This is a genomic window from Mesorhizobium sp. M0910, assembly GCF_040319465.1.
In the GTDB taxonomy this organism is placed as follows: Bacteria; Pseudomonadota; Alphaproteobacteria; order Rhizobiales; family Rhizobiaceae; genus Mesorhizobium.
In genome coordinates, this window is sequence record NZ_JAMYNZ010000013.1 from 1 (window position 1) to 55,461 (window position 55,461).

General features: G+C 62.3%; 58 protein-coding genes and 1 pseudogene (1 of these 59 only partly in view). 17 read left to right on the forward strand and 42 right to left on the reverse strand.

Annotated elements, in window-relative coordinates; translation table 11 throughout:
* Window positions 1-87 (forward strand): hypothetical protein (locus tag NKH78_RS32710; protein WP_502899817.1); only part of this gene is annotated, 87 nt, incomplete at its 5' end.
* 203 nt (window positions 88-290) lie between these two features.
* Here the strand turns inward: NKH78_RS32710 and NKH78_RS26225 are convergent.
* Window positions 291-797, reverse strand: a complete 507-nt coding sequence (locus tag NKH78_RS26225; protein ID WP_352738106.1) for an OsmC family protein — start codon at window positions 795-797, stop codon at window positions 291-293.
* Window positions 798-1,124: 327 nt separating this feature from the next.
* Between NKH78_RS26225 and NKH78_RS26230 the strand changes: the two genes are divergently transcribed.
* Complete coding sequence (locus NKH78_RS26230) at window positions 1,125-2,033, forward strand: DMT family transporter (RefSeq protein WP_352738108.1); 909 nt, start codon at window positions 1,125-1,127, stop codon at window positions 2,031-2,033.
* Between the two features lie 195 nt (window positions 2,034-2,228).
* Here NKH78_RS26230 and NKH78_RS26235 read toward each other — a convergent pair whose 3' ends face one another.
* Window positions 2,229-3,083 (reverse strand): LysR substrate-binding domain-containing protein, encoded by an 855-nt coding sequence (locus tag NKH78_RS26235; RefSeq protein WP_352738110.1) that lies wholly within the window; start codon window positions 3,081-3,083, stop codon window positions 2,229-2,231.
* Window positions 3,084-3,196: 113 nt separating this feature from the next.
* Between NKH78_RS26235 and NKH78_RS26240 the strand changes: the two genes are divergently transcribed.
* Together NKH78_RS26240 and NKH78_RS26245 are read left to right on the forward strand one after the other, a co-directional pair.
* Window positions 3,197-3,604: a tautomerase family protein gene (locus tag NKH78_RS26240; RefSeq protein ID WP_352479219.1), complete on the forward strand. Its 408-nt coding sequence runs from the start codon at window positions 3,197-3,199 to the stop codon at window positions 3,602-3,604.
* Between the two features lie 139 nt (window positions 3,605-3,743).
* Window positions 3,744-5,966 carry an AMP-binding protein gene (locus tag NKH78_RS26245; protein WP_352778083.1) on the forward strand — a complete coding sequence of 741 codons (2,223 nt, stop codon included), beginning with the start codon at window positions 3,744-3,746 and terminating at the stop codon, window positions 5,964-5,966.
* 18 nt (window positions 5,967-5,984) lie between these two features.
* Here the strand turns inward: NKH78_RS26245 and NKH78_RS26250 are convergent, their stop codons facing one another.
* The 4 genes from NKH78_RS26250 to NKH78_RS26265 all read right to left on the reverse strand — a co-directional run bounded on the left by NKH78_RS26250 (window position 5,985) and on the right by NKH78_RS26265 (window position 9,533).
* On the reverse strand, window positions 5,985-6,248 hold the full coding sequence (locus NKH78_RS26250; protein WP_352738112.1) for a hypothetical protein: 264 nt from the start codon (window positions 6,246-6,248) through the stop codon (window positions 5,985-5,987).
* Between the two features lie 191 nt (window positions 6,249-6,439).
* Window positions 6,440-7,255 (reverse strand): CDP-alcohol phosphatidyltransferase family protein, encoded by an 816-nt coding sequence (locus NKH78_RS26255; protein ID WP_352738114.1) that lies wholly within the window; start codon window positions 7,253-7,255, stop codon window positions 6,440-6,442.
* Window positions 7,256-7,258: 3 nt separating this feature from the next.
* Complete coding sequence (locus NKH78_RS26260) at window positions 7,259-7,957, reverse strand: phosphatidylserine decarboxylase (protein ID WP_352647365.1); 699 nt, start codon at window positions 7,955-7,957, stop codon at window positions 7,259-7,261.
* Between the two features lie 133 nt (window positions 7,958-8,090).
* Entirely contained in the window at window positions 8,091-9,533 is a 1,443-nt protein-coding gene (locus NKH78_RS26265; RefSeq protein ID WP_352884718.1) for a DMP19 family protein, read from the reverse strand.
* A 105-nt stretch (window positions 9,534-9,638) separates the two neighbouring features.
* Between NKH78_RS26265 and NKH78_RS26270 the strand changes: the two are divergent.
* A pseudogene (locus NKH78_RS26270) lies at window positions 9,639-10,504 on the forward strand (SMP-30/gluconolactonase/LRE family protein).
* 5 nt (window positions 10,505-10,509) lie between these two features.
* Here NKH78_RS26270 and NKH78_RS26275 read toward each other — a convergent pair.
* The 4 genes from NKH78_RS26275 to NKH78_RS26290 all read right to left on the reverse strand — a co-directional run bounded on the left by NKH78_RS26275 (window position 10,510) and on the right by NKH78_RS26290 (window position 14,734).
* Window positions 10,510-10,857, reverse strand: coding sequence for an antibiotic biosynthesis monooxygenase (locus NKH78_RS26275; RefSeq protein WP_352738207.1), 348 nt, complete (start codon window positions 10,855-10,857; stop codon window positions 10,510-10,512).
* An 89-nt stretch (window positions 10,858-10,946) separates the two neighbouring features.
* Window positions 10,947-12,833 carry an ABCB family ABC transporter ATP-binding protein/permease gene (locus tag NKH78_RS26280; RefSeq protein WP_352738118.1) on the reverse strand — a complete coding sequence of 629 codons (1,887 nt, stop codon included), beginning with the start codon at window positions 12,831-12,833 and terminating at the stop codon, window positions 10,947-10,949.
* 20 nt (window positions 12,834-12,853) lie between these two features.
* Window positions 12,854-13,207, reverse strand: a complete 354-nt coding sequence (locus NKH78_RS26285; protein WP_352508542.1) for an ArsR/SmtB family transcription factor — start codon at window positions 13,205-13,207, stop codon at window positions 12,854-12,856.
* 81 nt (window positions 13,208-13,288) lie between these two features.
* Window positions 13,289-14,734: a LysM peptidoglycan-binding domain-containing protein gene (locus NKH78_RS26290; RefSeq protein ID WP_352738119.1), complete on the reverse strand. Its 1,446-nt coding sequence runs from the start codon at window positions 14,732-14,734 to the stop codon at window positions 13,289-13,291.
* A 113-nt stretch (window positions 14,735-14,847) separates the two neighbouring features.
* Between NKH78_RS26290 and NKH78_RS26295 the strand changes: the two genes are divergently transcribed.
* Window positions 14,848-15,459, forward strand: coding sequence for an LOG family protein (locus NKH78_RS26295; RefSeq protein ID WP_352738122.1), 612 nt, complete (start codon window positions 14,848-14,850; stop codon window positions 15,457-15,459).
* 132 nt (window positions 15,460-15,591) lie between these two features.
* Here the strand turns inward: NKH78_RS26295 and rarD are convergent, their stop codons facing one another.
* From rarD to cysS, 9 genes are all read right to left on the reverse strand, one after another.
* A complete protein-coding gene (rarD, locus tag NKH78_RS26300) occupies window positions 15,592-16,524 on the reverse strand; it encodes an EamA family transporter RarD (RefSeq protein WP_352738124.1) in 933 nt (310 codons plus the stop codon).
* Window positions 16,525-16,678: 154 nt separating this feature from the next.
* Complete coding sequence (locus NKH78_RS26305; RefSeq protein ID WP_352738126.1) at window positions 16,679-17,218, reverse strand: hypothetical protein; 540 nt, start codon at window positions 17,216-17,218, stop codon at window positions 16,679-16,681.
* A gap of 4 nt (window positions 17,219-17,222) precedes the next feature.
* The gene (gene cimA / locus NKH78_RS26310) at window positions 17,223-18,845 is read right to left on the reverse strand and encodes a citramalate synthase (protein WP_352738128.1); all 1,623 of its coding nucleotides are present in this window, start codon (window positions 18,843-18,845) and stop codon (window positions 17,223-17,225) included.
* Entirely contained in the window at window positions 18,842-19,798 is a 957-nt protein-coding gene (pip, locus tag NKH78_RS26315) for a prolyl aminopeptidase (protein ID WP_352738131.1), read from the reverse strand. Before pip ends, cimA begins: the two co-directional genes overlap by 4 nt.
* Window positions 19,795-20,271 carry a GFA family protein gene (locus NKH78_RS26320; protein ID WP_352448982.1) on the reverse strand — a complete coding sequence of 159 codons (477 nt, stop codon included), beginning with the start codon at window positions 20,269-20,271 and terminating at the stop codon, window positions 19,795-19,797. Before NKH78_RS26320 ends, pip begins: the two co-directional genes overlap by 4 nt.
* Window positions 20,268-20,759, reverse strand: coding sequence for a GFA family protein (locus NKH78_RS26325; RefSeq protein WP_352884720.1), 492 nt, complete (start codon window positions 20,757-20,759; stop codon window positions 20,268-20,270). Before NKH78_RS26325 ends, NKH78_RS26320 begins: the two co-directional genes overlap by 4 nt.
* Window positions 20,760-20,765: 6 nt before the next feature.
* Window positions 20,766-21,152: a VOC family protein gene (locus NKH78_RS26330; protein WP_352705388.1), complete on the reverse strand. Its 387-nt coding sequence runs from the start codon at window positions 21,150-21,152 to the stop codon at window positions 20,766-20,768.
* Window positions 21,149-21,556 (reverse strand): endonuclease domain-containing protein, encoded by a 408-nt coding sequence (locus NKH78_RS26335; protein WP_352705439.1) that lies wholly within the window; start codon window positions 21,554-21,556, stop codon window positions 21,149-21,151. The genes NKH78_RS26330 and NKH78_RS26335 overlap by 4 nt, the downstream gene beginning before the upstream one ends.
* 280 nt (window positions 21,557-21,836) lie before the next feature.
* Window positions 21,837-23,363: a cysteine--tRNA ligase gene (cysS, locus tag NKH78_RS26340; RefSeq protein ID WP_352738134.1), complete on the reverse strand. Its 1,527-nt coding sequence runs from the start codon at window positions 23,361-23,363 to the stop codon at window positions 21,837-21,839.
* A gap of 417 nt (window positions 23,364-23,780) precedes the next feature.
* On the opposite strand from cysS, the gene NKH78_RS26345 reads away from it, so the two are divergent.
* Window positions 23,781-23,930, forward strand: a complete 150-nt coding sequence (locus tag NKH78_RS26345) for a hypothetical protein (protein WP_254820210.1) — start codon at window positions 23,781-23,783, stop codon at window positions 23,928-23,930.
* A 57-nt stretch (window positions 23,931-23,987) separates the two neighbouring features.
* Here the strand turns inward: NKH78_RS26345 and NKH78_RS26350 are convergent, their stop codons facing one another.
* Window positions 23,988-24,749, reverse strand: a complete 762-nt coding sequence (locus NKH78_RS26350) for an SOS response-associated peptidase (RefSeq protein ID WP_352884780.1) — start codon at window positions 24,747-24,749, stop codon at window positions 23,988-23,990.
* A gap of 121 nt (window positions 24,750-24,870) precedes the next feature.
* On the opposite strand from NKH78_RS26350, the gene NKH78_RS26355 reads away from it, so the two are divergent.
* From NKH78_RS26355 to NKH78_RS26370, 4 genes are all read left to right on the forward strand, one after another.
* Entirely contained in the window at window positions 24,871-25,296 is a 426-nt protein-coding gene (locus tag NKH78_RS26355; RefSeq protein ID WP_352884722.1) for an NUDIX hydrolase, read from the forward strand.
* 48 nt (window positions 25,297-25,344) lie between these two features.
* Window positions 25,345-25,722: a TIGR02301 family protein gene (locus NKH78_RS26360; protein ID WP_023677748.1), complete on the forward strand. Its 378-nt coding sequence runs from the start codon at window positions 25,345-25,347 to the stop codon at window positions 25,720-25,722.
* Between the two features lie 373 nt (window positions 25,723-26,095).
* Complete coding sequence (locus NKH78_RS26365) at window positions 26,096-26,353, forward strand: hypothetical protein (RefSeq protein WP_008874920.1); 258 nt, start codon at window positions 26,096-26,098, stop codon at window positions 26,351-26,353.
* Window positions 26,354-26,433: 80 nt separating this feature from the next.
* Window positions 26,434-27,234 (forward strand): hypothetical protein, encoded by an 801-nt coding sequence (locus NKH78_RS26370; protein WP_352884724.1) that lies wholly within the window; start codon window positions 26,434-26,436, stop codon window positions 27,232-27,234.
* A 33-nt stretch (window positions 27,235-27,267) separates the two neighbouring features.
* Here the strand turns inward: NKH78_RS26370 and NKH78_RS26375 are convergent, their stop codons facing one another.
* Entirely contained in the window at window positions 27,268-28,599 is a 1,332-nt protein-coding gene (locus tag NKH78_RS26375; protein WP_352884726.1) for a dihydroorotase, read from the reverse strand.
* Between the two features lie 83 nt (window positions 28,600-28,682).
* Here NKH78_RS26375 and ygfZ point away from each other — a divergent pair, with 83 nt between their 5' ends.
* From ygfZ to NKH78_RS26390, 3 genes are all read left to right on the forward strand, one after another.
* Window positions 28,683-29,543: a CAF17-like 4Fe-4S cluster assembly/insertion protein YgfZ gene (gene ygfZ, locus NKH78_RS26380; protein WP_352884727.1), complete on the forward strand. Its 861-nt coding sequence runs from the start codon at window positions 28,683-28,685 to the stop codon at window positions 29,541-29,543.
* Window positions 29,543-30,175 carry an HD domain-containing protein gene (locus NKH78_RS26385; protein ID WP_023677753.1) on the forward strand — a complete coding sequence of 211 codons (633 nt, stop codon included), beginning with the start codon at window positions 29,543-29,545 and terminating at the stop codon, window positions 30,173-30,175. Before ygfZ ends, NKH78_RS26385 begins: the two co-directional genes overlap by 1 nt.
* A 64-nt stretch (window positions 30,176-30,239) precedes the next feature.
* Window positions 30,240-32,378, forward strand: a complete 2,139-nt coding sequence (locus tag NKH78_RS26390; protein ID WP_352689567.1) for a putative bifunctional diguanylate cyclase/phosphodiesterase — start codon at window positions 30,240-30,242, stop codon at window positions 32,376-32,378.
* A 129-nt stretch (window positions 32,379-32,507) separates the two neighbouring features.
* Here the strand turns inward: NKH78_RS26390 and NKH78_RS26395 are convergent, their stop codons facing one another.
* The 12 genes from NKH78_RS26395 to NKH78_RS26450 form a co-directional block, all read right to left on the reverse strand.
* Window positions 32,508-32,780 carry a DUF3303 domain-containing protein gene (locus NKH78_RS26395; protein WP_352508513.1) on the reverse strand — a complete coding sequence of 91 codons (273 nt, stop codon included), beginning with the start codon at window positions 32,778-32,780 and terminating at the stop codon, window positions 32,508-32,510.
* A 21-nt stretch (window positions 32,781-32,801) separates the two neighbouring features.
* Window positions 32,802-34,265, reverse strand: a complete 1,464-nt coding sequence (locus tag NKH78_RS26400; RefSeq protein ID WP_352508512.1) for a RimK family ATP-grasp domain-containing protein — start codon at window positions 34,263-34,265, stop codon at window positions 32,802-32,804.
* Window positions 34,262-35,368, reverse strand: coding sequence for a peptidase C39 family protein (locus NKH78_RS26405; protein ID WP_254820202.1), 1,107 nt, complete (start codon window positions 35,366-35,368; stop codon window positions 34,262-34,264). The genes NKH78_RS26400 and NKH78_RS26405 overlap by 4 nt, the downstream gene beginning before the upstream one ends.
* Window positions 35,369-35,576: 208 nt before the next feature.
* A complete protein-coding gene (locus tag NKH78_RS26410; RefSeq protein WP_352884730.1) occupies window positions 35,577-36,368 on the reverse strand; it encodes an anti-sigma factor family protein in 792 nt (263 codons plus the stop codon).
* Window positions 36,365-36,883, reverse strand: coding sequence for a sigma-70 family RNA polymerase sigma factor (locus NKH78_RS26415; RefSeq protein ID WP_254820200.1), 519 nt, complete (start codon window positions 36,881-36,883; stop codon window positions 36,365-36,367). The genes NKH78_RS26410 and NKH78_RS26415 overlap by 4 nt, the downstream gene beginning before the upstream one ends.
* 197 nt (window positions 36,884-37,080) lie before the next feature.
* Window positions 37,081-37,323 (reverse strand): type II toxin-antitoxin system VapB family antitoxin, encoded by a 243-nt coding sequence (locus NKH78_RS26420; RefSeq protein WP_352884731.1) that lies wholly within the window; start codon window positions 37,321-37,323, stop codon window positions 37,081-37,083.
* A 42-nt stretch (window positions 37,324-37,365) separates the two neighbouring features.
* The gene (locus NKH78_RS26425) at window positions 37,366-38,259 is read right to left on the reverse strand and encodes an ABC transporter substrate-binding protein (RefSeq protein ID WP_352884733.1); all 894 of its coding nucleotides are present in this window, start codon (window positions 38,257-38,259) and stop codon (window positions 37,366-37,368) included.
* Window positions 38,260-38,299: 40 nt separating this feature from the next.
* Window positions 38,300-40,999, reverse strand: coding sequence for a DUF2339 domain-containing protein (locus tag NKH78_RS26430; protein ID WP_352884735.1), 2,700 nt, complete (start codon window positions 40,997-40,999; stop codon window positions 38,300-38,302).
* Between the two features lie 84 nt (window positions 41,000-41,083).
* Window positions 41,084-41,254, reverse strand: coding sequence for a hypothetical protein (locus tag NKH78_RS26435; protein WP_352508507.1), 171 nt, complete (start codon window positions 41,252-41,254; stop codon window positions 41,084-41,086).
* Window positions 41,251-42,036, reverse strand: a complete 786-nt coding sequence (recO, locus tag NKH78_RS26440) for a DNA repair protein RecO (RefSeq protein WP_352508505.1) — start codon at window positions 42,034-42,036, stop codon at window positions 41,251-41,253. Before recO ends, NKH78_RS26435 begins: the two co-directional genes overlap by 4 nt.
* Before the next feature lie 112 nt (window positions 42,037-42,148).
* Entirely contained in the window at window positions 42,149-43,282 is a 1,134-nt protein-coding gene (locus NKH78_RS26445; RefSeq protein WP_352508503.1) for a porin, read from the reverse strand.
* A gap of 345 nt (window positions 43,283-43,627) precedes the next feature.
* Window positions 43,628-44,335: an antitoxin Xre/MbcA/ParS-like domain-containing protein gene (locus tag NKH78_RS26450; protein ID WP_352884736.1), complete on the reverse strand. Its 708-nt coding sequence runs from the start codon at window positions 44,333-44,335 to the stop codon at window positions 43,628-43,630.
* Window positions 44,336-44,682: 347 nt separating this feature from the next.
* On the opposite strand from NKH78_RS26450, the gene NKH78_RS26455 reads away from it, so the two are divergent.
* Together NKH78_RS26455 and NKH78_RS26460 are read left to right on the forward strand one after the other, a co-directional pair.
* The gene (locus NKH78_RS26455; protein WP_352884738.1) at window positions 44,683-45,486 is read left to right on the forward strand and encodes a CPBP family intramembrane glutamic endopeptidase; all 804 of its coding nucleotides are present in this window, start codon (window positions 44,683-44,685) and stop codon (window positions 45,484-45,486) included.
* 107 nt (window positions 45,487-45,593) lie between these two features.
* A complete protein-coding gene (locus NKH78_RS26460; RefSeq protein WP_352884740.1) occupies window positions 45,594-47,105 on the forward strand; it encodes a winged helix-turn-helix domain-containing tetratricopeptide repeat protein in 1,512 nt (503 codons plus the stop codon).
* A 46-nt stretch (window positions 47,106-47,151) separates the two neighbouring features.
* Here NKH78_RS26460 and era read toward each other — a convergent pair whose 3' ends face one another.
* The 9 genes from era to rpoZ all read right to left on the reverse strand — a co-directional run bounded on the left by era (window position 47,152) and on the right by rpoZ (window position 54,624).
* Entirely contained in the window at window positions 47,152-48,078 is a 927-nt protein-coding gene (gene era, locus NKH78_RS26465) for a GTPase Era (RefSeq protein ID WP_023677765.1), read from the reverse strand.
* The gene (gene rnc, locus NKH78_RS26470; protein WP_352738162.1) at window positions 48,075-48,800 is read right to left on the reverse strand and encodes a ribonuclease III; all 726 of its coding nucleotides are present in this window, start codon (window positions 48,798-48,800) and stop codon (window positions 48,075-48,077) included. Before rnc ends, era begins: the two co-directional genes overlap by 4 nt.
* A 4-nt stretch (window positions 48,801-48,804) precedes the next feature.
* Complete coding sequence (lepB, locus tag NKH78_RS26475) at window positions 48,805-49,554, reverse strand: signal peptidase I (RefSeq protein ID WP_352471047.1); 750 nt, start codon at window positions 49,552-49,554, stop codon at window positions 48,805-48,807.
* Window positions 49,555-49,631: 77 nt separating this feature from the next.
* Window positions 49,632-50,045 (reverse strand): holo-ACP synthase, encoded by a 414-nt coding sequence (gene acpS, locus NKH78_RS26480; RefSeq protein WP_352738165.1) that lies wholly within the window; start codon window positions 50,043-50,045, stop codon window positions 49,632-49,634.
* Window positions 50,042-50,623: a DUF2062 domain-containing protein gene (locus NKH78_RS26485; protein ID WP_023677769.1), complete on the reverse strand. Its 582-nt coding sequence runs from the start codon at window positions 50,621-50,623 to the stop codon at window positions 50,042-50,044. The genes acpS and NKH78_RS26485 overlap by 4 nt, the downstream gene beginning before the upstream one ends.
* 230 nt (window positions 50,624-50,853) lie before the next feature.
* Window positions 50,854-51,234 (reverse strand): VOC family protein, encoded by a 381-nt coding sequence (locus NKH78_RS26490; RefSeq protein WP_352738167.1) that lies wholly within the window; start codon window positions 51,232-51,234, stop codon window positions 50,854-50,856.
* A 13-nt stretch (window positions 51,235-51,247) separates the two neighbouring features.
* Window positions 51,248-51,826 carry an orotate phosphoribosyltransferase gene (pyrE, locus tag NKH78_RS26495; protein ID WP_352647483.1) on the reverse strand — a complete coding sequence of 193 codons (579 nt, stop codon included), beginning with the start codon at window positions 51,824-51,826 and terminating at the stop codon, window positions 51,248-51,250.
* 56 nt (window positions 51,827-51,882) lie between these two features.
* The gene (locus NKH78_RS26500; RefSeq protein WP_352738169.1) at window positions 51,883-54,111 is read right to left on the reverse strand and encodes a RelA/SpoT family protein; all 2,229 of its coding nucleotides are present in this window, start codon (window positions 54,109-54,111) and stop codon (window positions 51,883-51,885) included.
* Window positions 54,112-54,222: 111 nt separating this feature from the next.
* The gene (gene rpoZ / locus NKH78_RS26505; protein WP_023677773.1) at window positions 54,223-54,624 is read right to left on the reverse strand and encodes a DNA-directed RNA polymerase subunit omega; all 402 of its coding nucleotides are present in this window, start codon (window positions 54,622-54,624) and stop codon (window positions 54,223-54,225) included.
* Between the two features lie 290 nt (window positions 54,625-54,914).
* On the opposite strand from rpoZ, the gene NKH78_RS26510 reads away from it, so the two are divergent.
* Window positions 54,915-55,461: the 5' portion of a LabA-like NYN domain-containing protein gene (locus NKH78_RS26510; RefSeq protein WP_292657898.1), read on the forward strand. The gene runs 35 nt beyond the window's last position; only the first 547 of its 582 coding nucleotides appear in the window; the start codon lies at window positions 54,915-54,917; its stop codon lies beyond the right edge, outside the window.

Consider the following 55,461-nt stretch of genomic DNA (forward strand, 5'->3'; position numbering starts at 1 on the left):
CGCCCAACCGAAACCGATGGCGTCTTCGATGCCTACTTCCGCCACCAGAAAATCCAGACCATCGACCTCAATGCAAGCCAACGATAGGATGGCAAACTGTTCGATGTCCTCGCACACCTGTTCGCGATGTCCCCGGTCCAAACACCCCCTTGCGGGGGAGATGGCCGACAGGCCAGAGGGGGGTTGGTCCGATCGGGCTCGGCCTGCTGCAGCGGTTGGCGCTTCACGCGAGACAACCCCTCTGTCGCCTTCGGCGACATCTCCCCCTGAGGACCCTCAAGGGGAGATCGTCAGCGTCGGGCGCTGACCGTCAGCTCCGGCTTCTGGCTGATGGTCTGAAACACCACGCAGTAGCGCTCGGTCAGCTTGAGCAGCGCATCGATGCGCTCCTGCGGTTCGTCGGTGTCGAGCCCAAATGTCAGCCGGATGGCGCGGAAGCCAACCGGCGCATCCCTCGCCACGCCAAGCGTGCCGCGAAAGTCGAGATCGCCTTCGGCTTCCACCGTGGCGGCTCCAAGCTTGAATTCCAGCGCCGTCGCCACTGCCTTCAGCGTGACACCGGCGCAAGCCACCAGCGCCTCCAGCAGCATGTCGCCGGAGCAGAGTTCGAGCCCGGTGCCGCCGGTCGCCGGATGCAGCCCGGCAAGGGCAATCGCCCTGCCCGTCTCGACCTTGCAGGCGATCGATTGGTTGTCGATCGAGCCCTTGGCCTTGAGGGTAATCAGCGCGCGCGAGGCGTCGTCGCGATAGGCCTCCTTCAGCGGCGCCTGCATGGCCTTCAATGCGATCGCGTCCATTTCATTTCTCTCCCATAGTTGTCTGGCTTCGCCGCTTAACGGCGGTGTCGCCTGCCCCAAACGCAAGTCCCCGCTGGCGTAGCGCTTGGCAGGGTTTCGCCCGTAAGCCTGACGATACGGGTGCCCGACATCCAACGCCTTCACACCCTCTCTCGCAACACATTCGTAAGGCCGCCGGACATATGGCCGATATCGCCACCCTGGAAACCCGCGAAAGGGTTCTTGCGGGCCTCCTGTTCAACGGCGCTGCCGTCTGCTGTTTCGATGCACGACGCCTCGATCAAGCTGACACTATGGTGTCAGGACGGGGCAGCGTAAGCTGGTAAAATGACGGAATCGCTGGACATGTCAGGCACAGTGGAAAGCGCCCGCGAACGTACCCTCGGCATCATCCTGGTCTCGGCATCGGCGGCCGTCTTCGGCCTCACCGGCGTGCTGACCAAATCGATCCATGCCGACCCGCTGACCATCACCTGCTGGCGCGGCTTCGTCGGCTCGATCCTGATCAGCCTTTATGTGCTATGGCGTCGCCAGCGCTCCGGCGGTCGCGACAGCCTGCGGCTCGGCTGGCGCGGCTGGCTGCTGGCGATCGAGGGCGCGCTCGCCAGCATCGCCTTCATCTCGGCGTTCAAGTTCACCTTTGTCGCCAATGTCGCGATCATCTACGCCACCGCACCCTTCGTCACCGCGCTGCTTGCCTTCATGCTGGTCCGCGAGCCGTTCCGGCTGCAGACGCTTGCCGCCGCCGCCGTGTCACTGTGCGGTGTGGCGATCATGGTCTGGTCCGGCTTCGGCACCGGCCATCTGTTCGGCGACGGGTTGGCGCTGCTGATGACGATCGGCAGCGCGCTCTACATGATCATGGTGCGGGCCTTCCGCGATACGCCGGTGGTGTGGGCGGGTGCCGTGTCGGCGTTCCTCCTGTTCGTGCTCGGCTGGCTCATCACCGATCCGCTGGCCGTCTCGGCCAGGGACGCTGTGCTTCTAGCCACCTTCGGCGCCTCGTTCGCGCTGGCCTCGATCCTGTGGACGGAGGGCACCCGGCTTATTCCGGCGGCCGAGTCAGGATTGCTGGGCTCGGCCGAAGTGCCATTCGCGATCCTGTTTGCCTTCCTGTTCCTCGCGGAGATCCCGCCGGCAGCCAGCATGCTCGGCGGGGCCATCGTGCTTTGCGCGGTGTTCGCTCACGCCGGCCGAGACTGGCTGATGGCCAAGCAGCGCGCAGCGGATGCATGACCAATCCTCGCCGCGTCCGAGGGCGAGTTGGCGGTCCGATCACGAGAAGTCCGTTCCTCAAAATAAATTTGAAAAGTCATGGAACCATCATAGGGCTCAGTCATTATGGCTGCGACGGGCCACCCCAAGTCCCCCCAAACCCCTCGGCCCGTCCTACTCAGAGCCGACCGCAAGGTCGGCTTTTTCTTTGCTGGCTCAGTTGGCCAAGGCCAGGTTGCCGCTGAACAACGCGGCCAGATCCTGCGCTGGTCGATCGGCATCCTCACGCAAGCGGATGGCGAATTCGGCGACCGGCACTGGCGGCAGATCAAGATCGTGCGGCGCCTCGACGATGCCGGAATGAGCGAAGCGCGCAGTCCTCAACGTCAAGGCGATGCCGGCGTGCACTGCCGTGCGCAGGCCGGCAAGGCTGGCACTGCCGGCAGCAATGCGGTAGCGACGGCCGGCCGCATCGAGTGCACTGGTCGCCGCTTCGCGAAACCCGCAATGAGGATCGAGCAGTGCCAAGGGCAGTTCGTCATGGCGGGTGGCCAGCCCATTCTGTGAGCAAAGCCAGATCATCGGTTCCTTGAGCACGCCGACTTCGTCGCGTGTCGCCACCTGCCGCATGGCAATGGCCAGATCAAGGGTGCCGGCCTGCAAAGCCTGCGCCAGTTCAGCGGAACGGCCGACGCGCAATTCGATCCTGACGCGCGGATGGCTGACAGCGAAAGCCCTGAGAAGCTGCGGCAAGCCGCTGTCGGCGAAGTCCTGCGTGGTGCCGATGGCGACGCGCCCGTCGGCACGCGCCCCTTTGAGGGCCAGCCACGCCTCGCGGTGCGCGGCAAGGATGCGACGCGCGTGGCCGACCAGATCCTCGCCTGCCGGCGTCAGACCGCGCCCTCGCCCCTGCGGCACTAGCAGCGCTTCGCCGACAACATCCTCCAGCCGCTGCATCTGCGCGGTCACTGCGGACGGGGAGCGGCCGACGATCGACGCGGCCCGCGCCAGGGAACCGTCATCGACGAAAGCGAGGAAAGTCTTGAGGAGGTCGGGATCGAACATCTGCATAATTCGACACTATCAAAGTGTTTATCAAAAACAATTCGATTTTTTTGATTTAGTAATGATGGCACGATTTTTTCGACGGCGAGAAACGCCGCTTGAAGCCGAGGAGAAGAAACATGCCGATCATCAATGTCAGCGTCACCGGCAAACCCGATGCCGGTTTGTCAGCCGCCATTGCCAAGGAGGTGACCGAACTGACGGCCATGCATCTGCGCAAAGATGCAACGATTACAGCTGTTGCCATTTCCTATCACGACCCAGAGCACTGGTTCGCCGGCGGCAAGTCGCTGGCCGAGCATGGCGCCAACACGGCTTGGCTCGACATCAAGGTTGTCGACGGCACCAACACCAAGCTCGAGCTGGAGGCGTATCTGCAGGCAATTTTTGCCGCATTCGGCCGGCTTCTGGGCAAGGTGCATGAGGAAAGCTACGCCCTCGTGCATGAAGTGCCTGCGGCCGCCTATGGCTTTGGCGGCAAGACGCAGGAATTCCGCTTCATCAGCGGAAGGATGAAAGCGGCGTAGCTGCGATAGGCAGCCGAATCCAGTGATGACAGGAGAAAAGGAAAATGGAGCCGCATTGACGTTGATCCAACTTCGGCTAGGTTCTCACCCGAAGCGGCCACTGAAGAGCCGTGACGTGAGATTGTTGGGAGATGCGGCGATGATCCTGACACTGGCGCTGCTTGCGGGTCTTGTCGCAGCCTGGCTGCTGATCGGCGTGGTGGAGACGTTCCGCCTCGGCCTGCGTTTGAGCCAGGCGCTGCTCTACGTGCCGTTCAAGCTCGCCTACCGGATCAGCGACGAGCGCATCAAGATTGCCCGCAAGTCGGCGGCCCCGGTCATCTACGTCGTTTGGCATCAGTCACGCATCGAGCCGGCGCTGATGCTGTCGCTGCTGCCGGAGGACACGCTGCACATCCTCGACCAGGCTTCGGCCAGGTCGCCGTGGCTGGAGCCGTGGCGTGAGCTCGGCCGCACCATCGCCTTCAACGCCGAGCATGTCTTCGTCAGCCGCAGATTGGTGCGGGTGCTGAAGGGCAAGGGCCGGCTCGCCGTTTACCTGCCGGATACGGTCGAGCCCGACGTCAAGTCGTTTCGGTTGTTTCGCGCCATCACCCGTATCGCCATGCAGGCCGACGCGCGCATCGTGCCGATCTTCGTTGCCGGCGCACGCAGCCTGCCGGCTTCACTGACGCCGGCGGACAAGGCGCCCCGCCACTGGTTTCCGCAGCTGTCGATCAGCGTGCTGGAGCCGATGACCATTGCCGAGCTGGTGGCGCGGAATCCCGATCAGGCCTCCAACACAAATGCGTTGTTCGATCGCTTCGCTGAGGCCAGGCTTTTCGGCAACGATCTCGATCGCGGCCTGTTTCTTGCCATGCGCGATGCCGCCGACCGGGTTGGCGCTTCGCATCCAATTGTCGAGGACGTCATTGGTGGCGCGCTGAGCTACCGGAAAATGTTCATCGGCGCCAGGGTTTTGGGCCACCGCTTCGAGGCAATAACAGCGCCGGGCGAAGCGGTTGGGCTGCTCCTGCCCAACGCTAATGGCGTCGTGCTGTCGTTCGTCGGACTTTTGTCGGCTGCGCGGGTGGCAGCAATGATCAACTATACCGCCGGCCCGGCCAGCGTCACCGCAGCCGTCCGCACGGCGATGATCCGCACCGTGGTCTCCTCACGCGCCTTTGTCGAAAAGGCCAATCTCGCCGACATCGTCGAGGCGGTGGAAAAAGGCGGGGCGAAACTGTTGTGGCTAGAGGATGTTCGCGCAAGCGTGACCGTGCTGGACAAGGCCGCAGCCGCCTTGCTGTGGCGCTGGCCGCTGCAGCGCCAGGATGCCGCCAAGCCGGCGGTGATCCTGTTCACCTCCGGCTCGGAAGGCACGCCCAAGGCCGTGGTGCTGTCGCACCGGAACCTTCTTGCCAATGCGATGCAGGCGGAAGCCCGCATCACCATCTCGCCTGCCGACATTCTGCTAAACGTGCTGCCGGTGTTCCACTCGTTCGGGTTGACCGGCGGCACCATCCTGCCGCTGGTCACCGGAGTAAAGCTGTTCCTCTACCCGTCACCGCTCCACTACAAACTTATTCCGGAGGTGGCGCGCAAGGTCCGGCCGACGGTGATGTTCGGCACCGACACGTTCCTCGCCAATTATGCCCGCACCGCCAAGGACGACGATTTTTCCAGCCTGCGCTTCGTCGTGGCCGGTGCCGAGGCGGTGAAGCCGGAGACGCGCCGGGTTTACCGTGAGCGCTTCCAGGCCGAGATCATCGAAGGTTTTGGCTTGACCGAGGCCGCACCGGTGGTTGCCGTCAACACCGCCATCCACGGCCGCGACGGAACGGTCGGGCGGCTGCTGCCGGCCATGCGCATGAAACTCGAACCGGTCGAAGGCATTAGCGACGCCGGCCGGCTGTGGCTCGACGGGCCAAACCTGATGATGGGCTACATGACCGCCGATAGGCCGGGCGAGTTGCAGCCGCTCGAAGGCTGGCACGACACCGGCGATATCGTTTCGGTCGATCGCGAAGGCTTCATCACCATTCGCGGCCGCGCCAAGCGCTTCGCCAAGATAGCCGGCGAGATGGTATCGCTTGGTGCGGTCGAGATGCTGGTGCAGTCGCTGTGGCCGGAAGAGCATCACGCCGTGGTGGCAGTGCCGGACAAGCGGCGCGGCGAGCGCCTCGTTCTGGTCACCACCGCCGACAATGCGGATCCCGACGAATTGCGCGAATTCGGCAAAAAGGCCGGGGCGGCCGAACTGATGGTGCCGAACGACATCGTCAAGGTCGAAGAGATCCCGGTACTGGGCTCCGGCAAGACCGACTATGTCTCGACTAGAAAGCTGGCGCTCGAGAGGCTGGGACTGAGCGCAGCCGCCTGAGGTTTGCTGTCGAAAACTCTAGAGGACCACCACCGACAACAGCAGAATGACGCCGACGGCCATCATCAGCAGGCCCGGCCAGTTCTGCGACAGGCCAAGAAAACGGAGCCCGCGTCGTCGCGGCTCCAGAGTCGGACCTTGTGTTGCGAGATTGGGCGTCGGACTATCCGGCGCGGTGGAGACAGCGGCCGGCTCACTAAGCCGCCCGCGCATGATGGCCGCAACCGCCATATAGACGAGGCCGGCGACAGTCAGTAACGCGCCGATGAGGATGACAGCCATTTCTCCTCGTTTCCGATGGTCTTGCGCCCGATGCGGCAGCTTGCGCGACGTTGACGACGTATCACGACCCGCCGCTCAAACGGACCTACCAACACAAACGGTCTGGCCGCCCAGCAAGTTCCGAAAACGGGTTTTTGAGGTGCGTTCCACAGCGCCGCGTGCTCTGCTAGCCGCTCCCAAGTCCAAATCCGTCAGCCAATGTCCGACGACGGCATCTTCTCGCCTTCGCGCTTGGCGCGTCTCGAATAGGCGCGCACGCTGAACGGCAAGAAGACCAGATAGCCGGCAACCGAGGCCGTCAGCGTATACCAGGGATAGGTCATCAAAAGCAGGACGTAGAGGACGACTGCGAGGATGATCGGCAGCACTCTGTCGCCCGGTATCCTGACGCTCTTGCCGGAATAGACGGGCAATCTGCTGACCAGCAGGAACGCCACCAATATTGTGAAGCCGGTGGCAATGAAGGCCGCCAGGCGGCTGGGTTCAAGCCCAAGCCTGAGGAAGAACAGATAGAGCGGCAGCATCACCAACACCGCACCCGCCGGCGCCGGCACGCCGACGAAATATTCGGTCTGCCACTGCGGACGGTCGAGCTCTTCGTCGAGCACGTTGAAACGGGCAAGCCTCATCCCACAGGCGATGGTGAACAGCAGTGCGGCGATCCAGCCCGGCGAACCTGCCCTGTCGAGTAGAAAGGCATAGAGCACCAGCGCCGGTGCCACGCCGAAATTGACGATATCGGCCAGCGAATCCATCTGGGCGCCGAATTTGGAAGTCGCCTTCAGCATTCGCGCCAGACGGCCGTCGATACCATCGAGGAAGGCGGCGAGCAGCACCATCACCACCGCTGGCTCGAAGCGGCCCTCGAAGCCGAAGCGAATACCGGACAGGCCAGCGCAGATGGCAAGCACCGTGACAAGATTGGGCAGCACCATGCGCATCGGGATTTCGCGAATGCGCGGCCCACCGCCGCCATGCGCCTCGAATTTCTTGAACGGCGGCGCCACCGGTCAGGAGATCCGCACGAGCGGCGTTGCAGCAACGCCGCCGAATTCCGCCAGCACCGTCTCACCGCCAACCGCGGTCTGGCCGACGGCGACCCGCGGCGTCGCGGTCGAAGGCAGGAATACATCGACGCGCGAGCCAAAGCGGATCAGTCCGAAGCGCTCGCCGGTGCCGATGGCGCCGCCGGCCTCGGCCCAGCAGACGATGCGCCGCGCCACCAGGCCGGCAATCTGCACCGCGGCGACCGTTCCATTGGGGCTTTCGATGACCAGCCCGTTGCGCTCGTTCTCGGTGCTTGCCTTGTCGAGTTCGGCGTTGAGGAATTTTCCTGGCCGATGCTCGATCCTGGAAATGCGGCCACGCACCGGAGAGCGGTTAACGTGGCAGGAAAAGACGTTCATGAATACCGAGATGCGGGTCATTTCGCCGCCGCCGAGGCCAAGCTCGCGCGGCGGCACGGCCGGGCCAACCGCCGAGACGATGCCGTCGGCCGGGCTGACAACCAGCCGGTCGTCGATCGGCGTGACACGCTCGGGATCGCGGAAGAAATAGGCGCACCAGGCCGTCAGGATGAGACCGATCCAGAACAGGGTCGAGGAGAAATAGCCAAGAAAGAGCGTCGCCGCGCCGAACGCAGCGATAAAGGGATAACCCTCGCGATGGATCGGAACGAACGCATTCTTGATCGTGTCGACGAGGCTCATGGGATCAGGACAACCTTGGTTCCAAGTCCGGCCTCAATAGCGGAAACACCCTGCGGTCGCAACGCGACAATGGGGGCGGTTGAGGGTTTGGCGGTCGCGCCGCCGTCTCTCAGAACGACCAAGCGAAATCCACTCAGGCACCCGCTGCCGCCGCTTGATCGAAATACTCGTCGAGCTCGCGCCGATCGGCCTCCCCCAGGCTCTCTTCGTGGCTGCCGCGCAGCTCGGCGCCGTTCGGGGTCGACTGGAGGAAGAATACGTGCCCGTCGGCCATAACCACCCAGTTCACAACCGTGTCGCCTTCCCTGGCCACGACCGAGTTCGCCGAGACAATTGCTTCGGTCGGATCGAACCCGGCCCTGCGTAGCAAGAGGTCGACAGCGACCGGCGCATGATAGGCTGCGGCCAATTCGAGCACCGTTTCTATTGCCTGCGCTTCAACACGGGCAAGTCTCTTGCCGACGCGCGGGGCGCCGGCAGCGAATGGATTCTCGCCTGGACGCGCGACGGACGGATCCTTCGGGGCGATATATTCATAGACGGCCGCATGCGTGGGCGTGGCGACGGCTAGACGCGGCTCCTTGGCATTGGTGCGCAGCTGAAAAGCCAACAGTTTTTCGCCCTCGACGTCCAGCACCCTTGCCATGCCGAGCGCCAGCTTGACCTCGGGCCTAGGCGCCTCGGCGCATGCAAGGCCGACGCCGACATCACGCCAGCCCGTCATTTGATTGACCAGCTTGCCAACAGAACGATGGAGTAGCCTCGGCTGGCGCCGGGGATTGGCCATGGCCAGTTGATGGATGGCGTCGTCGCAGTCGGGATCGTCGACAATTTTCAGTTCGGGCCACGAAGCGATCCAACGCGCCGAAAGCGCAAGCATCGACGCGGCCTTATCGGCTTCATAGAAAAGCTCATCAAGTGTGTCGAGGAAGTCGTCACGGCCGCCTTCGAAGCCGGTCTGTTGCTCGGCCTCGTCAGGGTGCTCTGCGAGCCAGCCTGCCATTTTGTCCAGAGCGCCTAGTTGTTCATGCGCGCCCATTGCGGCAAGGCCAACGCGTGCGTCGGCAATGACGTCGGCGAGAATTCCATAAACGTTGCAGTTGTGAATGAGCTGACTGTGGCCGCCATTATTCACCTGCGCCAAATAGAGGTCGGCATGGTACACCTGCATCGCCTTCTGGTTTATCTCGAAGCGCGTGTAGAGCGCCTTGCTGAGCATGGCGTTGACGAAACCGTCAACGGCTACAACGAGCTTGAAAGGCTCATCAACCGCCTGTTCCACCGCGGAGCGCGGCACAATTACCGAAGGTAACGGCCTGCCTACGAATGACTGCTCGGAGCGAGCCGGCGAAATGAGCGCCGACCGACGAAATTTCCCCTTAGCCCAGCGAGAAAATCTTTCGAACACGTCAACCCCTTTTGTGCTTTGGCAACAACAGGTGATTCTTGCATTTGACTTTCCCGTCCGCAAGCACCGGCCGGTTATACTTCTTGAAGAAGGATGAGTGGAGGCGCACGGCGCATCACGCGGTTCCGTGCGGCTACTCAGGTCAAATGTAAACGACGCCGTCGCCATCCTCATTGTCGGAACGCAGCACTCTCGCCCGTCCTTGGCAAGACAGCGCCTCTCATCGGCCTTTTCGGCCATGACGATTTGCGCAAACCCGGAGGTTCTCGGCCCATGCAGGAATCAGCAGCTAGGCAAGTGCAAGTGGTGATGAACGGCTTGGCCTTCGGCGAGTCGCCGCGCTGGCACGATGGCCGGCTGTGGTTCTGCAACTGGGGTACGGGCCAGATCATCGCCGTTGACGTCCTAGGCAACAGCGAGATCGTGCTCACCGTGCCGGCCACCCTGCCCTATTCCATTGACTGGCTGCCGGACGGGCGCCTGCTTGTCGTGTCCGGCCGCGAAGGGCTGATCCTCAGGCAGGAGGCAGACGGGACATTGGTCACCCATGCCGATCTGAGACAACTATCAAAGAGCCCGTGGAACGAGATCGTCGTCGATGGACGCGGCAACATCTATGTCAATGGTGGTGGGCCTGCTCCGGGTCCCGGCCAGCATTTCGGCCCCGGCACCATCGTGCTGGTCGCGCCTGACGGCGCGGTTCAGCGGGTGGCTGAGAACCTCGCCTTCGCCAATGGCATGGCGGTGACGCCTGACAACAAGACGCTGATCGTTGCCGAGTCCCACGCCAACCGGCTGACCGCCTTCGACATCGCTGCCGATGGCGGCCTTTCCAACCGCAGGATCTGGGCCAATCTCGGCAACGGTTTCCCGACGGCATCTGCCTCGATGCCGAAGGTGCGGCCTGGTATGCCGATGTTCCGAACAGGCATTGCGTACGGGTGCGCGAGGGCGGCGCGATGCTCGAAAGCGTCGACGTCGACCGCGGCTGCTTTGCCTGCATGCTCGGCGGCAGCGAGGGAAAAACGCTGTTCATCGTCGCCGCCGAATGGCGCGGCTTCGAACATATGATCAGCGATGCCCGTACCGGCCAAGTGCTCAGCGTCGACGCTACTGCGCCGGGCGCCGGCTGGCCATAGAGAGCTTACATCCCGGGAATCCGCTGATAGTTGGCAATATCGGCCTTGACGCCAAGTCGCGGAATGGTCTCCTGAGGATTGAAGCCGCTGCGCTCATGCGCAGCCTTGATGATCGGCACGACCTTGTCGACAGCGGCCTGCCCTTCCCATTCGACAATGGTCACGAGGTTGAACTCGCCCGGCCCCGAGAATTGCTCAAGCAGGAAATCCTGGACGAACCCTTGCTGCTGGCGCAGCAATTCATGCGTCATCCGGACCTTGGCAAGAATCTCGTCGCGGGCGTTGGTCGGAACGACAAACTTGTCCACCCGGAATACGCTGCCGCCACTACCTGCCTGATTTATCCCATTCATATCGATGGTCTCCGTTTTTGAACGACGCATCTTGCTGCGATCCAAAACGGCCTACGATCTCAACTTAAGTTGAGGTCAAGCACGAATTTTCAGCTCACCTCCGAGGTGCGGCGGCGAACGACGACGCCGAACTCGTCGCTTTCGCGGGCAATGCGCAGCCGCTCCTCGGCCTCGCTTGCCTCGCGCTGGCGGTCCCACATCGATGCATAAAGGCCGCGCTTGGCCATCAACGCGGCATGGGTGCCGCGCTCGGCGATCTGGCCGTCCTGCAGGACGATGATTTCGTCGGCCGAAATCACTGTAGACAGCCGATGGGCGATGACGAGGGTGGTGCGGCCCTGGCTGACCAGGTCGAGTGCCGCCTGGATCTCCTGCTCGGTGTGGCTGTCCAGCGCCGAAGTCGCCTCGTCGAGCATCAGGATCGGCGGAGCCTTCAAGATGGTGCGGGCAATCGCCACCCGCTGCTTCTCGCCGCCGGAGAGTTTCAGCCCGCGCTCGCCCACCATTGAGCGATAGCCGTCGGGCAGCCGCTCGATGAACGGTCCGATCTGGGCCAGTTCCGCTGCCTTGCGCACATCCTCCTCGCTGGCACCGATGCGGCCGTAGCGGATGTTGTAGGCGATGGTATCGTTGAACAGCACCGTGTCCTGCGGCACCATGCCGATGGCGGCGCGTAAGCTCTCCTGCGTCACGTCGCGAATGTCCTGGCCGTCGATCAGAACCTTGCCGCGCTGGATATCGTAGAAACGAAACAAAAGCCGCGAAATGGTCGACTTTCCGGCTCCGGAGGGACCGACAATGGCCACCGTCTTGCCTGCTGGCACCTCGAAGCTGATACCCTTCAGGATCTTGCGGTTGGGGTCGTAGGAAAAATGCACGTCACGGAACTCGACATTGCCGGCGCTGACGACCAGTGGCTTGGCGCCTGGCCGATCGACGATCTCGCGCTTGACGTCAAGCAGATCGAACATGTTTTCGATGTCGGTCAGGCCTTGGCGGATTTCGCGGTAGATCATGCCGATGAAATTCAGCGGCACCGAAAGCTGCATGAGCATGGCGTTGACGAAGACGAAGTCGCCGACGCTCTGTGTGCCTGCCTTCACCTCGAGTGCCGACAGCACCATGACGACGGTCATGCCGATGCCGAAGATCACGCCTTGGCCGAAGTTCAGCCAACCAAGCGAGGTCCAGGTCCTGGTCGCAGCCACCTCATAGCGCGCCGTGGAACGGTCGAAGCGTTCGGCCTCCATGGCTTCGTTGTTGAAATATTTGACTGTTTCGTAGTTGAGCAGCGAATCGATCGCCTTAGTGCTGGCTTCATTGTCGCTGTCGTTCATCTCGCGGCGGATCGAAATACGCCAATCGCTCGCCCTGACGGTGAACCAGACATAGAGCCAGACCGTGACCGCGATCACCAAGACGTACAGCCAGCCATAGGTGACGGCGAAGATGCCGGCGGTGAGCGCGAATTCGACGATCGTCGGCGCAGTCGCCAGCATGGTGAACCGGACGATCGTCTCGATGCCTTTAGTGCCGCGCTCGATGACGCGCGACAGTCCGCCGGTGCGCCGTTCGAGGTGGAAGCGCAGCGACAATTCGTGCATGTGCACGAAGGTACGGAAGGCGAGCCGACGCACGGCATGCTGGCCGACCCGTGCAAACAGGGCGTCGCGCAGCTGGTTGAAGCCGAGCTGCACCAGCCGCACGGCATTGTAGGCGACGACCAGCATGACCGGCGCCAGCAGAAAGGCCGGCAGCGGCGGCGGCGATTTGCTATCGCCGGCCAGTGCGTCGGTCGCCCATTTGAAGAAATAGGGTCCGGCCACCAGGGTCAGCTTGGCGACGACCAGCAGCACGGTGGCCCACACCACCCGGGCCCTCAGGTCGGCGCGGTCGGCCGGCCACATATAGGGCCAGAGATTGCGCAACGTTCTGAAGGTCGAGCCGGAATCGGCGGAAACGGTTTTCTCGGCCATTCTTGTTTACCTTTTATGTCTTAGCGGCCGGAGCAGCAGGAATCGACCAGCGCGGCCAGCGATGCCGAAACATCGGCGAGCGCGGCGCGGTCGAGCTCATAGCGCGAGCGCTGGCGGTCAGGCTCGAAGCGGATCAGCCCGGCCTCGACCAGGATCTTCAAATGCTGGGAAACGGTGGACTGCGCCAGATCGAGATGCTCGACGACCTCGCGACAGCAGCAGGAACGGCTGGCGGAAAGGTGTTTGAGAATTTCGATCCGCGCCGGATGCGAAAGGGCCGCGAGCCGGACAGCGACAGCGCGGCTATCCGGCGTGCAGTTGGCCGGCGTGCAATTGGCCGGCGCGCGTTCATCTGCCGCCCGGCGTCGGTCCATTACGGGGGGAGATTCGATCATCGTGCATCGGCGATAAACGATGACTGGCCCTGCCGCAAGCTATCCTGATGGGCAGAACGGCTACTCGGTCTTGGCTGGCGCCGTCGTCATCTGGTCGCCCATTGCCTTGAGATCGGCGGGTTCGCCTTCCTTCGATTTCCCCGGCACCTTGAACACCTGTCCCGGCCAGATGCGGTTCGGATTGCTGATCTGGTCCTGGTTGGCGAGATAGATGGTCGAGTAGCGCATGCCTTGGCCATAGACTCGCCGCGAAATCCGCCACAGCGTGTCATGGCGGCGGATAATGACTGCGCCATCGGCATGTTCGAGCTTAGGAGCGATGGTCTCGGGAGTTTCGCCCGAAGGCGTTGTCGCGGCCATTTCGGCCGGGGCCTCGGTGGCGGGAGTGGGGGTGGTTGCGGGCGTTTCGGCGGCTGTTGCCGGTGTAGTCGGCGCGGCTTCGGTCGCTGGCGCATTCGGCTCGGCCGGTTTTATCTCGGCAGGCTTCGGCCCGGCCGGCGCCACGGCGGCAACCGCCTCGCCTGGCTCGCGTTCGAACGGCACGGCGGCACGGGCCACCACGCTCACGCCGTCGGCATCGAGCGCGTCGACATGGATGGTGTAGGTGCCGACCGGGATGTCACGTGTCGCTTCGACCAGGAAGTGGCGGTCGGGCGAGGTCTTCGCGTCGCCGAGCAGGATATCGTTGGCATAGGCGCGCACCTTGCGGCCGGGATCGGTGACGCCGGCAATGAAAATCTTGTTGCCGTCGATTTCGACGGCTTCGACGACGATCTTGGGCTCCGCCGCGGGAGCAGCAGGCGCTACCGGTGTGGCGGGCGCCACCGGAGCCGGTGCGGCTTCAATGGCGGCCGGCGCGGCTGGCGCCGGCGCGGCGGCGGCCGGCAGTTCGGTGCCGGGGGCAGGCAGCGCGGCATCAGATTTTGCCTCAGGGGCCGGAACAGTGAGCAGTTCGGACGGCTTGCCCGGCTCCTCGACCATTGCCAGCACTTGGCCGGTGGAATTCTGGGGGATCGAAACGACGGCGGTCTGCGCCGAGGCGGTCACGACATTGCCAGCCGTCGAGCGCAGCGTGATCGTGTAGTCGCCGGGCTTCAGCGGATCGTCGAGAATAATGGCAAAGGCGCCGTCGGGACCGGCGACCGTCGAGCCGAGCACAGTCGAACCGTTGAGAATCTCGACCTTGGCGTTGGGCGCCGCATTGCCGGCGACGACGATCGAGCCGTTGCTTTCGACGCGCACGATGTCGAAGGTCGGCACGATTGCACCTGCTGCGGTCGGCGCAGCGGGCGCTGCCGCATCGGTGGACGCCGCGGGCGCAGGCGGCAGCCGCCCCTCGGTCGCCGGAGCGACCGGTTTCGAAGCCGGCGGCGTCAGCGCCGCGACCTCCGCAGGCCGGGTAGAATTGAGATACGGGTCGAGCGCGCCCGATAGATAGGCGGTTCCCGCCGCGGCGACAGAGCCGCCAGCCGCGAACAAAAACGCCTTCAACGGATTAATTGCCATGTTTCCCTGCCCCTTAGCCACCTAATTCGGTCTAGCCTGTTTTACCAAATCCGACAAGAAAAAGCCCGCCCCAGGGCTTGACCATGCCAATAGTCCCTATCACCAATCATAACATGAACACGATTCGATCTGTCTGCGTCTATTGCGGCTCGTCCCCGGGCCGAGATGAAACTTATATCAAGGCCGGACATTTGCTTGGCCGCTCGATCGCCAAGTCCGGCCTGCGTCTGATTTATGGCGGTGGCACTAAAGGGATCATGGGTGCCGTCGCTGAAGGGGCATTAAAGGCCGGCGGCAAGGTAACCGGCATAATTCCACGTTTTCTGATCAACCGGGAGGCGACCGAAACCGCGCTTAACCGGCTCGACGAGCTCGTCATCACCGACAATATGCATGAGCGCAAACATAGGATGTTCGAGAAATCCGACGCCTTTGTGGCGTTGCCCGGCGGCATCGGCACGGTCGAGGAGATCGTCGAGATCATGACTTGGGCGCAACTCGGCCACCACCGCAAGCCGATCGTCTTCGGTAACGTCGGAGGGTTCTGGGATCCGATGCTAGCGCTGCTCGACCACATGGCAACGGAAGGCTTCATCCACACGGCGCAACGGGTAAAGCCGCTGGTGGTCGAGGATCCGGAAGCAATCGTCGCCGCCATCATGGTGGCGGGATCGTCCGTCGATGCACCGACGGAGGGCGTACAGTGGGTGATTGATAAGATGTAGAGTGAATAGTGAATAGTGAAACACAAGACGTTCCAGACCGCGCCTGTCTATCCACTACTGACTATTCACTATTCACTCCTTTCCCTACTGCGTTCCTTAAATCCGCAATGACCGGCCAGCCGCCTTTCTTCGTTACGCGGCTCGAGCTGATGCGGAAACGGTCTTGCGCACCGAAGAAAACATCGACCAGGAGTACATCGCCAGTGCTGCCCAGATCAGCCCGAAGGCTATGGCCTGAACACTGCCGAAGGGTTCGCCGAAAATCAGCACCGCGATCAAAAAGACGATGGTCGGCGCGATATATTGCATGATGCCGATGGTGGAGAGGCGCAGCAGCCTGGCGCCGAACGCAAACAACAGCAGCGGCACGGCGGTGACCGGCCCGCAGCCGATCAGCAAGGCGGTGTCGTTCAACGAGCTGGAGACGAAATGATCCTGTCCTGTGGCGATCAGGAAGATGATGTAGCCGAGCGCCGGCACCGACAGCAGCAGCACTTCAAGCAGGAAGCCCTGGCTCGGGCCGATTGGCAGCGTCTTGCGGAAGAAGGCATAGGCGGCAAAGGAAAAGGCCAGCACCAGCGACACCCAAGGCAACTTGCCGGCGTCGATGGTCAGTACCGCGACGGCGATTGCCGCGAGCACCACCGCCACGACCTGCAGGCGGTCGAGCCGTTCGCCGAGCAGCAGCGCGCCGACAACGACGCTGACCAGCGGGTTGATGTAGTAGCCAAGCGCGGTCTCGATGGTGCGGTCGACCGCGATCGCCCAGACATAGATGCCCCAGTTGACCGAGATCAGCGCCGCCGTCAGCACTGCCATCGAAATGATGCGCGGCGAACGAGCTGCCGCTTTGAAATCGGCAGTGCGACCGGCCCAGACCAGGACAGCGGCCGCGATTGGCACCGACCAGACGATGCGGTGGGCGATGACTTCGGCCAGCGGCAGATGCGCGACAGCCTTCATGTAGAAGGGCAGCAGCCCCCAAAGGAGGTAGGCGCCAAGCGCCAGCAGAAAACCGCGACGAGCTTTGGTGTCGGCTTCGATGTGAAGTGCTTGGGTAGTCATGGGCGAAGGCTATGCGCCAGCGGCTTGCCCAAAACCATCGCAAATTGCTGATGGATCAATGGAGTCTCGCTGATGGTTCAACCCGACCACCAAACATTGAACAATCGCGCCGTGTACGAGAGGGTAAAAGGCCCAACCAACACGACATGCGGTCTCAACGCTGAGCTGGTTTCTCGTTAAGTTCGAAAAAGACGCTGTCGGGCGAACCCTCATCGTGCCTGAAGCCCGTCAGCTCTGCCGCAAGATCGAGGGGAAGGTCAAAAACAAAATCGACCTCGGAACCCTTGGTATCTTCTTCATCCTGTTTGGAAAAACACTGCTGCTTCAGCACTTCGAAAGAAGCGGGGAGATCACCCGTGACATGCAAGTCCCTCACAGTCTTGTCACCGCTGTGCCAGACTTTCCAAATGTTCCTTCCGTTGCGCCAGAGCTCGGCGCGGGCGAACATGACATGCTCTTCTATGTGCGCGATAACCACTTCCCGCCCTTGCGAGATCGCCACCAGATATTGTTGAGGTGGGTTTGGGAAGCTGCAGGGATCGAGAATGATAATCGCCCAGTTCTTTTCGCTGGCATAGGCATTCACTGGCGCTTCGAAAATCTCCGATGAATCGCCAATTTCGCGCCCGAACAAGGCCGCAGCTTCCTTTATTTCATAACCACGAAAACCAAGCCAGCTTATCGAGAAGCCCATCTCCCTACTCCGCCGCCACCAGTCCCGCCATCTCCCGGTTCTTCATCAGCTTGTAGACAATCGAATCCATCAGCGCCTGGAACGAAGCATCGATGATGTTTTCGGAGACGCCGACCGTCCACCAGCGCGCGCCGGTGCCGTCATGCGATTCGATCAGCACGCGGGTGATCGCCTCGGTGCCGCCATTGAGGATGCGCACCTTGAAGTCGGCCAGCTCGAGATCGGCGATCTCGCTCTGGAATTTGCCGAGATCCTTGCGCAGTGCAATGTCGAGCGCGTTGACCGGGCCATGGCCTTCGGCGACCGACATCTTCTCCTCGCCCTCGACCAGTACTTTCACAATCGCCTCCGAGACCGTCTTCAGCTGGCCGTTGGCGTCGAAGCGGCGCTCGACCATGCAGCGGAAGGAGGTGACGCGGAAGAATTCCGGCAGGCCATGCAGCATCTTGCGCGCCAGAAGCTCGAAGCTGGCGTCGGCGCCTTCGTAAGCGTAACCCTCCGCCTCACGTTCCTTGACCACGGCGATCAGAGCGTCCAGGCGATGGTCATCCCGGGGCACGTCGATGCCGCGCCGCTTCAGCTCGGCGAGGAAATTGGCCTTCCCACCTTGGTCCGAAACCATGATGCGGCGGCGGTTGCCGACAGTCTCTGGCGGCACATGCTCGTAGGTCGCCGGCTCCTTGGCCAGCGCCGAGGCATGGATGCCGGCCTTGGTGGCGAAAGCGGAGGCGCCGACATAGGGCGCCTGCGCTTCGGGCGCGCGGTTCAGCAACTCGTCGAAGGCGCGGGACAGACGCGATATACCGGTCAACGCCTCTGCCGAAATGCCTGTAGCAAAGCGGCCCGAAAAGGCCGGCTTCAGCGCCAATGTCGGCACGATCGAGATCAGATTGGCGTTGCCGCAGCGCTCGCCGATGCCATTCAGCGTGCCCTGGATCTGGCGCACGCCGGCCTCCACGGCGGCAAGCGAATTCGCCACCGCCTGGCCGGTGTCGTCATGGGCGTGGATGCCGAGATGGTCGCCCGGTATGCCGGCGGCGATCACCTTTTCGACGATGGCACGCACCTCGGACGGCTGGGTGCCGCCATTGGTGTCGCACAAAACCACCCAGCGCGCGCCGGCTTCATAAGCCGTTCTGGCGCAGGCCAGCGCATAATCGGGGTTGGCCTTGAAGCCATCGAAGAAATGCTCGCAGTCGACCATCGCCTCCTTGCCGGCAGTGAGCGCCGCCTCGACCGAGGTCTTGATCGCCTCGAGGTTCTCCTCATTGGTGCAGCCGAGCGCGACGCGGACGTGGTAGTCCCAGCTCTTGGCGACGAAGCAGATGGCATCAGATTTGGATTGGATCAGCGTCGCGAGGCCGGGGTCGTTCGAAGCCGACACGCCTGCCCGCTTGGTCATGCCGAAGGCAACGAATTTGGCATCGGCCGTGCGACGCTCGGCAAAGAAGGCAGTGTCGGTTGGATTGGCGCCGGGGTAGCCGCCCTCGACGTAGTCGATGCCGAACTCGTCCAGCAGCTTGGCGATGGCGATCTTGTCCTCGACGGAAAAGTCGATACCCGGCGTCTGCTGACCATCGCGCAGCGTGGTGTCGAACAGATAAAGGCGCTCGCGAGCCATGGTCATTTCCCGGCAAACATGTCCGTTGCGCGGATCAGCCTGTCGAGGATGCCCGGCTCCGAATAGGCATGGCCGGCGCCTTCGATCAGATGGAAGTCCGCTTTCGGCCACGCCTTGTGCAGCGCCCAGGCATAGCGCGCCGGGCACGGCATGTCGTAGCGGCCGTGAACGATGGTACCCGGGATATCCTTAAGCTTCCATGCATCGCGCAGCAGCTGTCCCTCTTCCAGCCAGCCGGCACGGACGAAATAGTGGTTCTCGATGCGGGCGAAAGCCAGGGCATAATCATCCTGGCCGAAGGGACCGCTGGTTTCCGGTTCCGGCAGCAGCGTGATCGTCTCGCCCTCCCACAGGCTCCAGGCGCGGGCGGCCTCGACCCGCGCCACAGGATCGCTGCCGACCAGCCGTTTGCGGTAGGCGGCCATCATGTCGCCGCGCTCAGCCTCCGGAATGGGCGCCAAAAACCGCTCCCACTTGTCGGGGAACATCTCCGAGACGCCGAACTGGTAGTACCATTCGAGTTCGGCGCGGGTCAGCGTGTAAATGCCGCGCACGACCAGTTCGCTGACCCGCTCGGGATGTGTCTCGGCATAGGCCAGCGCCAGCGTCGAACCCCACGAGCCGCCAAACACCAGCCATTTGTCGAAGCCGCACATTCTTCGCAGGCGCTCGATGTCGGCGACCAGGTGCCAGGTGGTGTTGGCTTCGAGCGAGGCATTGGGCGTCGATTTTCCGCAGCCGCGCTGGTCGAACAGAACGAGGTCGTAGAGCTTCGGGTCGAACAGCCGCCGGTGCTTTGGCGAAATGGTGCCGCCCGGCCCGCCATGCAGGAATACAGCCGGCTTGGCCCCCTTGGTGCCGGAGCGCTCCCAATAGACCTGATGGCCATCGCCAACGTCGAGCATGCCGGACTCGAAAGCCTCGATCTCGGGATAGAGGGTACGGAATTCGCTGCTCATAATTTCAGGCCCTGCTGCGGCCAGTTGGCCGTCTCGTGATCGGGATGCTGGAAGGAGATGATGGATTCCTGTCGCGCGTAGAAATCCGGGTCGTCATGGATCGGCGCGTCGAAGATCGTCTCGACCCAAGGCAGCCTGGCGGCGTAGTTGACCTGGATCTGCGGCGCCAGATCGGAACGGTCGTCGAAGGCGCCGATGGCGATCTCCAGCGCGCCGGGCTGGCGGTAGGTCAGCGGTGTGCCGCAGCGGGCGCAGAAGCCGCGATCGATGTTGACCGACGACTGAAAGTAACTCGGCTCCTCGCGCACCCATTCGACGCCGTCGCTCGGCACTGTCACCAGCGCGCCGAAAAACGACCCGAACTGTTTCTGGCACATGCGGCAATGACAAATGGACGGGCGGCCGAGCGCCCCGTGGATGCGGAAGCGCACGGCGCCGCACTGGCAGCCGCCGGTACGAACGGTTTCGGTCATGATTTTTCCTCCGGCGGCCATTGTTCGGTGTCGTGGTCGGGATGTTGGTAGGAGACGAGGTCGGCGAGATAGGAGGCAGACGAGACGTCGGCCATCGTTTCCTCACCGGGCAATTCGTGAACATGATCCACATAGGGGACCTTGGCTTCGACACCCCATTGGATCGTCGGCGCAATCTCCTCGGGGTGGTCGAATGCGGCGATGGCGAGCGCCACGCCATCGGGCGCTTCGAAGGTCAGCGGCGTGCCGCATTCGGCGCAGAAACCGCGCAAAGCCGCGTTGGACGAGCGGAAGCGTTTGGGCTCACCGCGCGTCCAGTCCAGCCTGGCGCCGCGCACCGAGACCAGCGGCAGGTAGAAATTGCCGCTTGCCTTCTGGCACATGCGGCAATGGCAGACGGAAGCATCGCCGAGCGTGCCTTCGACGCGGAAGCGCACGGCGCCGCACTGGCAGCCGCCTGTATACACCGGTCTGTTGTCGAGGCTCATCGCGCACTACTCCGGAGCATGGCAGACCGCCTCGACATTGTTGCCGTCGGGATCGAGGACGAAGGCGCCATAATAGTTCGGATGGTAGTGCGGGCGCAGGCCAGGCCCGCCATTGTCTTTGCCGCCGGCGGCAATTGCCGCGGCGTGAAAGGCATCGACCTCGGCGCGGCTGCGCGCGGTGAAAGCGACATGCTGATGATGCTTCGACTTGTCCTTGCCGGCGTGCAGCCAAAACACCGGCCGGTCGCGGCCGTAGCCGCCGACCTTGGCGCCGCCGGTATATTCCTGCGGCACCATGTAAAGCAGCGAGGCGCCGAGCGGCGCCATCGCCCTGTCGTAAAAACCCTTCGACGCGTCGAAATCCGAAACGGTGATGCCGAGATGATCGATCATGGAACTACCTCCGTTGCTGGCTGGCCTGCCAACACGTCGGCGCCAGTCAGGCCGGCCACGATCACGATGTGCTGGCAGACATTGTCAATATCGCGAACGACGTCGTCGTTCCAAAAGCGCAGGATGGTCCAGCCGCTGGCATTCAAGTACGCGCTTCGTGCCTCGTCACGCTGGACGCTTTCGGGATCCGCGTGTTGGCTGCCGTCAACCTCAATGATCAAGCTGTGTGTCGAGCAAGCAAAGTCGATGATGTAAGGTCCGATCGGCACCTGCCGGCGAAAGCTCATCCCCATCAGCCGATGGGCGCGCAATTCGTTCCAAAGCTTCAACTCGGCATCGGTCATGCCACGGCGCATAGATTTTGCATTCTTTCGCTGACGCGATGGAACGAGGTCGTGACCCATCAAGCACCCTCGCCTTCGCGATTGGCGAAATCATCGACGACAGCCAATCTCCTCCCTTGCGGGGGAGATGTCCGGCAGGACAGAGGGGGGTACTGTCCCTCCGGCCTGTCAACCGATCGGAGCCACCCCCTCAAGCAGGTTCCGGGGTGCGAATGGGTTACGTCGAAAGTCGGCGGTCCTTCCCACCCCCCTCTGTCCTGCCGGACATCTCCCCCGCAAGTGGGGAGATCGGCCATCACAAAAGCCTTCGCCAGCCTTGCACACATTTCGACCTCCACCCTCACCGCTTTACCTCCCAGGTGGTGATGCGGGCGCCGGTGACCGGGTCCTTTCCGTCCTTCAATTGCACGCCTTGCGCCAGGAGCTCGTCGCGGATGCGGTCGGCCTCGGCCCAGTTCTTTTCGCGAATAAGACCGAGTCTTTCGTCTATACGCGCTCTGATACGATCCTTGGTGGGACCAGCAGAGCCGTATGCGTCGAGGGTGTCGTCCTCCTCCTGAATGCTTGCGTGGGCGACGGTCTCAGTCACAGCTGGGACGCCACGTAAGAATTCATCCGGGGTGTGCTGCATAAGACCCAGAAGTTTTAGACCAGCCAAGACTCGGCCCGCATCATCCCCAGCTCCGTACGCAGATGAAGAAGCGGTGCGGAACGCATCGTATGTCTGCAAATCGTCGAGCAGATGCTCCAATATTCGAGGTTCCGGTGTGATTGGGTTCACGGGCCAGATTTCATCAAATCGACGGTAGAGTTTCGTAAGCAGCCTTTCCGCCTCTTCCAGCTTGCGCACGGAAAAGTCGATCGGCTCGCGATAATGCGTCATCAGCATCGCCAGCCTGAGCACCTCGCCCGGCCATTTGCGGCCGCCAAAGGTATCCGTCTCCAGCAATTCGGTGATCGAATAGAAATTGCCCAGGCTCTTGGACATCTTCTGCCCTTCGACCTGCAGGAAACCGTTGTGCATCCAAACCTTGGCCATCGTTTCGGTGCCGTGGGCGCAACGCGATTGCGCGATCTCGTTCTCGTGGTGCGGAAAGATCAGGTCGAGACCACCGCCATGGATGTCGAACACCTCGCCGAGATAGGCGGCCGACATCGCCGAGCACTCGATGTGCCAGCCCGGCCGACCCCTGCCCCACGGGCTGTCCCAGCCCGGCTCCTCGGGCGAAGACAATTTCCACAGCACGAAATCCTGCGGGTTCTTCTTGTGCGCATCGACGGCGACGCGGGCGCCGGCCTGCTGCTCATCGAGATTGCGCTTCGACAACTGCCCATAATCCGGCATGGAAGCGGTATCGAACAAGACTTCTCCAGCCGCGACATAGGCATGGCCGCGTTCGATCAAGCGTTGAATCAAGAAGATCATGTCGACTTTGCCGTCGGGCCTGGGCTCGACGAACTCGGTGGCGCGCGGCTCGACCGTCGGTTCCAGGCAACCGAGCGCCGCAACGTCCTTGTGGAACCGACCGGCGGTCTTTTCGGTGACCCGCCTGATCGCTTCGTTCAGCGACAGCTTGCCCGATGCAATTTCGCCGCCGAAATCGCGCAGCGCGCGAGCGTTGATCTTGTCGTCGACGTCCGTAATGTTGCGGACGTAGGTGACGTGCGCTTGCCCGTAGAGATGGCGTAGCAAACGGAACAGCACGTCGAAGACGATCACCGGCCGCGCATTGCCGATATGGGCGAAGTCATAGACCGTCGGGCCGCAGACATACATGCGCACGTTGCGCGGATCGATCGGGAAGAAATCCTCCTTGCTCCGCGTTAGCGTGTTGTAGAGGCGCAGGCTCTTCGATGCGTCAGACATACGTGCGTTCCCGGTGCGTTACTTTGGTTGAGCATGATCTTTGGGATCGTGCTCTGGATGAAGCCAGTTACGCCGAGGCGCAAATCGGGCTCCAGCCTGCTGGCCGGGGCGTTTGTCCAATCTTGGAGGAGATGAGGCGAAAACGTCCAGGACCAGCGCGAGGCTAGCCGATAATGCAAATGCCACAAATGGCGAAAGGCGTTTTCATGGCCGGCTTTATCGCCTTGCCCGGTGTTGCCGTCAAGTCGCTACCTTCGCCAAAAATATCGTTGGATCACAGGAAATGCGGCACTGAAACATTTTATTAAACATGTCGGCACTGTCATGAAACTTCGCCGGCTAGATCAGCAAGCGTCACGATTTGGTCGGATTCGGCCAGCAAACGCAGACACGAAGACGTTACTAGGGAAGAGAAGAATGCCCAAGCAGGAACCCAGCCGTGCCAAGCAACCGGCGCTCGCCAGCTATTACCGAGCGATCGGCCCGGCAGCAATCGTCGCCGCTCTTCTGCACACCGCGAAGAAGAAGAAGCCGGCACAGAAGATCGTCTCGCCGCGCGCTGCCTGAGAATGCGGTCGGGTGAAGATTGAGGCGCTCACGGCGAACCAGTAACAGTAGCTTTTGCTAAAATAAACTCATCTGACTGTCGTTCGCGCCGGACTTCTGGCGCTTGACCTTCTCGGGCTCAGGCTCGACGACGCCCTTCTCCTGAATCTCCGGCCCGGTATTGGCGACCTTGTTGACGAGGTCGGAAACCGGGATCGCTTCGAAGAAATCGGGCTGGGCGGGTCTCAGCAGATCGGCCACGTCGCGCGGCTCGAGCGTACGGCAATCCAGCCAGCGTGCGAAATCCTCGGGATGGATCACTACCGGCATGCGGTCGTGGATATGGGCAGTATCGGCGTTGGCGTGGGCGGTCAGAATGGCGCCGGTGTCCATTTCCGAACCGCCCGGCTCGGCATAGGTCTCAATCAGCCCGGCGAAGGCGATAAGCCCGCCCTGCCTTGGCCGCACCCAATAGGGCCGCCCTCTTCGGCCACCGGTCTGGTGCCATTCGTAGAATCCCGAAGCCGGCACCAGGGCGCGGCGATGGCGCATGGCAGCGCGAAACGACGTCTTTTCCGAAGCCCCCTCGGAACGCGCGTTGAACAGCAGCGGGAAGTTACGCGTATCCTTCACCCAGGCAGGGATCAGGCCCCAGCGCACCAGAATCGAGCGGCGGTCGGGCAGGTTCGAGCCCGGCGCCTGCGTCAATCCGGCGAGCGCCATCAGCACCGGCTGCGTCGGCGCGATATTGTAGCGGGCCGGAAATCCCTCAAGTTCCGCCAGGCCGAGAAAGGCGGCGGTCTGGTCCGGAGTGGCTGTCAAAGCAAAGCGTCCGCACATGAATTCAGCTTTCGATTGGTGGCGTATGAAAGTGGCCATGGAACCTGGCTTTCGCAACCGCTAAAGCTGTTCGCCGACGGTCGGTCCACAACGGGCTGTGCCAATCGAGCGATCCGGAGCCATGGAAGCACGCAAGATCATTCCGGCAGTCTCGGCCTGCGTCGTGCGCGAGAACACGGTGCTGCTGGTCAAGCGGGCCAGGCCGCCCTCGCAAGGCCTCTATGCATTTCCCGGCGGCAAGGTCGAAGCCGGCGAGACGCTGGAACAGGCAGCACGGCGCGAATTGCTGGAAGAGACCGGATTGCAGGCGCGCAGCTACCGGCCGCTGCGGGAAATCCACATCGACGGCAGCGGGGATGGACATCCGGTCGACTACCGGCTGACGGTGTTTGGGGCCGATTATGCCGGCGGCGAGGCGGTTGCCAGCGACGACGCCGAAACCGCGGCTTTCTATACGCTGGCCGAAATGATGGCGATGCCGCTCGCCGATGCAGTGTTTGAAATTGCCGACGATCTACTCGGTCCCAAAAAAGACGGCGAGACGTGAGCCAGAGAATCGCCTTGCAGGCGACAAATTGTTCCAGCACAAAGCCTCATGAGCCGCACGTCTTCGTTTCTCGCCGCATGCCTCGCCGTCAGTGTGGTTGTCGGTGCGCGCCCGGCGATTGCCGCCGAAGCACCGTTCGAGCCCGGGCTGATGCGGCTGGCGGAAGTGCTCGGCTCGCTGCATTTCCTGCGTAATCTGTGTGGCGAGAAGGGCGATCGGTGGCGAGCCGAGATGGAAAAACTGATCGCATCGGAAAATCCGAACCCGGAGCGGCGCGCCCGCTTCATCGCCAGCTTCAACCGCGGCTACCGATCGTTCGGCGGCACTTATACGCAATGCACCGCCTCGGCGACGGAAGCCATCAGCCGCTACATGAAGGAAGGCGAGACGCTGTCTCGCGACATCGCTTCGCGCTACGGAAACTGACGACGGCAGCCGCTTTCCGGAAAAGCCGCATCAAGGCTCGGCGCCGTCGCGGCGGACGCGTTCGACACTTCCCCGCTTGCCTTGACTGAGGTCTTGGTGCAAACCTAATGTTGCACTTTTGCAACTATGTTAACGAAACGTTAGCGCGCAGATGTGAAATTAACTCAAACTGAAGGTTTCCGTCCCCTTGGCCGACCTAATCGGCTAAGTTTGAAACGGATAGGATGCAGGTTTGCTGGACGCGACGGAATTTGTAGACAACGACCAAAAAAATGTCGCATTTACAGATACTTACTTGAGCCTGCGTGTAAAAGGGACAACTCAAGCTTGATCCCTGTCCAACGGATCACCGCTTGAAAGGGTGGACATCGCAATGGAACATGGCGTCAACGACATCGACGCGCTGGTCAGGGAAGAAAAGCGCCTGACTGCCGTGGAAAGCCACAGCGAAGCCTGGGCAGAAGGATTGTCGGCGGGGATCGAGCCGGAAATCATCGCCGAGGCAGCCCTCGAAACGGCATTCGGCGAAATGCTGCGCGCCAATGGCGAGACCTCGGCGCTTGCCCTGCTCGATCGCATGCGTGAAAAGGTGATTGCCGGGGCCTTCGAGCCCGAAAGACTGCGGCACTGATCTCGGTTCTTTGACGACGGCGCGCCGCCGGACATCATGTCCGGGCACATGGATGGGCTGGAACCAGGGAGTAGCAGGCGGTGAATTTTTCGATATCAGACAAGCCACGCGGCCTGGTCCTCGGCATTTGGCTTACTGCTTCCTGCGCCACAATTCCCCTTGCACTGTTTCTTGCGAGCAGTCCCGCTCACGCCCTCAGCGAGATCAAACGCGAAGACCTGCCCTCGCCGATCACGCCGCCGGACGGCGACATGTCGCCGTCCGGAAGTACCGTGCCGATGCCCGGCCCGCTCGGCACGGTACCACCTCCAGCCCGCCAGCCGACTCCGTCCGACGAGCCAGAGCAAACCGAACCGAAAGGGCCAACGGACGATGGCGGGATGGCCAATCCGCATGTCGATCCGGACGCGCCTGTGCCCGAAGTTGTCTACGACCTTACCCAGTTGCCGGAACCGGTCAGGCGCATGCACGATCTGATCGTCGAGGCGTGCAAAAGCGGCGACATCGAAAAGCTTCGGCCGCTGATCGGCACGGGAGACATGATGACCCAATTGTCGCTGGGTGACATCGAGGGCGACCCGATCGCCTTTCTGAAGGGCCTTTCGGGCGATACGGAAGGCCAGGAGATCCTCGCCATCCTGGAAGAGGTGCTCAGTGCCGGTTTTGTCCATGTCGATGCCGGCACGCCGCAGGATCTCTATGTCTGGCCCTATTTCTTCGCCCTGCCGCTGGACAAGCTCGATGCCAGGCAGCGGGTCGAGCTGTTCAAGATCGTCACCGCCAGCGACTATGACGATATGAAGCAGTTCGGTGCGTACATCTTCTACCGAGTCGGCATCACGCCGACCGGACAATGGACGTTCTTCGTTGCTGGGGATTGAGTGGTTTAGCCTGGCCCTTATGAGGCAGGGAGCTTAGCCCGCCAACGCCTCGCAAAACTCCACCGCCCTGCCCTGGCTCGGCGCGACGATCTCGCCTTCCCACATCACGCGCCGGCCGCGAACGATGGTGCCGACCGACCAGCCGGTCACCTGCCTGCCGTCATAAGGCGTCCAGCCGGCCTTGGAGCCTTGCTGGGCGTTGGCGATGGTCTCGCGGCGCTTCAGATCGACGATGGTCAGATCGGCATCGTAGCCGGCGGCAATGCGGCCTTTCCTGGCGATGCCGAAAATACGCTGCGGGCCGTGGCTGGTCAGGTCGACAAAGCGCTGCAGCGTCAGCCGGCCGGCGTTGACATGGTCCAGCATGATCGGCACCAAAGTCTGCACCCCGGTCATGCCGGACGGCGACGCCGGATAAGGTTTTGCCTTCTCGGCCAGCGTGTGCGGCGCATGGTCGGAGCCGAGGACATCGACAACACCTTGCGCAATACCCTGCCAGATCCCCTCGCGATGGCGCGTGGCGCGCACCGGCGGGTTCATCTGGATCAACGTACCGAGCTGCGCATAGTCATCGGCGCTCAGCGTCAAATGATGCGGCGTCGCCTCGCAGGTCGCGACATCCTTATGCTGTTCGAGGAAGCCTATCTCCTCGGCGGTCGAGATGTGCAGCACATGGATCCGGGCGCGAACCTGGCGCGCGATGCGCACAAGGCGCTCTGTGCAGCGCAATGCAGCGATCTCGTCGCGCCACACCGGATGTGAGGACGGATCGCCCCCGATGCGCTCGCCAAGCCGCTCGCGCAGCCGGAACTCGTCCTCGGAATGAAAGGCGGCGCGGCGGCGTGTGTTCCTCAGGATCGAGGCAACGCCTTCGTCGTCCTCGACCAGCAGGTCGCCGGTGGACGAGCCCATGAACACTTTTATGCCGGCCGCACCCGGCAGCCGCTCGAGATTGCCAACGTCTTTTGCATTCTCGCGGGTCCCGCCGACCCAGAAGGCAAAGTCGCAATGCATGCGGCCGGTGGCACGCCGCACCTTGTCGACAAGGGTTGCCTCGCTGGTGGTCAGCGGATTGGTGTTCGGCATCTCGAAGACGGTGGTGACGCCGCCAAGCACCGCTGCCCGGGAGCCCGTCTCCAAATCTTCCTTGTGCTCCAGTCCCGGCTCGCGGAAATGCACCTGACTGTCGACGACGCCCGGCAGGATATGCAGCCCGTGGCAGTCGATCGTCTCGCCCGCCGATGCCTGGCGGAGGTCGCCGATGGCAGCGATGCGCCCACCATTGATACCGACGTCGCGAAAACCCTCGCCGTCGTGATTGACCACGGTGCCGCCTGTCAGGATGAGATCGTAGAGGGGGGCCATGCGGATCCGGTCTCTTGCGGGGGAAGTGCCAGCGGCTTACGTAATGACCGATAGTTTTGCAAGATCAGGCTCGTTTTCCCACCATGCCCTTTGCGTCGCTCAGAGATCGCGCACTCGTTTCCGTGTCCGGACCGGATGCCGAGCACTTTTTGCAGAACATCCTGACCACCGACCTCGACGCGCTCGGCCGCGGCGAAGCAAAGCCCGGCGCCTTGCTGACGCCGCAAGGCAAGATCCTTTTCGACTTCCTGATCTCGCGCGCTGGCGAAAATATTTTCCTGCTCGAATGCCGTGCTGAGACCATCGATGACTTCATGCGCCGGCTGACGCTCTACAAGTTGCGCGCAAAAGTCGAAATTGCCAAGGCAAATCAGTCGGTTGTGACCGTCGTATGGGAAAGCGATTCAACTGCCTCGCAATTTGAATCAGCACCGTTTGCTGATGCGCGGTTTGTCGATGCTATCGTCACGCGCTTCTATGGTGGCGCCGCAGACGGCGGCGACCTTGCCGCATGGCAAGCCTTTCGAATCGCCAATGGCATTGCCGAAAGCGGCAGCGACTATCAGCTCGGCGACGCGTTTCCGCATGATGTGCTGCTCGACGAGATCGGCGGCGTCGGCTTCAAGAAAGGCTGCTACGTCGGCCAGGAGGTCGTCTCGCGCATGCAGCATCGCGGCACTGCCAGGCGCCGGGTGTTGATCGTCTCGGCCGAACGCCCCCTGCCCACTTCGCGCGCAGAGTTGGCCGTGGCGGGGCGACCAGTCGGCACGCTTGGCTCGACCGCCGGCACGACAGGCCTTGCCATTGCCCGCATCGACCGGGTCAAGGCAGCGCTCGACGCCGGCCTGCCGATCCTGGCTGACGACGTCGCCGTGTCGCTCGCCATCCCGTCCTGGGCGAAGTTCAGCTTTCCGCAGGAAGCCGTTGGCGCGGAGGACGCCTGATGGCGGCCGACCGCGCCGGGGCGCCGCCGCGTGCCTGGCAACGTATGCTGTCCGGCCGCCGGCTCGACCTGCTCGATCCTTCGCCGCTCGACATCGAGATCTCCGATATTGCCCATGGCCTTGCCCGCGTCGCACGCTGGAACGGCCAGACCAGAGGCGATCACGCCTTTTCGGTCGCCCAGCATTCGCTGCTGGTCGAAACGCTTGTCGGCGAACTGATGCCGGATGCCGACGCTGACGCGCGGTTGGCGGCGCTGCTGCATGACGCGCCGGAATACGTCATCGGCGATATGATTTCGCCGTTCAAATCCGTGATGGGCGGCAGCTACAGGGATTGCGAGATCAGACTGCAGCGCGCCATCCATCTGCGCTTTTCACTGCCGGCCGAACTCGACGCGGGGCTGCGCAAGGAAATCAAGCGAGCGGATCAGATCGCCGCTTATTTCGAAGCAACGCTGCTTGCGGGTTTTTCGACGGCAGAGGCGACCGAGTTCTTCGGCAGGCCTCGCGGTTTCAACGCCGAGCGCTTCGATGTCACGCCGCGCTCGGTGACCTGGGCGCAGAATGCCTTTCTCAAACGGTTTGCGGCAATCGAAAAGTCGCGACGCCAGACTGCCGTTCCAGCCGGCTGAAAACGGTAAATTAACCGGCAGGGACAACAGTGCCGTGGTTAACCATGGTCCATAGGCTTGCCTCATGCCCGTTGCCGGTATCAAGGCTGGTTCATCCGTCCGCCGACGGAGGGCCAAAGGCGTTGGTCTGCCGCGACGGATCGAAGACGAGCTACGCGAACAGAACGAGCGTTTTTCGGCAGCGATCGAGAACATGTCGCATGGCCTGTGCATGTTCGATGCCGATGAGCGGATGATCATCTGCAACAGGAACTACATCAGCATCTTTCGCCTCGACGCCGAAGTGGTGCGGCCCGGCATCCGGTTTTTCGACATCCTCCAGCACAGCGTGGATATCGGCATCGCCTCGCAAAGCGCCGAGCAACTCTATGCCATCCGCAAGCCCTATATCGACCAGGCAAAACCTTCCACCTATGAGGAAACGCTTGCAGACGGGCGCATCGTCAACATTTCGCACCGGCCGCTGGCGTCAGGTGGCTGGGTCTCGATCTACGAGGACATCACCGAGCAACGGCGCGCCGAGCAGGAGTTGAAAGAGCAGCACCGCCGTTTCGACGCAGCACTTGCCAACATGTCGCAAGGCCTTTTGATGTACGATGCGGACGGCAAGCTGATCGTGCGCAACGAACGTTTCCTGGAACTTTATCATGTCAGGCCCGCCGACTTCCCGCTTGGCATGAGCCACCGTGATGCGTTCAAGCGGCTGCTGGAACTGGGCATTTATACAAAGCTCGACCCCGACAGCGAAATCTCGCAAATCGAAGCCTGCCTGCGGGCGGGGAAAACACACGTAACGCATCGTCATCTCGCCGACGGCAGGACGCTGCTGGTTGCGCGCCGGCCGATGAGCGGCGGCGGCTGGGTCGCGACGTTCGACGATGTCACCGAGCGCAGGCGTGTGGAAGAGCGCATGACCCATCTTGCGCACCACGACACACTGACCAACCTGCCCAATCGCTCGATGCTTCGCGAACGGCTCGACCAAGCCCTGAGCGAGACGAGAGACGGATCGCTGGCGATATTCTCGCTCGACCTCGATCACTTCAAGGCAGTCAATGATACTTGGGGTCACCCCGCCGGCGACTGGCTGCTGAAATGCGTGGCCGAACGGCTGCAACGGTGCCTGCGCAATGAAACGGACGTTGTCTCCCGCTTCGGCGGCGACGAATTCGTCATCATCCTGTTCAATCTCAAAAGCCCGGGCGACGCGGAAAAGCTGGCCAAACGCATAGTCGAGATCATCGGAAAGCCGTTTCGCGACAAGAGACACGACATGCGTGTCGGCATCAGTCTCGGCATCGCGCTGTTTCCGAATGACGGCAAGGACGCCGAGACTTTGCTGAAAAATGCCGATATGGCGCTCTATCGGGCAAAGAGCGAAGGGCGCAACCTCTACCGCTTCTTCGAACCGGCCATGGACGCGAGGGTGCGGGCCCGCCGGGCGCTCGAAATCGATCTCAGGGCAGCGCTGTCGCGCCGCGAATTCGAGCTGGATTTCCAGCCGATCATGAACATCGCCTCCGGCGAAATCGTCGGTGCCGAAGCCTTGATGCGCTGGCGATCGCCGGTGCGCGGCCTGGTGCGGCCGGACGACTTCATTCCGGCCGCCGAGGAGACCGGGCTGATCGTGCCGCTCGGAGAATGGGCGCTGCGAAAAGCCTGCACGACCGCGGCCGGCTGGGCGGCTTGGCGCATCGCAGTCAATGTCTCCGCCGTGCAGATCAAAAGCGGTACCTTTGCCCGCAGCGTCATTTCGGCACTGGCGTTCTCGGGCGTGCCGGCCAACCGACTTGAACTGGAAATCACCGAAACGGTGCTGATGGACGAGAGCGATCTGGTGCTCAAGACACTCAGGCAGCTACGCGATCTGGGCGTCCGCATCGCGCTGGACGATTTCGGCACCGGCTATTCCTCGCTGGGCTACCTCAGGCGCTTTCCCGTCGACAAGATCAAGATCGATCGCTCGTTCACCCGTGACATCGACAGTCGCGATACCGCGGCGATCGTGCGCACCATCATCGGGCTTGGCGCACAGCTGGGCATCACCGTCACCGCCGAAGGTGTCGAGACCGAAGCGCAGCTTGAATTCCTGCAAAAAGAGGGTTGTGTCGAGGCCCAGGGCTATTTGATCGGCGTGCCGTCAAAGGCGTCGGACATCAATCGGCTGCTGAAGTCGAGCGCGACGATCCGGCAGTCCGGCTAAGTGCGACAGTCTCGCGGAAGCGCGGGCAACCGGCTTAGATCTGCTTGAGATGACGCTCGATTCGCGTGTTAATTCCTTGATAGAGAAGGCGGAATTCAGGTGTGGCGAACCAGGAGGTTCCTTGCCGGGTCAGAGGTGCCCGTTCAATGCCTCAACCATATCCTTGTTCGTCGCCACAGGAACAATCTCGAATTCGACCAGATCCGCCCATTCGATGACCCACCGCTGCAGGAGCGTGATGTCATCGGCCTCCACCAGCAGGAAGCAGCGGCTCATATCCGCTGCGATCCAGCTGTGGTGCACGAGAAGCGCGTCCGGCTTCAGGCGGCCCTGGTCGCGGAAACGGCGGTAGATCTCCTTGCGGTCGCAGCCGCGAAAATCCTCGATCACGAAGAACAGCATCTTTTCCCCCACAATCGTATATCATCGCCCCGGCCTGTCCAGCCGCTCCAGGAACCACTGCGTCAGCCGCACCCAGACCTCGTCCTTTTCGCCAGAGTCTTCCCAGCCGTGGTCGAGGTTGGGGTTGTCGTTGACCTCGATGACGAAGACGCCGTCCCTAGTTTCCTTGAGGTCGACGCCGTAGAGGCCGTCGCCGATGCAACGCGCCGCACTCACCGCCGTCTCGACGACATGGGCCGGCGCTTCCTTCAGGGTGAAGGTCTTGATGCCGCCCTGGTCGGGCTTGCCGTTGGCCTTGTGATTGACGATCTGCCAATGTTTCTTGGCCATCAGATAATGGACAGCAAACAAGGGCTGGCCGCCGAGGACGCCGACGCGCCAGTCATATTCCGTCGGAATGAATTTTTGCGCGATCAGGAGGTCGGAATCCTCCAGCCATTCGGTTGCGAGCGTCTTCAGCTCGTCGAAGGTGCCGCATTTCTTGACGCCGCGCGAAAACGAGGAGTCCGGGATCTTCAGCACCAGCGGGAAGCCCAGCGTCTGCGCCGCAAGTTCCAGGTCCGAGGTGCCGGCTATCATCACCGTTGGCGGCACCGGTACCTTGTTGTAGGTCATCAGCTCGTTGAGATAGACCTTGTTGGTGCAGCGGATCATCGACAGCGGATCGTCGATGACCGGCATGCCTTCCTGCTGGGCGCGGCGGGCAAAGCGGTAGGTGTGGTTGGAGATCGAGGTGGTCTCGCGGATGAACAGCGCGTCGTAGTTGGCGAGCTTGGCCAGATCCCGCTTGGTGATCGGCTCGATTTCGACGCCCATCTTTTCAGCGATCTTGGCCCAGTGGCGCAGCGACGAAATCTCCGACGGTGGCAGTTCCTCATGCGGATCGACCAGAGTGGCGAAAGTGTAGCGCGCCGGCGTGCGGCCCTTGGTGTCGCGCCACTCGCGGTTGGTGTAGGTCTCCAGGCACTGGAGAAAGTGCGTTTCCTCGTCCTCGGTCATCCTGGCCAGGGGATGGAACCCGATCTTGCGGATCGAGGCCCATTCGGCGCTGTCCCTGATGTGGACCTCGAGCGCCGGGGCACGGAACCAGTCGAACAGAAGTTTTGCGAAGCGGTCCCAGATCCTGGATGGTCCGATGCCGAAGAAGATGCAGACCTTCTGGGGAAAAGCGCCACCCAGATCCTTGCGGCACTTGTTGAGTGCGAGTTCGAGTTCCGGCAACGCGTGCTCATAGAGCTTGCGCTCCGACAGGTCGATCATCGTTTCGACCGTCGGGATGACCTTATGGCCGCGCGAACCAGCAAGCAGCGACGCGTAATAGCCGCGGCTCTGGTAGCCGTAATTGTTCGACAGGTTGATGACCTTCGGCCGCTGACCGCGAAACAGTGCCGGATGGGCAAGGTAGTCGCGATTGGTGATGATCTTGTGCGGCGTCGCCACTTGGTCGAGATCGTTCTGCCGGCCGGTAAGGATGACCCAGGTCATTGGCTATCGCGCTTTCCGAGAGTGATGGCGGCGCGCAATCCGTCGCGGCCGAATTGCGCCATGTTCATGAAGATGCCGTAAGGCACGGGAATGTTGGCAGCATCGAGGATCGTCTCCTGCCGCTCGTCCTCGACCCAGGGGTCGTGGATCAGGATATGATCGCCGTCGTCACCGATGGCCAATACCCAGTGCGGAACCTTCTTGCCGAACATCAGGAAGCCGCTGATCAGGACCAGCACCAGTTTTCCCTCTGCGATCGCGGTGCGAATGTCGTCAAGCCCGAATGAACGGTAATTCACCGGGATGCTGTAAAGTTCCGCGCGGCGGCGAAAGTCGACCTGCGCCAGCTCCATGACCCGGCGCTTGTCCTCGCTGCGCACCGACTGCAGGAACAGCGCGCCGTAGAAGGAGACATAGATCTCAGCAGCAAGCCCGCTCTCATAGCCGGCGACGGCAAGCCCGAACGGTTCGCAGCCGCCCGGCCCCGACATCATGAAAACGGTCGTCGCCTCACGCCACAGCCTGATTTCCATCACCGGATCCGGCACGAATCCGGGGCCGAAGTAAGCCATCGCCATCATCAGGCAGCATGGTCCGCAAGTAAATTCGCAAGTCTGCTGATAAAACGGCACTTCGGTGGCGACCGGAATGTCGCCGCGCAAGGTCTTTTCATAGCGCAGCGCCGTGGCGCCATCCTCGTAATAGTCCGGTTCGCGACCGATCTTGCGGTAGCCGCTCTGCTCGTAGATCTGGATCGCGCGCGGGTTGTCCTCGCGGACTTCCAAACGAAGCATCATGCGGCCGTGCTCGAAAGCGGCGGCCTCGGCCTCTTCCAGCAGCAGCCGGCCAACGCCACGGCCGCCGAAAAATGGACCAACGGCGATCGAATAAAGCCTCGCGACGCCGCTGCCCTTGCGAAACAGCACGACTGCATAGCCGGCGACGCGGCCATCGCTTTCGCCAACCAGCAGCTCGGCGGTGTCGCGTTCGATCAGTTGGCGAAAGGAGCGGCGAGAAATGCGATCGCTCGAGAAAACGGCTTTTTCGATGGCGGCGAGGTCATCGACGTCGGACGCGCGGGCCTTGCGAATCTCGGCAGGCATGCGGGCTCAGAAAACCTCGATTGGGTTGTGGAAACGGCCCTAGTCTAAACATCGGTCACACCAGCCGAAGTGCCAGCATTAAGCAAGCGCTATCGCACCTCGATTAGGGCCGAATTGTGACAGTTTTGACTGCAGGCAGGTCGCGCAAAGGCTTTGAACGACCTCCGTGTTTAGGCATCGGCGCGGCTTCGGAAGAGCGAGAGCCTGCTCAGCTTTGCAAGCCCGCCAAAAGCTGGCCATAGGCGCTCTTGGCCACTGCGGCCAGTTGCTCGCGCGGCAGCGAGCCGACGACGGCGCAGCCATAACCCTTGTCCAGCCAATAGACGGCCTCAGGACCATCGTCCTCCCCATAGGTGCCCTTGGCCTTGGCTGCCGATTCGGCGGTGACGAAGAGCGATATGCGCTCGCCCTTGACGTCCTCGTAAAGCAGCATCGCGGCCTTGCCCTGGCCGGCGGGCAGCAGCCGGCCACCGACCAGTTGGAATCCTTGCGCGGCCAGATCCGGCGCGACGAGCTTCAGACCCACCTGGTTCGACAACCAACTCTGCAAATGATCCTTGTCGCTTGCCGGCACTTCCACCGCATGCCGCGTTTCGGCGGCATAGATGACGTGGGCGGCGATCGCCTCTTCGGCAAGCTGGTCCTCGGCGGTATTTTCCAGGCCGAGGCCGCCGATGCCGGCAAGGTAGCCGCCAGCACCGCCAATCGCCAGGATGGCGGCAGCGGCGGCCGCAAGCCACCAACGCGAGCGCGACGGCGATACTCTGACCACCGGCGCCTCGCCAAGCACCACCTTGCTCAACCGCACCGGCACGGGTTCGTCCAGCACGCCATTAAAGGCTGCGCGCAACGCTTCCCGGTCGGCGGCGTAGCGTGCGCTCTTGGCCTTCATCTCGGCATTGGCCTCGAGCCATGCCTCATAGGCCGTCCGCTCGTCGCCCGGCAACTCGCCATCGAGAGCCATGTGGATGTCGCGTTCGGAGAAATCGCGCCGGCTCATTTCTCAACGATCCTTATCGAGCGGCGGCGCGCGGTATCATCCAGCAGCGCTCGCAGTTCGTCACGCCCGCGCGCGATGCGCGACATCAAAGTGCCGGCGGGCACTCCAAGGATGTTGGCGGCTTCGGCATAGGAAAACCCTTCGATGGCGACCATCACAAGTGCCGCGCGCCGGTCAGGGCTGATCGCCTGCAGCGCGTCGACGATCTCGCGCGAGGCGATGCTCTCGACCTGCTCGGCGGGTGCTGCCTGCGCCTCGCTTGTCTCGAGCGGCAGCATCGCCGCCTCGCCGCGCCGGTTCACCTTGCGCATCTGGTCGATGAACAAATGGTGCATGATCGTAAACAGCCACCTCCTGGGGCTTTCTCCTGTCTGCCAATTGTCGAGCCGCACAAGCGCCCGCTCGAGACAATCCTGGACGAGATCGTCGGCGGAATCGCGGTCGCGCAACAGCGAGCGTGCATAGCGGCGCAGACGCGGTATTTCACCCAGGATTGCTGCCTTCTTTTCGTCCATGACCGCTGGTTCTGGAGCCCCTGTCCGTGGTGATTGAACGCGCCTTTGCAGCGCGGCGCAAGCGGCCAGCGCGAAGCGGTCCGCCGCCCCGGTCACCCAAGCAACTGAATAACGCTGCCAGTGGCAGGTTTATTCCCGGGTTGCATCCGAAAGTTGAAAGAAATGCGTGGTGACGAATAGCGGCGCGTCGACAAACGTCAGTCTTCCCACATCTCGTCTGTGAATTTCTTCATATCGAAGTCAGGATTGGGCAGGCCGATCCTCACCGCCTCGGCTTGCAGCCTGGCAATCCGGCCGCGAAGCGACACATTGGTGCGACTGCGTTCGAGTTCGTGCACAAGCGCGGTCCGCACCGCCTCCGTTTTGCTTGGAGCGTCCGTCTGGCGCTGCAACATAGTCGCTAAAGCATCCACTTCGGGGCCTCGCATATAGAGTGCCATTTGATCCTATGTCTCCCTTGCTGCGGGTCAGCGGCCGCAGTACTATTCAATCACACGCACCGCTCTATTTACTATATTTGAAGGCACCGTTAGACCGAGCTTTCTCGCGGTCTGCAAGTTCACCACCAATTCGTGCTGGGACAAAGTCTGAATTGGTATGTCGCGGGGGCTCTTGCCATCAAGAATCTTCTTCGCGCACAGCGCCATGTGATATGTTGCGCTTCGCAAGCTGGTGCCGTAGCAGAACAGACCTCCCGCATCGATCTGCTCCCGCGCGAAGATGGTTGGCAAGCGACGCGCAAGGGCAAGCTCCGCGATTCTTGCGCGGAGTGCTGCAATGATCGGCTCCTCGAGGACGATGAGCGCTTCGACCAGTTCGCGATCCATCGCTGCAAAAGCGCCGTCAAGATCGGGCTGAGGCCTAATGCGGAGAACCTGCGGGTTCAGCCCAAATTCTTGTATTGCCCCAGCATTGGAGGCTGACAGGCAATCGGACACCCCCTGATCGCTCAAGATCGCGATGCGGGAGAGCGCTGGTAAGACGGCTCGCAACAACTCGACATGCGTCCGCGCCTGGTTTGGATCGAAGCTGGTTACTCCTGTCATGTTGCCGCCGGGCTTCTCCAGGCTTGCGGCGAGGCCATCACTGACCGGATCGACGACGACAGAATAAACGACGGGGAGCTCCGTTGTCGCCTTTTGGACCGCACGCGCGGTTACCGCCCCGATCACGGCGATAAGGTCGACGTTCAGCCTAACCAGTTCCGTCGCCAGGGTGGGAAGCCTGCCCAAATCACCATTGGCCGATCGCTGCTCAAACCGAATGCTCCGGCCTTCGGCAAATCCCAATTCTCTCAGCCCCTCCTTGAAGCCTTCGATTGGTCCCCCAGGGCCTGCCGTGATGATGCCGATCGTAGCTATGTCGTTTATGAGCAACGCGCTGTCCTCCAGGCTGGAGCTTCTTGCAGTGGACGACCTAATTTACCTCTCTCGCCGCCCTTGTCAGCAGCCGCTGATAAAACAGGCCGATGCCGATGAGCACCGCGCCGAGGCCGATGAAGGACAGCGCCCGTAACACCCCTTCCAGTTCCGACATGTCGAAGACGAAGACTTTGAGCACGGCGATCGAGATCAGCGCCGCCGACGCTATGCGCAGCACCTGGGACTTCAGCCAGACACCGGCGGTGAGCAGCACCACGCCGATGACCAGCCACAGAGCCGAATAAGTATAGGTCTCAAGCTGGCCGAGACCGCTCCACAGTCCGATGAACTCACCCTTGAACAGGCGCCTGACCGACAGCGTGGCATAGGCAAAAGCGAGCACCGCCGCCACCACCGCCAGCATCGCCGCATACCATTGCGGCCGCTTGTCACGGGAATAGAGTGCCAGTGCGCCTGCCGCGACCGCCGGCAAGAGGTAGGCGAGGAACAGAAGGTTGAACACCGGAATGCTGCCGGTCGATTCATCGGTCAGCAACGGGTTCAACGCCAGAAAATGCTGGAGGACGATGAAGGCGACCGAGACCACGCCCGCTGCAATCGAGCCGTAACGCAGCACCTGACTTGGCGAGCGCATGTCGATAGCGACCAGGATGGCACCGGCACCGATGGCGATCAGCGTGTAGATCGCCTGTTCGGCAAGCGTTGCAGCAGCCGTATCGATGACGCCGCCATGCATGGCATGGCGCACCAGCATGGCGACGGTGAGCAGGCAAAACAGCGCGGCGCCGGCCTCCATGGCAAGGCGCGGTCGGCCATTGGTAGTTCGGGCAAGCTGCCAGGCGGCAAAACCGAAAGCGAGCGCCGGCACGCCATATCCAAGCAGCAGCCAGTTGAACACCGGCGTCTTCGACAGGAACTCGGCACCGACGATGGTCGGGTCGAAGGCAGCGCGGCCAAGCACTGCAATCACCGCACCAACGGAAATCCAGCCAAGCACCGGATAGCTACGCCAGCGCGTCGCCAGCGCCGGCACGGCGGCGGCTGCTCCGAGCAGGATGGTTGTCCAGCCGGAACCAAAGGCCATGTGCAGCATCAGCAGGCCGGCAATCGCCGCGCCGCCGAGCGCGAAGGAGACGGCAGCGCCGCCGGTCAGCGGCGGCGCTTCGCCGCGTGCTATCCATTCGCCGCCGGCGACGAAGACGCCGACCAAAACGGCTGCGACCGCCGCATAAGCAAGGTCACGGTCGAGATTGCCGAAGGTAGACCAGAGCGCCAGCAGGATGACCAGTGGCGCGACAGCGCTCCAGGCCGCCCATGTGGCGGCGCGCAGCCAGCCATGGGCCGCAAAACGGCGCGCTGCCCAAAAGCCGAGGCCGATGAAGACCAGGCCGAGAACGATGCCGACCCTGAGCATCAAGGCATCGGACGCCACAACCGGCATGCCGTCGACGCCAAGAGCGCCGCCCGAAAAATCGGAAGCGATCGTGGTCGGCGGAATGATGCCGAGATAGACCAGTACCGTCGCCAGCCCGGCGGCGTGCAGCAGTGCCAGCGCCCGCGGCCGATAGAGCGCCACCCCCACCAGGGCTGCGACAAGGGCGGCACCCGGCAATGCACCGCGGATGGCGGCGAAGGCCGGATCGACAAACAGGGCCAGCGCCGAAAGCCCGACGAAGAAGCCCGGCGCGATCGACGGCCAATCGAAGCCGCTGCCGGCGACCGTTTCGTCGCGGCGGCCAAGCCAGACGAAGGCGAGCACGGCCAGTGTCACCCCGTCGATAAAAAGGATGACGGAAAGGTTCGTCCCCGGCGCTTCGGTCATGTAGAAGACGGTCCAGATGCCGGTGGCGACGAAGGCAGCGGCCATCAAAAGGCTCCAGTCGCGGATACGGGCGATGACGCCGGTGGCGACGAGCACGATCGCCAGATAGCCGAACAGCGCCCACGGATTGGGCGCCTGCGAGGCGACCAGCAGCGGCGTCACCATGGCACCGAGCAGGCCGACGCCGGCCAGCGCCTGACCGTGGACCAGGCTTGCCGCGATCGTCGCCACCCCGATGGCGCCGAGCAGCGTGAAAGCGAGCGTCGGGCCGATGAAGCCGTAAATGCTGTACGCGGCGTAGACGGTACCGAACAGGATGAAAGCGCCGGCGGCCGTCAGGATTGCCGGGATATAGGCACCGGCGGCACCTTGCACCGGCACCCTGAAGCCGGTGCGCCGGATGAACTCGCCGCCGGCGACCAGCACCAGCCCGAGTGCCGCCGCCATGGCGAGCCGCACGCGCGGCCCGAAAATGCCGGCCTCGATGGTGTAGCGGATCAGGAACAGGCCGCCCAGCGCCAGCGCGATGCCGCCGACCCAGACCGCCCAGCGAGTACCGAGAGCCGTTTCGACGTCGGACTGGCGAGCTGGCTTCGCCGCGGCCGCCGGTAGCGCCGACTCCGGCGCGGATGGCGCCGCGGTATCGGCCTCGGCCTCTGTGGCTGATGCGACCGCTGCGGTCCCTGGCGATGCCAGGTCGGCTGCGGCCGCAAGCGGTATTGCGGCATCCGCCGGTTTGCTGTCGTTTGCTGCCGGTTCTTTGGCTTGCAGCGGCAGCGCAGGCATGCCCGAAAGCACAAGGCTGCGCAAGGCGCCAAGCTCGCGCTCGATCAGGCCGATACGGCCCTGCTGGCGTGAAATGATGACGAACAGCGCGATGATGGCGACGAGGCCAATCAGGCTTTCAAACATGGCGGTTCCCCCAAACCAGGCCAGTTGTCACTGACATTCAATGTTCAGTGACATTCAAATGCGGCGGCCAAACGGCCGGTCCATTCAACGTGCCACCAGATTGGCCGCCGGACAGATCGAGCATGTTTCAGTGCCGAAAGCCAGCAGCTTGCCGTTGACATCCTTCAGCGCCGCTTCCGAAACCGCCAGCGTGCCGCCCTTTGTGCCAAGGCCGAGCGGCGAAACGTTGCCGGGATAAGGTTCAACGTCGCTCATCTGGTGGTCTCCCCGGCGGTTTCTGCGGCGCTCGCCTTGCCGGATTCATGGCCGGGTGAGTGATGCCTGCGCAAGGCGGCGAGAAACCCGGCGCGGGCGCCGGGAGGCTCGATGCCGCGCGGTTCGTAGACATGGCGGGTCAAAAAGAAGCCGGTCAGCCGGAAGGCGTCCTCGATCGCCGCCGGATCGGCGCGCAGCCCGGAGCCGCGCTGCAGGAAGGCCGGCAGCGCCAGCATCTTGTCGCGCCACGGCGCGCCCGCCGCGCGCGACACGGCGCGGCCGGATTTCGGCGAGACATAGGCAAGATCCTGCCTGGTGCCGGTCGCCGCACACTGGCTGAGATCGAGGCCGAAACCGAGTTCGTCGAGGACCAGCAGCTCGAAGCGGGCCACCAGCTCGCCTGCGGCATCGGCATCGTCGAGATGAGCGATCATCACCGCAAGCGTCTCGAAAAGGCCGCCATGGGCGTCACGCTCGGGCAGAAGACGCAAATGTGCGGCCATCGTCTGCAGGCCGTAGACGGCAACGGCGCTGTCCATCAGCCGGGCGGCGTTCATCTCGATCGCCTCGACCTGGAAGGTGCCGAGATGCTCGTCGAGCCGCGCCCGCCACAGCAGGTCGACGCGATTGCCGGGCTGCAAGACCGGCTGCTGTTTGCGCGAACGGCCGCCGCGCACGAGGCCGAGATGGCGGCCATGCACGCGCGTCATCACCTCGAGGATGGCGCTGGTTTCGCCATGCTTGCGGGTGCCCAGAATGATTCCCTCGTCGCGCCATTCCATGACGAGAGCTTGTCACCGGTTGGATGGCGAAATCAAGATGAGCGACTATCCGCCGCAAACCAAAACGGCCCGTAGCGTATCGCTACGGGCCGTTCGGAGATACTGGCTTCGATTAGAACGAGCGCTGGAAGCGGAGAATGCCGCCGACGCTGTTTTCCTTGTCGGCTTTGGTGAAATTCGTGACGGAATCTTCACCAAGATGCAAGTAGTCGACTTCGGCTGTGATCTTGAGACCCTTGACGATTTCATAGGCGATGTTCGCTGCAAGGCCGAAGTTCTTGCCTTCGTCATAGGAGAGCTGGGTGTTGAACGAGATCTTCTCGTTGATAGTGTAGGTGCCACCCCCCCAGACCGCCCAGTTGCCGCTCCACTGCTTGTAGAAGCCACGACCGTGGGCGTCGATCGCGTTGCCTGCGTCATCCGTGAGGTTGTCGTCGGTGCCGTAGCCGCCCATGATGAACAGAGACAGGTTGTCCATGGGCTTGACGTCCAGGCGAACCTTGCCGGCCACTTCTTCATAGTTGCTGTCATAAGCGACGACGCCGGTGATGGCGCCCCAACCCTGCGTGTATTTCACGCCCCCGACGACATGCGGAACGTAGCTGTCGATCGTACCAACGACGCCAGAGCCTTCTTCGAGCGAGACCACGGCCGAGAAGCCAGTGCCGGCGTCGAAATAGTACTGGACGACATTCGTGTCGAAGGCACCATACGGAACCAGCGTATCCTGGATGACGCTACCGGCATAGCCGATGAACGTGTCGAAGGCCGATTCGTCCTTACCGACGCGCAGACCACCGAGTTGGATCCAGGCGAATTTTAGCGACAGGCTCCTGTTATGGGCTTCGTTGGCGAAGATGTAGTCGTTTTCATTACCGAAGTTGAAGCGGGTCTCGGTGTAGGTCTTCAAGGTGCCGAGCTCGGTTTCCTGGCCGGTCCAGGTCTTAAGCGTGAAGCGGGCGTTCTTGCGGTAGGTGTCATTCGCGCTGCCATCATCATGGTCGCCGGTGACCGCACCGTCGAACGAGCCGACATCACCCACGCCGATATCGTAACGGACATAGCCGCCGATGCGCAGGCAGGTTTCGGTGCCGGGGATGTAGAAGTAGCCAGCGCCGTAAACGTCGCAGATCTTGACGTATTCGGCGGGTTCCGGCTCGGCAACGACGACGGCGTCAGCGGCGCGCGCGCCGGATACTGCGATCAGCGCCGCAGCGGAGCCGAGAAGCAGGCTCTTGATGTTCATTTTCTGACCTCTCCAGTCAAAGTTAAAAATGGTTTCGAATTTTGTGGCTGAACAGCAGCATTCCCCGCCTCACCCCACATCGAAAAAGGCTCGCACCGCTCCCCCTTTTCGGCGGCGAACATACCCAACCGCGCTTGATCCTCAATGACTATTCCGAAAATAATTATGGTTTTTGCAACAGAATAAATTCGTGTTGCGCAAATATCACGTTCGTTTAATCCACCAAGCTGAAATGACACAAATGGCACATTGTCACGTAAGTTAGAAGAGTACTTGTACGTTAGCCGTCCAATTGCAGCCCAACGTTTATCTACCCATCTAGAAAATTCGAAGGGTAGAAGGAAATTAAGCCAGCTTCATACGTGCTTCGTGCTGAGCAGCAACGGCAACATCCGCCACCAAATCCTGTTTAAGCAACTCAATTGGAATACGGCCGCCGAGCACGGCAGCGGGGCGGATCAGCCAGTGCCATGCGCGCCGCGGATTCGGCATTGCAGACAACACTTCCCGGATGCCGGATGCCGGCCTGCCGTCGACGAACTGCGCCAGCGGAAACACATGTTTGCGGCCGCCGGTGCGCAAGGCGACGACCCTACTGCTCCGCTGCCAACGATGCAGGGTCGACCGGGATATACCGAAATTGTCTTCCAGGAATGTCGGTCCGGCGACGCGACCTGCCCAGTCTTCGACCCGCATCGAATCGACGTCGTCTCGTCCGGCAGGCCGGCTTGAGACGTGTATGCTCCGGCCTTCAAACCCCGATGAGGCAGACGCCTCGGTGGCTTGGCCGCCGGCTTCCGCTGCCAGTATCCTCACGAACTGCAATACCCTGTCAGGCAGCCTTTCCTGCATGGTGTCGATGGCCCGAAGTTCGCTCGGTTGAAGTAGGGCGATTGCAGCGGCGATGGCTCCGGCGATCCTGCCCGCCGAACCAATCGCATCGTCATCGATGATTTGATCTCGCCGCGCCAGCACCCGCTCGATCTCAACAGCGACGGCATTTGCAAACTCGGTCTGACGGATGGGGTCGATGCGATTCCAAGTCCCGGTCATGTCCTGATCTGGCTGTTTGCCTGCCGGTCCCGGTTTGCTCGGAAGCGGGTCTTCGCACAGCCTATAGGCAGGGTGTATGACGGAGAGACGACGAACGGGAACGCTGGACGACCGCCGTGTCGGCAGGCGTTCCAACCGGTCTGACTGGCCGGTTCTGCATGAAATATCGGAAATTTCTCAGAACCCGCTCAGGATTTCGGGTAGCGCGGCTGCCAATAAGAAACGGGTCGACCGAGGTGGTCGGCGCATAGCCTCCCGGAATGTTTCGGCCGGCTGTTCAAGATGTAAGTCGACCGATTGGGCAGCCCGGCGACCTCTCATTGTCATCTGCCCGTGAGAGGCCCGACATGACTTCTTTCCTGCGCCTGGTGCGGCAGCATCAGTTGGCTGCCTTCTTTTCGTTGACGCTTGCCCTGACCTGGTTTGCCTTCATCCCATTCTACCTGTCGAATGGCGATAGCATTCCCTGGTTTACCTTCGGCCCGATGGTGTCCGGATTCGTCATCGCCGCTCTTTCCGGAGGCTGGGCTTCGGTCAAGGCCATTCTCGCTTCCATGGTGAAGTGGCGGGTATCTCCGCTATGGTATCTGGTGGCATTCGGCCTGCCATTGAGCACGCAGCTTGCCTCGATCCTGGTCAATCCGCTGTTCGGCTCGGCGACGCCGGCCTGGGGCAACATTCCAGCCGTCACTGAGATACTGCCGATCATCGCGCTCTATGCGGTCTTCAGCGGCCCGCTTGGCGAAGAGCCGGGATGGCGCGGCTTTGCGACACCGCGTCTGTTGACCAAGCATTCGGCGCTGGCCGGAAGCCTGATCCTCGGCGCGATCTGGGCGATCTGGCATTTTCCGCTCGGCCTGGTCGGCGATCTCAGCCTCTGCAGCACGATCAACGTCGTGCTGGCGGCAGTGGTGTTCACCTGGCTCTATCAGAACACCGGCAGTGTGCTTCTCGCCATTCTGATGCATGTCGCCCATCAGAACAGCGTGCGCTTCCTGGGCAAGGCGTTCATCGACGCCGACCATGTGCAGCAGCAATGGATTGGTGTTGCGATCTGGGCGGTGGCTGCGATCGCGATCGTTGCCGTCTACGGCACCGAGAGCTTCGTCCGCAGGCCGGCAACGCAGCCCGCCGTTGCTGGCGCCGTCTAATTTGCGGCGTCCAAATCCAAAGCGCCGCTTTCGGCGGCGACAGACCTTGACCCAGCCCTCCAGCCGTAGGCCAATACAGGCACGGCTGCAGGGAGCGGGCCGTTTCGATGGCGGTTTCGGCCACTGAGCAGGTTTTTCAGTTTGGCGGTTTCACGCTCGATCTGGGCAAAGGTACGCTCGGCCGGGCCGGACAGCCGGCCTTCCTGCGGCCGAAAGCCTACGCATTGCTGACGCATCTCGCCCGCCACATCGGCCGTGTGGTGCCGAAGTCGGAATTGATGGAAGCGGTCTGGCCGGGTGTTTTCGTCACCGAGGATTCGCTGACGCAGTCGATTCGCGAGATCCGCAAGGTGCTCGGCGAGGAAACGATACGGACCGTATCGAAGCGCGGCTACATGCTGATCCCTGAAATCGAGCCGGTGCCCGAACTCGGCGCCCAGCCGATCGTGGCGGTGCTCAGATTCCGCAATGACGGCGCCGATCCGGCCGACGAAGCGATCGTCGATGGTATTGCCGAAGACATTATCAATGGCCTCGCCCGCTTCGGCACGTTGACGGTGCTGGCGCGCAACTCGAGCTTCTCGTTTGCCTCCTATTCGCCTGGCGAATGGCCTGTGGTGCGTTCGTGCATCGGCGCCGACTATGTCGTCGAGGGCTCGGTGCGGCGGCAGGCAGACAGCATCGTCTGTGCGGTCAATCTCGTTGACGCAGCCAGCGCTTCCCAGCTCTGGGGCGATCGCTACCAGGCCGATTACGCCGGGCTGTCCGCGATCCAGCAGGAGATCGTCGAAAAGATCGTCGGCCGGCTGGTGGTTCGGGTGAACAATGCCGGCCTGCAACGTGCCTCGCGGCAGCCGGTAGCCAGCCTCGCCGCCCATGAACTGGTGCTGCGCGGCGTCGCCTTGCTGCGCGATCCGGCGCAAAGCGAACTGAAAGAAGCGGCGGCGTTTTTCGAGGCTGCGATCGTCAGGGACCCGGCCCATGGCCTTGCCTACACCTATCTGGCGCTGTCGCATGTGCTTAACAGCGAATTCGGACCGAGCAGCGACGCGGTGCTGACGAAGGCCCGCGACCTGGCCGACCGGGGCATCGCATTGTCGCCGGACCAGGCAACGGCACACCGCATCCAGTCGCTGGTGCGGCTCAATATGCGCGACCACGAGGCGGCCGAGCATCATTTACGCATCGCGCTCGAGCTCAATCCGGGTGACGCAGACTGTATCGAGCAGATGGGGCATCTGTTGACGATGCGTGGCCGGCCGCTCGACGCGCTCGCCTGGCTGGCGCGCGCCATCCGCATCAACCCGCTGCATCCTCATTGGTATCAGTACGATCGCGCGCTCGCGCTATACATGCTGGGCGAATACCGCACGGCTGCCGAGGCGCTGGAGCTGGCGACGCGACCGACGCCCTGGATCCGCACCCGGCTTGCCGCCTGTTACGCTCAGTTCGGCGACATGCAAGCGGCAAGGCGCCAGGCTGCGCTGATCAACGCCGACGGCTCCGATTTCTCACCGCTCGACTATACAAGAACGGGCATCCCGTTCGAAAACGCGTCCGACGCCGAGCATCTTGCCAACGGCGTGTCGTTGGCACTTGGGGACCGCTCAGAATCTTGAGACGACCAAGAGACAGCTCGACCGATCGGCCAAATCTTTGGATAGCTCAGTGCGGAAATTCGAGCCCCATCTCGCGGTAGCGCTCGGGATCGTCGCCCCAGTTCTCGCGCACCTTGACGAACAGGAAGAGATGCACCTTCTGCTCGAGGATGCCTGCGATTTCCATGCGCGCGGCCTGGCCGATGGCGCGGATCGTCTCGCCCTTATGGCCGAGCACGATCTTCTTCTGGCTGTCGCGCTCGACATAGATTGTCTGGTCGATGCGCACCGACCCGTCCTTCTTCTCTTCCCATTTCTCTGTCTCGATGTGGGAGGAATAAGGCAGTTCCTGATGCAGCCTGAGATAGAGCTTTTCGCGGGTGATCTCGGCTGCGAGCTGGCGCATCGGAAGGTCGGAGATCTGGTCTTCAGGGTAGTACCAGGGTCCGGCCGGCAGGGTCTCGGCGAGATAGTCGAGCAGGTCCTTGCAGCCGGACCCCGTCAGCGCCGAAACCATGAAGGTGCGCTTGAACGGCACCCTTTCGTTGGCTGCCGCCGACAATGCAAGCAACGTCTCGTGCTTGACCCGATCGACCTTGTTGAGGATCAACACCATCGGCTGCCGGACATCCTTCAGCCGCTCGAGGATGGCATCTGCATCGCCCCGGATGCCGCGCTCGGCATCGATCAAGAGCAGCACGATATCGGCGTCCTTGGCACCGCCCCAGGCTGTGGTCACCATCGCGGTGTCCAGCCGGCGCTTCGGCTTGAATATGCCCGGCGTGTCGACGAAGACGATCTGCGCGTTGTTGTGGGTGGCAATGCCGCGCACGATGGCGCGCGTGGTCTGCACCTTGTGTGTCACGATCGACACCTTGGCGCCAACCAATTGGTTGACCAGCGTCGATTTCCCCGCATTGGGCGCGCCGATCAGCGCGACGAAGCCGGAGCGGGTAGCGGGCGCTTCTGTTGCTGGAGCTTCGGTGGCGGTCATGCGGCACTCCCTTGATCGAGCCAGACGCCTTCCCGCTGCAGAAGTGCCGCGGCTGCAGCCTGCTCCGCCTCGCGCTTGGAGCGCCCGCTGCCGGTCGCCGGCGGATAGGCGCCGACCTTGACACTGACGGTGAACAGCGGATCGTGGTCCGGTCCCTCGCGGCTGTCGATTATGTAGACCGGCACTGCGCCTGCCGCCTGATGCGCCCACTCCTGGAGTTCGGTTTTCGCATCGCGACGGGCGGCGTCAATGGCTTGCGAGCGCGGCTGCCAGTATTTGTGGATAAAGGCACGGGCCGCTTCCAACCCTCCGTCGAGATAGAGCACGGCGATCAGCGATTCCAATGCATCGGCGCGCAGATTGACGCGCTTGCGCCCGTCGAGGCCGCGTACGTCCGAACCGGCGCGAATGAGTTCCGGCAGGCCGATCTCCTCGGCAATTTCCGCCAGGGCTTCAGCGTTGACCAGAGCGTTCAATCTCAGCGACAGCTCACCCTCGGCGGCGTCGGGAAATGCCGCCAGCAGCATATCGGCAACGACAAGGCCGAGAACGCGGTCGCCCAGGAATTCGAAACGTTCGTAGTCGACGCCGGCGTGACTGCCGCGAGCGCTGGCATGGGTCAGCGCCCGCTGCAGGCGCTGATGGTCGCCAAAACTGTGGCCGGTGCGCTCCCTGAGCGCCTCGGCGAGCGCATCGGCGGTCAGCCGTTTCGTCGCCGCCATGGCCCTAATTGACGAAATGGAACAGGCGCGAGGCGCGCATCAGTGACGGCCATTTCCAGATTTCGAGCGGGCTGGCGCTGCCGCCGATCGAGAAGAAAATGAGGTTGGCGCGGCCGACCAAATTCTCGTCCGGCACGAAGCCGACGGTGAAGCGGCTGTCCGACGAGTTGTCGCGATTGTCGCCCATCATGAAATAGTGACCGGGCGGCACCTTGAACTCTTTGGTATTGTCGCCGATCGAGGCCTGCGTCAGGTCGAGCGTGTCGTAGCTGACGCCGTTCGGCAGCGTCTCGCGATAGACATCGACCGGCCCGTTCTCCTCGGTGATGTCGCGGTTGTCGATCTGCCCGACCTTGACGCGCGGCACGCCCACGTCATTGATGAAGAGCTGGCCATCCTTGACCTGGATCTTGTCGCCCGGCAGGCCGACGACGCGCTTGATATAGTCGACGGAAGGGTCCGGCGGAAACTTGAACACCACCACGTCGCCGCGCTTCGGCTCTGAGCCCCAGATGCGGCCCGAAAAGATGTTCGGCCCGAACGGCAGTGAATAGCGGGAGAAGCCGTAGGACCACTTGGTGACGAAGAGATAATCACCTTCGAGCAAAGTCGGCCGCATCGACCCGGACGGGATCGAGAACGGCTGGAACAGGAGCGTGCGGATGACCAGCGCAAGCAGCAGGGCCTGGACGATGACGCTGACGGTTTCGCCAAGTCCGCCGGATTTCTTCTGGGTTTTTTCAGCCACGCTCATGTCGTCCTCGATTGTGCGTTGGATGGTATAGAGTCTCGGCGCGCGCTGGGCAACGTCATGCCGGTGGTCAGATGCAATCAATGTGGCGCTTCTTCGACCGGCAACGCTTCAATGATCACAAAGGCTTGAGCGAGCGGAAAATCATCGGTGATGGTGAGGTGGATCACCGCGCGGTGCCCTACAGGCAGAATTTCGTCCAGCCGCGCTGCCGCCCCATTGGTCAGCGCCATGGTCGGCTTGCCGCTGGCCAGGTTGACGACCCCCATGTCGCGCCAGAACACACCCTGCGCCAGACCGGTACCCAGTGCCTTGGCGCAAGCTTCCTTGGCAGCGAAACGCTTGGCGTAGGAGGCCGCACGCGCCGCACGGTTTTCGGAGCGCGCCTGTTCGATCTCGGTGTAGATGCGCTGGATGAAGCGTTGGCCATGGCGTTCCAGCGACTTCTCGATGCGTCTGATGTCGATGAGGTCGCTGCCGATACCGATAATCATTCGGCGGGAACTTCCGGCCCGGTTTTTCCAGCCTTTGCCGCTCTTTCGGCCAGACGCTTGCGGCGCTGCTCGTGGAAAGTGACCATGCCCCAGCGGGTGATGCCGTAAAACAGCAGGCCGAAAACCAGGCCGAGCGGTATTGCGCCAATCGTCATCGGCTTCAGCACCGGTCCCCACAATTGCGCAAAGGAAAGATTATGCAGCATGTCGCCGAGATGCGCGGGCGGGCCATGCGCCGGCAGGTGTTCATGCAGGATCAGCTTGCCGACCTCCCAGGAGGCGGCCCATAGCAGCGGAAAGGTCAGGGGGTTGCCGAAGACCGTGCCGAGTGCTGCCGCGACCAGATTGCCGGCGATCAGCCAGCACAGGATGGCAGCAATGATGAAGTGAAAGCCAAGCGGGAAAAACGACGCGAATACGCCCGCCGCAACACCGGCGGCCACGGCATGCGGCGTGGCCCTAAGCCGCAGGATGCGTTTGGAGAAATACCGCAGCGAGCGCGAGAACGAGCGGCGCGGCCACAAATAGGTACGCACCCGCTCGAAAAAACCATCAGGCTTGCGCCGTCGAAAAAGCACTCTGTTCCTGTTCCTAGTTCCGTCGATGGCTTCACGCCGGCCTTTCCAGCCAAGCGCGACAGCCTATGCTGCGCTCTGCGGTCGCCGAAAAGCAACTACGACTTTGATATAGCGACGCGCTGGCCGAAGAACAACGAGGCCGACGGCATCCGCTCGGTGGCCGCTCGCGCCGGCCCTGGGTGTCGCCGTTCTGAACAGGGCATGATCGCGGCGAATTTAAGGAGCGTCACTCAGGATCGATATTCGCTGACCTCGACGAGGTTGCCGTCCGGATCGCGGAAATAGACCGACATCATCGCGCCCCGAGCGCCGACACGCTCGACCGGGCCGACCTCTATCACCACACCATTGGCGGCGAGGTTGGCACATATCTCGGCGAGCGGCCGGGCAGCAATCAAGCAGAAATCTCCGGAGCCCGGCGTCGGCGCCTTGGCCTTCGGCTCGAAGGTACGCCCGACCTGATGCACATTGATCTTCTGCGTTCCAAACAGCAGCGCCGTTGGTCGGTCCGGCTCGTCGAGGCGCTTGAAGCCAAGCACGCGCTGATAGAAGGCGCAGGTATTGTCCACCGAACGAACCGTCAGCACGAAATGATCGATGCCGGCAATCACGGCAGCGCCTCAGTCATATATTGCGGCTGCCGGGCTTGATCGCCGGTATGGCGGCGAGTTCGGGCGGCAGCCTGTCGGCCGGATAGGCCGGAACTTCATATTCGGCGAGCGCGATCAGCGGCACGCCGACATCGGTCTTGCCGGCCGAGCGGTCGATGATGCATGCGGCGGCAACGACTTCGGCGCCAAGGCCGCGCAGGCAGTCGATGGTCTCGCGGATCGACAGGCCGGTGGTGACGATGTCCTCGACAATGACAACGCGCGATCCCTTGGCGATCTCGAAACGGCGCAGTCTGAATTCGCCCCCTTCCCGCTCGACCCAGATCGCCGGCGCACCAAGATGGCGCGAGGTCTCATAGGCCGGGATCAGCCCGCCGATCGCCGGGCCGACGACGTAGTCGATCCTGCCGGGCACGTCAGTGCGGATCTTTTCGGCGAGCGCCTTGCACAATCGCTCGGTCTTGTCGGCATGCATGAAAACACGCGCTTTCTGCAGAAAGACCGGGCTGCGCAGGCCCGACGTCAGGATGAAATGCCCTTCGAGAACGGCGCCGGCCTCGCGGAAAATGCCCAGCACTTCATCGGTGTTCATCGTTCACTCCATGTCCATGGTGAATGGTAGTGAGAGCACCCTCTTCTATTCACTATTCACCCATTCACGCGCCTTGCGTCACTGACGCTCGAATTGTCCTTTAGCTGCGACAGCAGCCTGTTCAAGTGCTTGAGGTCCCACACTTCGAGATCGATCAGCATTTCGGTGAAATCGGGCGCGGTGCGCACCATCGACAAAATGTGGATGTTGGCATCGTTGGATGCGACGACTTGCGCAATGTCGGCTAGCGAACCCGGCGCGTTGATGGCGGTGACCGAGACGCGCGCCGGGAACCGCTCCTTGGTGCGCTCGTCAATATCCCAGCGCACGTCGATCCAGCGCTCGGGCTGGTCGTCAAAGGCCTGCAACGCCGGCGACTGGATCGGATAGATGGTGATACCGGTTCCCGGCTGCACGATGCCGACGATGCGATCGCCTGGCACTGCCCCTTCCGGCGCGAAGCGCACCGGCAAATCGCCGCGCACACCGCGGATCGGCACCGCATCGTCGCGCGGCTGGTTTTTATCCTTGCGCGCGGCGCGGCCCGGAATCTGGAACAGCATGCCGGCGGCATTGCGGATCTTCGACCAGCCCTCCTCGCGCTGCTTGGGCGCGACCAGCGTGACGCGCTCGTCCTTGTAGTCGGGAAACACCGCCTTCATGACATCGGTGGAGGCAACTTCGCCTCGGCCGACCGCGGCCAGCACATCCTCGATGTCCTTGCGTGCCAGCCGGTGCAGCACCGGCTTCAGGCTTTCCTTGGTGAAGGTCTTGCCGGACCGTTCGAAGGCGCGCTCCAGAATGCGGATACCGAGACCTGAATATTGCTTCCGAATAGCGTTCTTGGTGGCGCGGCGGATGGCCGACCGCGCCTTGCCGGTAACCACCACCGATTCCCATGCCGCAGGCGGCACCTGCGCCTTCGAGCGGATGATCTCAACCTCGTCGCCGTTCTTCAGCTCCGTCATCAGCGGCATGATGCGGCCATTGACCTTGGCGCCGACGCAAGTGTCGCCGACATCGGTGTGGACGGCATAGGCAAAGTCGATCGGCGTGGCGCCGCGCGGCAGCGCGATCAGCATGCCCTTCGGCGTAAAGCAGAACACCTGGTCCTGGAACAGTTCCAGCTTGGTGTTTTCGAGGAAGTCCTCGGGGTTGTCGCCTTCGGCAAGCTGCTCGATGGTGCGCCGCAGCCAGGCATAGGCATTGGTTTCCTTCGAGATCGCATGGGCGGCACCATTCATCTTGCCGCCGGTATCCTTATAGATCGAATGAGCGGCGACGCCGTATTCGGCGATCTTGTTCATCTGGTAGGTGCGGATCTGCAATTCGACGCGCTGGCGCGACGGGCCGACGATGGTGGTGTGGATCGAGCGGTAGTCGTTCTGCTTCGGCGTGGAGATGTAGTCCTTGAAGCGGCCGGGCACCATCGACCAGGTGGTGTGGATGGCGCCGAGCGCCCGGTAGCAGTCCTCGACGGTATCGACGACGACGCGAAAGCCGAAGATGTCGGACAGCTGCTCGAACGACAACGCCTTGGCTTCCATCTTGCGGAACACCGACCACGGCTTCTTCTGCCGGCTCTTGACCTCGGCCTTGATCGAATATTTGTCGAACAGCGTGGAGAGCGCCTTCTCGATTTCGGACAGCACGCCCTTGTTGCGCTCGAAAATTTCGGCCAGCCGTGCGGTGACGGCGCGGTAGGCTTCCGGATTGATGAAGCGGAAGGCGATCTCCTCGAGCTCCTCGCGCATGCCTTGCATGCCCATGCGCCCGGCCAGCGGCGCATAGATATCCATCGTTTCCTCGGCGATGCGCAGGCGCTTGGCTTCCGGCACATGGTCGAGCGTGCGCATGTTGTGCAGGCGGTCGGCGAGCTTGACCAGCAGCACGCGAACGTCTTCCGAGATCGCCAGCAACAGCTTGCGTAGGTTCTCCGCCTGCTCGGCCTTTTTGGAGACGAGGTCGAGCTTCTTCAGCTTGGTCAAGCCTTCGACCAGCTTGCCCATTTCCGGGCCGAACAATTCGTCGATCTCGGCCCTGGTCGCCGTGGTGTCCTCGATCGTGTCATGCAGCAAGGCAACGGCGATCGTCGCCTCGTCCATATGCATTTCGGTGAGGATGGCGGCGACTTCGAGCGGATGCGAGAAATAGGGATCGCCGGAAGCGCGCTTCTGGTGGCCATGCTTCTGCATGGCGTAGACATAGGCCTTGTTGAGCAGCGCCTCGTTGACGTCAGGCTTGTAGCGCTGGACGCGCTCGACAAGCTCATACTGACGCATCATGGGCGGGATCTCGCAATGCTGAAATGAATCATGCGCCGCACTGGCGTACGGCGCATGTCATAGATAGCCACGAAACTGCCGACGCGAAAGTGTCGGCAGTTGTCGCTAAGATCAATAATCGTCGCTTTTTTCCGGCGGCACCAAACCTTCGATGCCGGCCAACAGGTCTTCTTCGGTCATGCGATCGAAGGTGACGTTGTCCTCGGCGTCGTCGGCATCGGTGGCCGCAACGGCGCTGCCGGTCTGGTCGGCAATCGCCTCGCCATCGGCTTCCGGCTCATCGACCTCGACATGCTTCTGCAGCGAATGGATGAGATCTTCCTTGAGGTCGTCCGGCGACAGCGTCTCTTCGGCGATTTCGCGGAGCGCAACGACCGGGTTCTTGTCGTTGTCGCGCGGTACGGTGATCTGCGCGCCCTGGCTGATCTGACGGGCGCGGTGGCCGGCCAGGAGCACCAGCTCGAAGCGGTTGTCGACCTTGTCGATGCAATCTTCAACGGTTACGCGGGCCATGAGTTGCCCCTTTCATGCCTGGATTTAATGGAAAACAGGCGCGGTCCATAACCCGAACGCCGCCAAAATACAAGCTTTTATGGCGGTGCGCAGCTCCGACGCGGGCCGCCTGCGACGACACAGCGCCGATCACAATTGCTTGCAGTGCGGCATGGCGCCTTGGATTGCCGTAAAACTGGCGTTATCTCGAACAATGAAGGCCAACAGGTCTATTATCAGACCGGTATCAGACTGGCCGGTAGTCGCGACGCATTTAGACGACCGCTTATTTCGAAAAAGGACATTTTTCCATGTTCGATCCTCGTGAAAAAATCGCTCTCTTTATCGACGGTGCAAATCTCTACGCCACCTCGCGCGCGCTGGGTTTTGACATCGACTACCGCAAACTTTTGTCGAGCTTCCAGAAACGCGGCTATCTGCTGCGCGCCTATTACTACACCGCGCTGGTCGAGGATCAGGAATACTCCTCGATACGTCCGCTGATCGACTGGCTCGATTATAACGGCTTCAAGGTGGTGACCAAGCCGGCCAAGGAATTCACCGACTCGACCGGCCGGCGCAAGATCAAGGGCAATATGGATATCGAGCTGACCGTCGATGCGCTGGAGCTTGCCGACGTCGTCGACCATTATGTCATCTTCTCAGGCGACGGCGATTTCCGTACGCTGGTCGAGGCGCTGCAGCGGCGCGGGCGCAAGGTGTCGATCGTCTCGACGATGGCGTCGCAGCCGCCGATGATCTCCGACGATCTGCGCCGCCAGGCCGACCATTTCATTGACCTGATGACACTCAAGAACGAAGTCGGCCGCGATCCGTCGGAGCGGCCGGTGCGTCGGC

Coding starts and splice junctions, on each gene's coding strand:
- NKH78_RS26225 (WP_352738106.1), bottom strand. CDS start 797: ATGGACGCGATCGCATTGAAGGCCATGCAGGCGCCGCTGAAGGAGGCC.
- NKH78_RS26230 (WP_352738108.1), top strand. CDS start 1,125: ATGACGGAATCGCTGGACATGTCAGGCACAGTGGAAAGCGCCCGCGAA.
- NKH78_RS26235 (WP_352738110.1), bottom strand. CDS start 3,083: ATGCAGATGTTCGATCCCGACCTCCTCAAGACTTTCCTCGCTTTCGTC.
- NKH78_RS26240 (WP_352479219.1), top strand. CDS start 3,197: ATGCCGATCATCAATGTCAGCGTCACCGGCAAACCCGATGCCGGTTTG.
- NKH78_RS26245 (WP_352778083.1), top strand. CDS start 3,744: ATGATCCTGACACTGGCGCTGCTTGCGGGTCTTGTCGCAGCCTGGCTG.
- NKH78_RS26250 (WP_352738112.1), bottom strand. CDS start 6,248: ATGGCTGTCATCCTCATCGGCGCGTTACTGACTGTCGCCGGCCTCGTC.
- NKH78_RS26260 (WP_352647365.1), bottom strand. CDS start 7,957: ATGAGCCTCGTCGACACGATCAAGAATGCGTTCGTTCCGATCCATCGC.
- NKH78_RS26265 (WP_352884718.1), bottom strand. CDS start 9,533: ATGGCGACGGCGTCGTTTACATTTGACCTGAGTAGCCGCACGGAACCG.
- NKH78_RS26275 (WP_352738207.1), bottom strand. CDS start 10,857: ATGAATGGGATAAATCAGGCAGGTAGTGGCGGCAGCGTATTCCGGGTG.
- NKH78_RS26280 (WP_352738118.1), bottom strand. CDS start 12,833: ATGGCCGAGAAAACCGTTTCCGCCGATTCCGGCTCGACCTTCAGAACG.
- NKH78_RS26285 (WP_352508542.1), bottom strand. CDS start 13,207: ATGGACCGACGCCGGGCGGCAGATGAACGCGCGCCGGCCAATTGCACG.
- NKH78_RS26290 (WP_352738119.1), bottom strand. CDS start 14,734: ATGGCAATTAATCCGTTGAAGGCGTTTTTGTTCGCGGCTGGCGGCTCT.
- NKH78_RS26295 (WP_352738122.1), top strand. CDS start 14,848: ATGAACACGATTCGATCTGTCTGCGTCTATTGCGGCTCGTCCCCGGGC.
- rarD (WP_352738124.1), bottom strand. CDS start 16,524: ATGACTACCCAAGCACTTCACATCGAAGCCGACACCAAAGCTCGTCGC.
- NKH78_RS26305 (WP_352738126.1), bottom strand. CDS start 17,218: ATGGGCTTCTCGATAAGCTGGCTTGGTTTTCGTGGTTATGAAATAAAG.
- cimA (WP_352738128.1), bottom strand. CDS start 18,845: ATGACCATGGCTCGCGAGCGCCTTTATCTGTTCGACACCACGCTGCGC.
- pip (WP_352738131.1), bottom strand. CDS start 19,798: ATGAGCAGCGAATTCCGTACCCTCTATCCCGAGATCGAGGCTTTCGAG.
- NKH78_RS26320 (WP_352448982.1), bottom strand. CDS start 20,271: ATGACCGAAACCGTTCGTACCGGCGGCTGCCAGTGCGGCGCCGTGCGC.
- NKH78_RS26325 (WP_352884720.1), bottom strand. CDS start 20,759: ATGAGCCTCGACAACAGACCGGTGTATACAGGCGGCTGCCAGTGCGGC.
- NKH78_RS26330 (WP_352705388.1), bottom strand. CDS start 21,152: ATGATCGATCATCTCGGCATCACCGTTTCGGATTTCGACGCGTCGAAG.
- NKH78_RS26335 (WP_352705439.1), bottom strand. CDS start 21,556: ATGGGTCACGACCTCGTTCCATCGCGTCAGCGAAAGAATGCAAAATCT.
- cysS (WP_352738134.1), bottom strand. CDS start 23,363: ATGTCTGACGCATCGAAGAGCCTGCGCCTCTACAACACGCTAACGCGG.
- NKH78_RS26345 (WP_254820210.1), top strand. CDS start 23,781: ATGCCCAAGCAGGAACCCAGCCGTGCCAAGCAACCGGCGCTCGCCAGC.
- NKH78_RS26350 (WP_352884780.1), bottom strand. CDS start 24,749: ATGTGCGGACGCTTTGCTTTGACAGCCACTCCGGACCAGACCGCCGCC.
- NKH78_RS26355 (WP_352884722.1), top strand. CDS start 24,871: ATGGAAGCACGCAAGATCATTCCGGCAGTCTCGGCCTGCGTCGTGCGC.
- NKH78_RS26360 (WP_023677748.1), top strand. CDS start 25,345: ATGAGCCGCACGTCTTCGTTTCTCGCCGCATGCCTCGCCGTCAGTGTG.
- NKH78_RS26365 (WP_008874920.1), top strand. CDS start 26,096: ATGGAACATGGCGTCAACGACATCGACGCGCTGGTCAGGGAAGAAAAG.
- NKH78_RS26375 (WP_352884726.1), bottom strand. CDS start 28,599: ATGGCCCCCCTCTACGATCTCATCCTGACAGGCGGCACCGTGGTCAAT.
- ygfZ (WP_352884727.1), top strand. CDS start 28,683: ATGCCCTTTGCGTCGCTCAGAGATCGCGCACTCGTTTCCGTGTCCGGA.
- NKH78_RS26385 (WP_023677753.1), top strand. CDS start 29,543: ATGGCGGCCGACCGCGCCGGGGCGCCGCCGCGTGCCTGGCAACGTATG.
- NKH78_RS26390 (WP_352689567.1), top strand. CDS start 30,240: ATGCCCGTTGCCGGTATCAAGGCTGGTTCATCCGTCCGCCGACGGAGG.
- NKH78_RS26395 (WP_352508513.1), bottom strand. CDS start 32,780: ATGCTGTTCTTCGTGATCGAGGATTTTCGCGGCTGCGACCGCAAGGAG.
- NKH78_RS26400 (WP_352508512.1), bottom strand. CDS start 34,265: ATGACCTGGGTCATCCTTACCGGCCGGCAGAACGATCTCGACCAAGTG.
- NKH78_RS26405 (WP_254820202.1), bottom strand. CDS start 35,368: ATGCCTGCCGAGATTCGCAAGGCCCGCGCGTCCGACGTCGATGACCTC.
- NKH78_RS26410 (WP_352884730.1), bottom strand. CDS start 36,368: ATGAGCCGGCGCGATTTCTCCGAACGCGACATCCACATGGCTCTCGAT.
- NKH78_RS26415 (WP_254820200.1), bottom strand. CDS start 36,883: ATGGACGAAAAGAAGGCAGCAATCCTGGGTGAAATACCGCGTCTGCGC.
- NKH78_RS26420 (WP_352884731.1), bottom strand. CDS start 37,323: ATGGCACTCTATATGCGAGGCCCCGAAGTGGATGCTTTAGCGACTATG.
- NKH78_RS26430 (WP_352884735.1), bottom strand. CDS start 40,999: ATGTTTGAAAGCCTGATTGGCCTCGTCGCCATCATCGCGCTGTTCGTC.
- NKH78_RS26435 (WP_352508507.1), bottom strand. CDS start 41,254: ATGAGCGACGTTGAACCTTATCCCGGCAACGTTTCGCCGCTCGGCCTT.
- recO (WP_352508505.1), bottom strand. CDS start 42,036: ATGGAATGGCGCGACGAGGGAATCATTCTGGGCACCCGCAAGCATGGC.
- NKH78_RS26445 (WP_352508503.1), bottom strand. CDS start 43,282: ATGAACATCAAGAGCCTGCTTCTCGGCTCCGCTGCGGCGCTGATCGCA.
- NKH78_RS26450 (WP_352884736.1), bottom strand. CDS start 44,335: ATGACCGGGACTTGGAATCGCATCGACCCCATCCGTCAGACCGAGTTT.
- NKH78_RS26455 (WP_352884738.1), top strand. CDS start 44,683: ATGACTTCTTTCCTGCGCCTGGTGCGGCAGCATCAGTTGGCTGCCTTC.
- NKH78_RS26460 (WP_352884740.1), top strand. CDS start 45,594: ATGGCGGTTTCGGCCACTGAGCAGGTTTTTCAGTTTGGCGGTTTCACG.
- era (WP_023677765.1), bottom strand. CDS start 48,078: ATGACCGCCACCGAAGCTCCAGCAACAGAAGCGCCCGCTACCCGCTCC.
- rnc (WP_352738162.1), bottom strand. CDS start 48,800: ATGGCGGCGACGAAACGGCTGACCGCCGATGCGCTCGCCGAGGCGCTC.
- lepB (WP_352471047.1), bottom strand. CDS start 49,554: ATGAGCGTGGCTGAAAAAACCCAGAAGAAATCCGGCGGACTTGGCGAA.
- acpS (WP_352738165.1), bottom strand. CDS start 50,045: ATGATTATCGGTATCGGCAGCGACCTCATCGACATCAGACGCATCGAG.
- pyrE (WP_352647483.1), bottom strand. CDS start 51,826: ATGAACACCGATGAAGTGCTGGGCATTTTCCGCGAGGCCGGCGCCGTT.
- NKH78_RS26500 (WP_352738169.1), bottom strand. CDS start 54,111: ATGATGCGTCAGTATGAGCTTGTCGAGCGCGTCCAGCGCTACAAGCCT.
- rpoZ (WP_023677773.1), bottom strand. CDS start 54,624: ATGGCCCGCGTAACCGTTGAAGATTGCATCGACAAGGTCGACAACCGC.